Origin of the sequence: Pseudomonas sp. TH43, assembly GCF_016650635.1 — a bacterium.
Lineage (GTDB): Bacteria > Pseudomonadota > Gammaproteobacteria > Pseudomonadales > Pseudomonadaceae > Aquipseudomonas.
Window position 1 is genome coordinate 1,315,114 of the sequence record NZ_JAEKFI010000001.1, and the last position, 57,671, is coordinate 1,372,784.

General features: G+C 61.2%; 42 protein-coding genes (2 of these 42 only partly in view). 18 read left to right on the forward strand and 24 right to left on the reverse strand.

The features are described 5' to 3' along the window. Both JFT81_RS05895 and JFT81_RS05900 read left to right on the forward strand, forming a co-directional pair. Window positions 1-1,205, forward strand: partial view of a TonB-dependent siderophore receptor gene (locus JFT81_RS05895; RefSeq protein ID WP_201204803.1) — the 3' portion only. The gene continues 1,000 nt to the left of window position 1, outside the view; 1,205 of the gene's 2,205 nt are visible here — the last part of the coding sequence; its start codon lies off the left edge, out of view; its stop codon occupies window positions 1,203-1,205. A 150-nt stretch (window positions 1,206-1,355) separates the two neighbouring features. Then, complete coding sequence (locus tag JFT81_RS05900; RefSeq protein ID WP_201226484.1) at window positions 1,356-2,891, forward strand: FAD-dependent oxidoreductase; 1,536 nt, start codon at window positions 1,356-1,358, stop codon at window positions 2,889-2,891. 99 nt (window positions 2,892-2,990) lie between these two features. Here JFT81_RS05900 and hemB read toward each other — a convergent pair whose 3' ends face one another. After that, complete coding sequence (hemB, locus tag JFT81_RS05905) at window positions 2,991-3,965, reverse strand: porphobilinogen synthase (protein ID WP_201226485.1); 975 nt, start codon at window positions 3,963-3,965, stop codon at window positions 2,991-2,993. Window positions 3,966-4,214: 249 nt separating this feature from the next. Next, on the reverse strand, window positions 4,215-4,913 hold the full coding sequence (locus tag JFT81_RS05910) for a glutathione binding-like protein (RefSeq protein WP_201226486.1): 699 nt from the start codon (window positions 4,911-4,913) through the stop codon (window positions 4,215-4,217). Window positions 4,914-5,246: 333 nt separating this feature from the next. On the opposite strand from JFT81_RS05910, the gene JFT81_RS05915 reads away from it, so the two are divergent. Next, window positions 5,247-5,921, forward strand: a complete 675-nt coding sequence (locus JFT81_RS05915; protein ID WP_201226487.1) for a histidine phosphatase family protein — start codon at window positions 5,247-5,249, stop codon at window positions 5,919-5,921. A 109-nt stretch (window positions 5,922-6,030) separates the two neighbouring features. Here the strand turns inward: JFT81_RS05915 and mnmH are convergent, their stop codons facing one another. The 3 genes from mnmH to JFT81_RS05930 all read right to left on the reverse strand — a co-directional run bounded on the left by mnmH (window position 6,031) and on the right by JFT81_RS05930 (window position 18,931). Next, window positions 6,031-7,134, reverse strand: coding sequence for a tRNA 2-selenouridine(34) synthase MnmH (gene mnmH / locus JFT81_RS05920; protein WP_201226488.1), 1,104 nt, complete (start codon window positions 7,132-7,134; stop codon window positions 6,031-6,033). After that, window positions 7,134-8,168: a selenide, water dikinase SelD gene (selD, locus tag JFT81_RS05925; protein WP_201226489.1), complete on the reverse strand. Its 1,035-nt coding sequence runs from the start codon at window positions 8,166-8,168 to the stop codon at window positions 7,134-7,136. Before selD ends, mnmH begins: the two co-directional genes overlap by 1 nt. 239 nt (window positions 8,169-8,407) lie before the next feature. After that, window positions 8,408-18,931 (reverse strand): autotransporter-associated beta strand repeat-containing protein, encoded by a 10,524-nt coding sequence (locus tag JFT81_RS05930; protein ID WP_201226490.1) that lies wholly within the window; start codon window positions 18,929-18,931, stop codon window positions 8,408-8,410. A 524-nt stretch (window positions 18,932-19,455) separates the two neighbouring features. Between JFT81_RS05930 and JFT81_RS05935 the strand changes: the two genes are divergently transcribed. After that, window positions 19,456-20,415, forward strand: a complete 960-nt coding sequence (locus JFT81_RS05935; protein ID WP_201226491.1) for a nucleoside-specific channel-forming protein Tsx — start codon at window positions 19,456-19,458, stop codon at window positions 20,413-20,415. A 15-nt stretch (window positions 20,416-20,430) separates the two neighbouring features. Beyond that, a complete protein-coding gene (locus JFT81_RS05940) occupies window positions 20,431-21,453 on the forward strand; it encodes a purine nucleoside permease (protein ID WP_201226492.1) in 1,023 nt (340 codons plus the stop codon). A 143-nt stretch (window positions 21,454-21,596) separates the two neighbouring features. Here JFT81_RS05940 and JFT81_RS05945 read toward each other — a convergent pair whose 3' ends face one another. The 3 genes from JFT81_RS05945 to JFT81_RS05955 form a co-directional block, all read right to left on the reverse strand. Continuing rightward, window positions 21,597-22,553: a zinc-binding alcohol dehydrogenase family protein gene (locus tag JFT81_RS05945; RefSeq protein WP_201226493.1), complete on the reverse strand. Its 957-nt coding sequence runs from the start codon at window positions 22,551-22,553 to the stop codon at window positions 21,597-21,599. Window positions 22,554-22,584: 31 nt separating this feature from the next. Beyond that, window positions 22,585-22,758: a DUF1427 family protein gene (locus JFT81_RS05950; RefSeq protein ID WP_007969534.1), complete on the reverse strand. Its 174-nt coding sequence runs from the start codon at window positions 22,756-22,758 to the stop codon at window positions 22,585-22,587. Window positions 22,759-22,992: 234 nt separating this feature from the next. After that, on the reverse strand, window positions 22,993-23,757 hold the full coding sequence (locus JFT81_RS05955) for a helix-turn-helix transcriptional regulator (protein WP_201226494.1): 765 nt from the start codon (window positions 23,755-23,757) through the stop codon (window positions 22,993-22,995). A 145-nt stretch (window positions 23,758-23,902) separates the two neighbouring features. On the opposite strand from JFT81_RS05955, the gene JFT81_RS05960 reads away from it, so the two are divergent. Beyond that, complete coding sequence (locus JFT81_RS05960; protein WP_034154602.1) at window positions 23,903-24,130, forward strand: DUF6555 family protein; 228 nt, start codon at window positions 23,903-23,905, stop codon at window positions 24,128-24,130. Between the two features lie 39 nt (window positions 24,131-24,169). Next, complete coding sequence (locus tag JFT81_RS05965; protein WP_201204818.1) at window positions 24,170-24,442, forward strand: hypothetical protein; 273 nt, start codon at window positions 24,170-24,172, stop codon at window positions 24,440-24,442. 23 nt (window positions 24,443-24,465) lie between these two features. Here JFT81_RS05965 and JFT81_RS05970 read toward each other — a convergent pair whose 3' ends face one another. After that, the gene (locus JFT81_RS05970) at window positions 24,466-24,633 is read right to left on the reverse strand and encodes a metallothionein (RefSeq protein ID WP_201204819.1); all 168 of its coding nucleotides are present in this window, start codon (window positions 24,631-24,633) and stop codon (window positions 24,466-24,468) included. A 1,165-nt stretch (window positions 24,634-25,798) separates the two neighbouring features. Here JFT81_RS05970 and JFT81_RS05975 point away from each other — a divergent pair. Beyond that, a complete protein-coding gene (locus JFT81_RS05975; RefSeq protein ID WP_201225351.1) occupies window positions 25,799-27,058 on the forward strand; it encodes an IS256 family transposase in 1,260 nt (419 codons plus the stop codon). 120 nt (window positions 27,059-27,178) lie between these two features. On the opposite strand, the gene JFT81_RS05980 is transcribed toward JFT81_RS05975, so the two are convergent. Next, entirely contained in the window at window positions 27,179-27,634 is a 456-nt protein-coding gene (locus JFT81_RS05980; RefSeq protein WP_201226495.1) for a DMT family transporter, read from the reverse strand. A gap of 2 nt (window positions 27,635-27,636) precedes the next feature. Further along, window positions 27,637-28,122, reverse strand: coding sequence for a DMT family transporter (locus JFT81_RS05985; RefSeq protein WP_201226496.1), 486 nt, complete (start codon window positions 28,120-28,122; stop codon window positions 27,637-27,639). Between the two features lie 113 nt (window positions 28,123-28,235). On the opposite strand from JFT81_RS05985, the gene JFT81_RS05990 reads away from it, so the two are divergent. Further along, on the forward strand, window positions 28,236-29,171 hold the full coding sequence (locus tag JFT81_RS05990) for a LysR family transcriptional regulator (protein WP_201226497.1): 936 nt from the start codon (window positions 28,236-28,238) through the stop codon (window positions 29,169-29,171). A 134-nt stretch (window positions 29,172-29,305) separates the two neighbouring features. Here JFT81_RS05990 and JFT81_RS05995 read toward each other — a convergent pair whose 3' ends face one another. Beyond that, a complete protein-coding gene (locus JFT81_RS05995; RefSeq protein ID WP_201226498.1) occupies window positions 29,306-30,988 on the reverse strand; it encodes a methyl-accepting chemotaxis protein in 1,683 nt (560 codons plus the stop codon). Between the two features lie 122 nt (window positions 30,989-31,110). Here JFT81_RS05995 and JFT81_RS06000 point away from each other — a divergent pair, with 122 nt between their 5' ends. Continuing rightward, window positions 31,111-31,626, forward strand: coding sequence for a hypothetical protein (locus JFT81_RS06000; RefSeq protein ID WP_201226499.1), 516 nt, complete (start codon window positions 31,111-31,113; stop codon window positions 31,624-31,626). Between the two features lie 9 nt (window positions 31,627-31,635). Here the strand turns inward: JFT81_RS06000 and JFT81_RS06005 are convergent, their stop codons facing one another. Beyond that, on the reverse strand, window positions 31,636-32,952 hold the full coding sequence (locus JFT81_RS06005; RefSeq protein ID WP_201226500.1) for a Na+/H+ antiporter NhaC family protein: 1,317 nt from the start codon (window positions 32,950-32,952) through the stop codon (window positions 31,636-31,638). A gap of 283 nt (window positions 32,953-33,235) precedes the next feature. Between JFT81_RS06005 and JFT81_RS06010 the strand changes: the two genes are divergently transcribed. Then, window positions 33,236-35,383, forward strand: coding sequence for a methyl-accepting chemotaxis protein (locus JFT81_RS06010; RefSeq protein ID WP_201226501.1), 2,148 nt, complete (start codon window positions 33,236-33,238; stop codon window positions 35,381-35,383). 132 nt (window positions 35,384-35,515) lie between these two features. On the opposite strand, the gene JFT81_RS06015 is transcribed toward JFT81_RS06010, so the two are convergent. From JFT81_RS06015 to JFT81_RS06030, 4 genes are read right to left on the reverse strand one after another with little or no spacing between them, the layout of a single operon-like run. Beyond that, window positions 35,516-36,829 (reverse strand): ATP-binding protein, encoded by a 1,314-nt coding sequence (locus JFT81_RS06015; protein WP_201226502.1) that lies wholly within the window; start codon window positions 36,827-36,829, stop codon window positions 35,516-35,518. Further along, window positions 36,826-37,494, reverse strand: coding sequence for a response regulator transcription factor (locus JFT81_RS06020; protein WP_201226503.1), 669 nt, complete (start codon window positions 37,492-37,494; stop codon window positions 36,826-36,828). Before JFT81_RS06020 ends, JFT81_RS06015 begins: the two co-directional genes overlap by 4 nt. Before the next feature lie 3 nt (window positions 37,495-37,497). After that, window positions 37,498-37,809: a PepSY domain-containing protein gene (locus JFT81_RS06025; protein WP_201226504.1), complete on the reverse strand. Its 312-nt coding sequence runs from the start codon at window positions 37,807-37,809 to the stop codon at window positions 37,498-37,500. Beyond that, window positions 37,809-38,117 carry a PepSY domain-containing protein gene (locus JFT81_RS06030; protein ID WP_201226505.1) on the reverse strand — a complete coding sequence of 103 codons (309 nt, stop codon included), beginning with the start codon at window positions 38,115-38,117 and terminating at the stop codon, window positions 37,809-37,811. The genes JFT81_RS06025 and JFT81_RS06030 overlap by 1 nt, the downstream gene beginning before the upstream one ends. Before the next feature lie 246 nt (window positions 38,118-38,363). On the opposite strand from JFT81_RS06030, the gene JFT81_RS06035 reads away from it, so the two are divergent. The 6 genes from JFT81_RS06035 to JFT81_RS06060 all read left to right on the forward strand — a co-directional run bounded on the left by JFT81_RS06035 (window position 38,364) and on the right by JFT81_RS06060 (window position 45,402). Beyond that, window positions 38,364-39,443: a patatin-like phospholipase family protein gene (locus JFT81_RS06035; protein WP_201226506.1), complete on the forward strand. Its 1,080-nt coding sequence runs from the start codon at window positions 38,364-38,366 to the stop codon at window positions 39,441-39,443. Between the two features lie 85 nt (window positions 39,444-39,528). Next, complete coding sequence (queD, locus tag JFT81_RS06040; RefSeq protein ID WP_201226507.1) at window positions 39,529-39,885, forward strand: 6-carboxytetrahydropterin synthase QueD; 357 nt, start codon at window positions 39,529-39,531, stop codon at window positions 39,883-39,885. A gap of 201 nt (window positions 39,886-40,086) precedes the next feature. Then, window positions 40,087-40,899 (forward strand): alpha/beta hydrolase, encoded by an 813-nt coding sequence (locus JFT81_RS06045; protein WP_201226508.1) that lies wholly within the window; start codon window positions 40,087-40,089, stop codon window positions 40,897-40,899. Window positions 40,900-41,130: 231 nt separating this feature from the next. Then, window positions 41,131-42,402: a cytosine permease gene (codB, locus tag JFT81_RS06050; protein WP_201226509.1), complete on the forward strand. Its 1,272-nt coding sequence runs from the start codon at window positions 41,131-41,133 to the stop codon at window positions 42,400-42,402. Between the two features lie 15 nt (window positions 42,403-42,417). Further along, window positions 42,418-43,653 (forward strand): cytosine deaminase, encoded by a 1,236-nt coding sequence (codA, locus tag JFT81_RS06055; RefSeq protein WP_201226510.1) that lies wholly within the window; start codon window positions 42,418-42,420, stop codon window positions 43,651-43,653. 123 nt (window positions 43,654-43,776) lie between these two features. After that, the gene (locus JFT81_RS06060) at window positions 43,777-45,402 is read left to right on the forward strand and encodes a glucan 1,4-alpha-maltotetraohydrolase domain-containing protein (protein WP_242485556.1); all 1,626 of its coding nucleotides are present in this window, start codon (window positions 43,777-43,779) and stop codon (window positions 45,400-45,402) included. A 10-nt stretch (window positions 45,403-45,412) separates the two neighbouring features. Here JFT81_RS06060 and JFT81_RS06065 read toward each other — a convergent pair whose 3' ends face one another. Further along, complete coding sequence (locus JFT81_RS06065; RefSeq protein ID WP_201226511.1) at window positions 45,413-46,399, reverse strand: diaminopimelate epimerase; 987 nt, start codon at window positions 46,397-46,399, stop codon at window positions 45,413-45,415. A gap of 252 nt (window positions 46,400-46,651) precedes the next feature. Between JFT81_RS06065 and JFT81_RS06070 the strand changes: the two genes are divergently transcribed. Beyond that, a complete protein-coding gene (locus tag JFT81_RS06070) occupies window positions 46,652-47,803 on the forward strand; it encodes an MFS transporter (protein ID WP_201226512.1) in 1,152 nt (383 codons plus the stop codon). An 85-nt stretch (window positions 47,804-47,888) separates the two neighbouring features. On the opposite strand, the gene JFT81_RS06075 is transcribed toward JFT81_RS06070, so the two are convergent. The 6 genes from JFT81_RS06075 to JFT81_RS06100 all read right to left on the reverse strand — a co-directional run. Further along, the gene (locus tag JFT81_RS06075) at window positions 47,889-50,315 is read right to left on the reverse strand and encodes a TonB-dependent receptor (RefSeq protein ID WP_201226513.1); all 2,427 of its coding nucleotides are present in this window, start codon (window positions 50,313-50,315) and stop codon (window positions 47,889-47,891) included. Window positions 50,316-50,413: 98 nt separating this feature from the next. Next, on the reverse strand, window positions 50,414-51,394 hold the full coding sequence (locus tag JFT81_RS06080) for a FecR family protein (protein ID WP_201226514.1): 981 nt from the start codon (window positions 51,392-51,394) through the stop codon (window positions 50,414-50,416). Window positions 51,395-51,482: 88 nt separating this feature from the next. Further along, window positions 51,483-51,974 carry a sigma-70 family RNA polymerase sigma factor gene (locus tag JFT81_RS06085; RefSeq protein ID WP_201226515.1) on the reverse strand — a complete coding sequence of 164 codons (492 nt, stop codon included), beginning with the start codon at window positions 51,972-51,974 and terminating at the stop codon, window positions 51,483-51,485. A gap of 104 nt (window positions 51,975-52,078) precedes the next feature. After that, on the reverse strand, window positions 52,079-52,456 hold the full coding sequence (locus tag JFT81_RS06090) for a c-type cytochrome (RefSeq protein ID WP_201226516.1): 378 nt from the start codon (window positions 52,454-52,456) through the stop codon (window positions 52,079-52,081). Window positions 52,457-52,663: 207 nt separating this feature from the next. Beyond that, window positions 52,664-57,130, reverse strand: a complete 4,467-nt coding sequence (locus JFT81_RS06095) for a hemagglutinin repeat-containing protein (RefSeq protein WP_201226517.1) — start codon at window positions 57,128-57,130, stop codon at window positions 52,664-52,666. 113 nt (window positions 57,131-57,243) lie between these two features. Then, a protein-coding gene (locus JFT81_RS06100; protein WP_201226518.1) for a ShlB/FhaC/HecB family hemolysin secretion/activation protein crosses the window boundary here: on the reverse strand, window positions 57,244-57,671 show its end. 1,300 nt of this gene lie beyond the right edge of the window; 428 of the gene's 1,728 nt are visible here — the last part of the coding sequence; its start codon lies beyond the right edge, outside the window — the gene reads right to left on this strand; it ends in the stop codon at window positions 57,244-57,246.

The following is a 57,671-nucleotide window of genomic DNA, read 5'->3' on the forward strand; positions in this document are numbered from 1 at the left end:
AAGTCGGGCGCTACAACTCGACCACGCTGGTCGGCAACACGGGTGCGTCGACCACCACTGGCTCGTTTATCCCCCATGACGAAGACAACACCAGCGTCATGGCCGGCCTTAACGGCAAGTTCAACACCGGCGCCGTCAGCCACAAGCTGAATTTCGGCCTGACCGGCATCTGGGCTGAACAGCGCAGCGCCTATGACTTCGACCTGACCAAATACGCCAACAACATCTACCACCCGGTGGAAACCCCGTCGCCGGTCGGCAACTTCGCCGGTGGCGACAACAGCGATCCGGGCATCGTCGGCAAGACCTTCAACCGTAGCCTCGCGATCTCCGACACCCTCGGTTTCTTCGATGATCGCCTGCTGATCACCGCCGGTCTGCGTCGCCAGCAATTGGTCGTGCAAGGTTACAGCTACGCCAGCTATGGCAGCGGCCCGCGTTCTTCCAGCTACGACGAATCGATCACCACGCCGGTGTACGGCATCGTGTTCAAGCCATGGGAGCATGTTTCGTTCTACGCCAACCACATCGAAGGCCTGGCGCAAGGGCCGACGTCGCCGACCACGTCCGGCTCGCGCGTCGTGATCAACGGCAACGAAGCCTACGCACCGGCACGCTCGAAGCAGACCGAAGCCGGGGTGAAAGTCGACATGGGCACCTACGGTGCAAGCTTGGGTGTTTATCGCATCGAACAGCCGAGCGACGGTTACTCGGAAATCATCGACGCCAACACGTCGCGTTATGTGCGTGAAGGCGAGCAAGTCAACAAAGGCGTGGAAATGAACGTGTTCGGCGAGCCGATCAGCGGCCTGCGCCTGATCAGCGGCCTGACCCTGATGGACACCGAACTGAAAAATACCCAGAACGGCGCCAACGACGGCAACCGTGCGATTGGTGTGCCGACCTTCCAGTTCAACGCCGGCGCCGACTGGGACGTGCCCGGCCTGCAAGGCGTAGCGCTGAATGCGCGGATGCTGCGCACCGGCGGCCAATATGCTGACGCGGCGAACAATTTGAGCCTGCCGACCTGGAATCGCTTCGATGCGGGTGCGCGTTATGCGTTCAAGGTTTCCGAGAAGGACGTGACCGTGCGTCTGGGCGTGGAAAACCTGGCGAACAAGAAGTACTGGGAATCGGCTCAGGGCGGTTACCTGACCCAAGGCGAACCGCGCGTGGCGAAGTTGTCGGGGACGATCGACTTCTAAGCGTCACCGTCAGGAAAAAGGCTCCGCGGCTTTGATGGCTGCGGGGCCTTTTTTTGTTTTGCGGGGGATTTTCCGGCCTCATCGCGAGCAGAACTGGCCAGCCCGACCTTCTGATCCATACTTGCTGCACCCCGTGAGGAGAACAAACTCATGAACCGCAGCGACGTTCTGATCATCGGCGCCGGCCCCACCGGCCTGGTGCTAGCCCTGTGGCTGAGCAAACTCGGCGTGCGCGTGCGCATCATCGACAAGACTTCCGCACCTGGTACCACCTCCCGGGCGCTGGCGGTGCAAGCGCGGACGCTGGAGTTGTATCGGCAACTGGACCTGTCCGACACCATCGTGCGCAGCGGCCACCGGGTCGCGGCGGCGAATTTCTGGGTCAACGGCAAACCGGTCGCGCAACTGCCGCTCAATCGTATCGGCGAGGGCCTGACGCCCTACGCGTTTGTCGAAATTTTTCCGCAGGATCAACACGAACAGTTACTGATCGAGCGCCTCGCCGACTATGGCGTCAGCGTCGAACGCGAAACCACGCTGGACAGCTTCGACGAAACCGGCGACGGCCTCAACGCGCATTTACGTCGCCCCGATGGCGCGCAGGAAGTCTGCCAGGCCTGCTATCTGGCGGGCTGCGACGGCGCCCGTTCGGTGGTGCGCAAAGCCCTCGATGCCGGTTTCCCCGGCGGCACTTATCAGCAGATTTTCTACGTCGCGGACGTGCAGGCCAGCGGCCCGGCGATCAATGGCGAATTGCATCTGGACCTCGACGAGGCGGATTTTCTCGCGGTGTTCCCGCTGGCTGGCGCAGGCCGCGCAAGGCTGATCGGCACGGTGCGTGACGAACGCGCAGACCGTGCCGAAACCCTGGAGTTTTCCGATGTCAGCAGCCGCGCCATCGACCACTTGAAAGTGCACATCGAAGACGTCCACTGGTTTTCCACCTACCGCGTGCACCACCGCGTGGCCGAGCACTTTCGCGGCGGTCGGGCATTCTTGCTGGGCGATGCGGCGCATGTGCATAGCCCGGCCGGTGGTCAGGGCATGAACACCGGGATTGGCGATGCGATCAATCTGGCGTGGAAGCTGGCGGCCGTGCTCAGCGGTGCGGCAACGGCCAAGTTGCTCGACAGCTACGAAACCGAACGCATCGCCTTCGCCCGGCGATTGGTCTCGACCACCGACAAGGTGTTCAGCTTCGTCACCGCCGAGGGCCGCCTCGCTGACTTGCTGCGCACACGACTGGCACCGTTCCTGATCCCGAAAATGGCGTCATTCGAAGCGAGCCGTGAATTCCTCTTTCGCACCGTATCGCAAGTCACCCTCAACTATCGCGGCATGCCGCTCAGCCAGGGCGAGGCCGGCCATGTTCACGGCGGCGACCGCTTGCCGTGGGCGCATGATGGCGAGGGGGATAATTATGAACCGCTGCGCCAGCCGTGCTGGCAGGTGCATGTGTACGGTGACACCAGCGACGAGATGATCGCCTGGTGCCACGAACACCATCTGCCGTTGCACGTATTCGACTGGCGGCCGGCGTTTGAAACGGCGGGATTGGGGCGCAACGGCTTTTACCTGCTGCGCCCGGATACGTACGTGGCGATTGCCGACAACAGTGCTGACCCAAAAGTGATCGAACGCTACTTCCGCGATCACGGCATCCGCCCGTTCTTCAACAACCCCTGATCCACACTCGCCCCTTGTAGGAGCAAGGCTTGCCCGCGAAGGCGTCGTTGACTGACGCGACGCCTTCGCGGGCAAGCCTTGCTCCTACAGCGTTCTTCGTTAAATTCCGGCCAGGGCCAGGTCCATCGCAAAGTAGGTGAAGATCAGATCCGCCCCCGCCCGCTTGATCGCGCCAAGGCTTTCGCGTACCACACGATCTTCATCAATCGCCCCGGCCTGCGCGCCGAACTTGATCATCGCGTACTCGCCGCTGACCTGATAGGCCGACAGCGGCAGGTTCGAGGCTTCGCGAATATCACGGATGATGTCCAGGTACGCGCCGGCCGGTTTGACCATCAGTGCATCGGCGCCTTCCTGCTCGTCGAGCAGCGATTCGCGCAGGGCTTCACGACGGTTCATCGGGTTCATCTGATAGCTTTTGCGGTCGCCCTTCAGCGCGCTGCCACCCGCTTCGCGGAACGGGCCGTACAGCGCCGAAGCAAACTTGGTCGAATACGCCATGATCGGAATCTGCGTGAACCCGGCGGCGTCCAGCGCCTGGCGAATTGCTCGCACCTGACCGTCCATCGCTGCCGACGGCGCGATCACGTCAGCACCGGCGCGGGCTGCCGCGACGGCCTGTTTGCCGAGGTTGATCAGCGTCTGGTCGTTGTCGACTTCATGGTTGTGCATCACGCCACAGTGGCCGTGGTCGGTGTATTCGCAGAAGCAGGTGTCGGACATCACGATCATTTCCGGCACAGCATCCTTGGCAATGCGCGACATGCGCGAAACCAGGCCGTCTTCGCGCCAGGTGTCGCTGCCGTTGCCGTCCAGGTGATGCGATACGCCGAAGGTCATCACCGACTTGATGCCGGCACGGGCGTAACGCTCGATCTCGCCGGCCAGTTTGCGCTCGGGAATACGCATCACGCCGGGCATGCTCTTGATCGGCACGAAGTCATCGATTTCTTCCTCGACGAAAATCGGCAGCACCAGATCGTTCAGGCTGAATTCGGTTTCCTGGAACAGGCTGCGCAGGCTCGCATTGCGGCGCAGACGGCGGGGACGTGCTTCGGGGAACTGACTGGACATGGGGCCTTTCCTGAAAAAACGGCAGATGAGACGAAAGTCGTAGGGGGCGAAGCTTATGCCTTGCGGGGGTTGAGGTACAAACCTGGATCAATCAAGAGAGCATTACCGGTCGCGCAATAATCCTCCGGATTGTGCACATCCCTTGTAGGAGTGAGCCTGCTCGCGATGGCGGTGTATCAGTCAACGTTGATGTCGACTGATACATCGCCATCGCGAGCAGGCTCACTCCTACAGGGGTTGTGTGGGGTGTCAGGACGGGATGGTCAGGCCTCGGATGACCGCCGGCCGCGCCAGGAAGCGCTCCAGCACGCGAGTGACATTCGGGAAGTTCTGGATCCCGACCAGGTCGCCCGCCTCATAAAAACCAATCAGGTTGCGCACCCACGGGAACGTGGCGATGTCGGCAATCGTGTAGCGCTCGCCCATCAGCCAGTCGCGGCCTTCCAGGCGGGTATCGAGGACTTTGAGCAGGCGTTTGCTTTCGTCGACATAACGATCACGCGGGCGCTTGTCTTCGTAATCCTTGCCGGCGAATTTGTTGAAAAAACCCAACTGGCCGAACATCGGGCCAATACCCCCCATCTGAAACATCAGCCACTGGATGGTTTCGTAGCGCAGCGCACCTTCCTGCGCCAGTAACTGACCGCTCTTGTCGGCCAGATAAATCAGGATCGCGCCGGATTCGAACAACGGCAGCGGCTGATCTTCCGGGCCATGCGGATCGAGAATCGCCGGGATCTTGTTGTTCGGGTTTAGCGACAGAAACGCCGGGGACAACTGATCGTTGCTGTCGAAAGCGACCTTGTGCGGCTCGTACGGCAGGCCGATCTCTTCGAGCATGATCGAGACTTTGACGCCGTTGGGGGTCGGCAAGGAATAGAGCTGAATCCAGTCAGGGTACTGCGCCGGCCATTTCTGGGTGATCGGGAACGCGGACAGATCGGTCATGGGAAGCATCCAGTCACAAATTGAACCCCGATATTAATGTAGGAGCTGCCGCAGGCTGCGAACTTTTGATCTTGAGCCTTTCCTCACGTTAAAAAATCGCAGCCTGCGGCAGCCTCTACATGAACCGTAACATCCTGTGGCTAACCTTTGCCCCTGACGGTTATTCGGTGCCGCTACATTGCGCGGATCGAACCAAATCGGCCTTAAAGGACTCTGAGCTATGCACTTGTTGCAGAGGAAGCCGTTCACGACAGGGAAAACACCCGGTGCTGGGAGCCAGTGGTGTAAAGGTTTGTCAGCCTTAATCGAACTTGCTGAAGAACCCCTTATTCCATGACGAACCTGATAAGTTTCGCCAAACGTTTCAAACACCGCGCCTACGTGGTCCTGCCCTCCCTGCTGGCGGTCAGCGCGGTCTTTCTGTCACTCGAATCCAGCGAGAGCCGCGCGCAGCCGGTCGATGGCACGCAGACGCTGGTGTTCCTGCGCCACGCCGAAAAGCCCGAGGGCGGTCTGGGTCAGCTCAATTGTCAGGGCCTGAATCGCGCCATCGACCTGTCGACGGTACTGCCGGAGAGATTCGGCAAAGCCGATTACGTATTCGCCGCCAACCCGACGCGCAATGTCGAGGAAGGTGAGTTGGACAACTCCTACAGCTACATTCGCCCGCTGATGACCATCAGCCCGGCAGCGATCAAGCTCGGTTTGCCGGTGAACATCGAGTTTTCAGCCAACGACACCAGCGATCTGGCCCGTGAGTTGCTCGCCGACAAGTACCACAACTCGACGATTTACACCGCGTGGTCCCATGGATACCTGCCAGAACTGATCAACAAAGTCGCGGACAAAGCGGTCGGCGGCAAGCAGCACATTACCGATGACTGGTCGGGTGACGATTTTGATTCGCTCTACGTGCTGACCCTGACCTGGCACAACGGCAAGGCCAGCCTGCAGAGCCATAGCTACAAGCAGGGGCTGGATCATGGCAAGGAAACCTGTCCGACCTGAGTGTTGGGTCGCCTGCCCCGGCCCCTTCGCGAGCAAGCTCTGCTCCTACAGAACAGGCGTAAACCTGTAGGAGCTGAGCTTGCTCGCGAAGAGGCCAGCCACTACAACCTCAATCTTTCTGGCTCACCCGCTCGCGCAAATAATCGATCACCGCCGCACTCTCCCCGGCAAACTCGATCCGCCCGCCCTTCTTCTCTCGCTGAAACGCATACATCGGATCGTAATACTCACGCAGCAACCCCTCGATCCAGCCGCGATGCAGATCCACCGCCCCGCTGCGCCCCTGCTCGATCAAAGCCTCTTCCATCAACAGCAGCATCCGCCGATGGCGCTCGCCACCGAGGCGCTTCTGCACGTTGTTCAAGCTTTCCAGCAAGCGCTCGGAGAACAGCGCAAAGCCTTCCTCCCCGTGCACTGCCGCAAACTCGGCTGACAGATCCACCACGTAATCGCGCAGGATCCGCTCCACACGGTCTTCAAAACTGTCTTCCAGCCAGACCATCGGGTACTGCTGCATGCCTTGATACAAGGGCAGCGGCAAGGCGCAACTGCCGACCACCCGGCTCTCATCTTCCAGCACAAACTGCTCGATACCGGCGTCGCGTTTTTTCAGGACGTCGATGGCCAGGCGGTTTTCGAAATCGATGTTCGACGGCTGACCCGTGGCGCGTTTGCCGAAGCTTGAACCGCGATGATTGGCGTGCCCTTCCAGGTCCAGGCCGTTGCGCAGTTGCACCAGCACTTCAGTCTTGCCGGTGCCGGTCATGCCGCCCAGCAAAACGAAATCACACTGGGCGATGGCCTGTTCGAGAGTATCAATGAGGAAGTTGCGCAACGCTTTGTAGCCGCCACCAACGCGGGGATAGTCGATACCGGCTTCGTCACGCAGCCACTGCTGAGTGATCTGCGAACGCAAGCCGCCACGAAAACAATAGAGATAGCCATCAGAATGGGCCCGGGCGAAATCGGCCCAGGCCTGGATGCGTTCAGCTTTGACGTCGCCAGAGACCAATTGGTGGCCCAGCTCGATGGCAGCCTGCTGGCCGTGCTGCTTGTAGCAGGTGCCGATTTTCTGCCGCTCGATGTCGTTCATCAGCGGCAGATTGACCACGCCAGGGAACGCGCCCTTGTGAAACTCGACCGGCGCGCGGGCATCCATCAGCGGCCGGTCGTTGAGGAAAATATCACGGAAGTCAGTGCAGTCGCGGAGCATCAAATCACCTCGACTGCGTTCGTCTGTCGCTCAACCAGTTCGCCGATTGGCGCAAGAATCAGCCCCAGCTCGGCAGCGACAGTGAGGAACTCGTCATTGCCTTCAGGCGTCACGGCAACCAATAGACCACCACTGGTTTGCGGGTCGCAGAGCACCCGTTTGTGCAGTTCCTGCACGCGGCCGACCTTGCTCGCATAGCTGTCGAAATTGCGCAGTGTGCCGCCGGGTACACAGCCCTGATCGAGGTAATACTCGACGCTGTCCAGACGCGGCACACGGTCATAGGCGATGCGTGCGGTGAGCTTACTGCCATCAGCCATTTCCACCAGATGCCCGAGCAGGCCGAAACCAGTGACGTCGGTCATCGCCGTGACACCGGCGAGTTTGCCAAAACGGCTGCCGGGCTTGTTCAGCGTACACATCCAGTCGCGGGCCACGCCAACGTCGGCGGCGCGCAATTTGCCCTTCTTCTCGGCCGTGGTGAGGATGCCGATGCCCAGCGGTTTGGTCAGGTACAGCAGGCAACCGGCGGTGGCGGTGTCGTTGCGCTTCATGTGGCGTTTTTCCACCAGGCCAGTAACGGCGAGGCCGAAAATCGGCTCTGGCGCATCGATCGAATGCCCGCCCGCCAACGCAATGCCCGCCGCGTCGCACACCGCACGACCGCCACGAATCACTTCGCGCGCGACTTCCGGCGCCAGCACATTCACCGGCCAGCCGAGGATCGCAATCGCCATCAACGGATCACCGCCCATTGCGTAGATATCGCTGATCGCGTTGGTCGCCGCAATGCGGCCGAAGTCGAACGGGTCATCGACGATCGGCATGAAAAAGTCAGTGGTCGAAACCACGCCGCGCTCGGCATCAATCTCGTACACCGCCGCATCATCGCGCGAGGCGTTGCCGACCCACAGTTTCGGATCAAGGTTCTGCGCGCCGCTACCGGCCAGAATCACTTCCAGCACCTGCGGGGAAATCTTGCAGCCGCAACCGGCGCCGTGGCTGTATTGGGTCAGACGAATCGGCTCGCTCATGGGGGAGTCTCAGGCTGTTAATGAGGCGGATTCTAGCAGAGCACGAGGCAGCGGTTTTTTGCGCTGATTGACCGGCCCCTTCGCGAGCAGGCTCGCTGCCACATTTGCCGGCATTCCCCTGTGGGAGCGAGCCTGCTCGCGAAGGCAATCGAACAGTCACCACAGACATCAGGTTGCCAAAGAATTTGCAGGCAAAAAAAACCGCCCTTGCGGGCGGCTGAAAGTGCTTCGACCCTAAATCAGAAGCCCAGGCTGAAGCTGATGATCATCGCATGGTCATTGCTGTCTTTCGACAGTTGCCCCGAGTAACCGACCCCGAGCTTGCCGGTCGGGCTGATCTGGAAGTCCACACCTGCTTCGACCAGCGCGCTGTCTTTGGCAATCGGCACGCCCTGAGTGTGGAACGAGGCGCCGCCGTCGATAAAGGTCAGGTCAGCGTCAGGCTTGGTGTCGCCGAAGGCATGCCGCCAGCCGATGGCCGCGCGCGGGGTGAATTGCCCGCCGTTGGCCAGGGTGATGACTTTGCCGGCGCGCACGCCCAGGGTCGAGAAGGTGATGTCCTGATCGGCCTCGGCCTCCAGGCGCCCTACCCCACCCTTTTCCTTGGCCTTGTCGGAGTCGTAGTTGACGTACGAGAGGCCGGCAAACGGTTCCAGGGCAATGCCGGCGGCATCGATTGTGTAACCGACTTCGCCGAACACCTGGGCGCTGCGAGCATCGTAATTGGCCTTCAACCGGTCGTTGTAACTGCCGACGCTGACGTCGCGTTTGCTCTCGATGTCGTGCCAGCTGTAAGCCGCGCCGAGGCGCACAGCCAGTGCATCGAATTGCGAGTTGAGGTACGCCGCCAGGTGGTAGCTTTCAACGGTCGCATCCGAGCGCCGGTCATGCGCGTCGAGGTCGCTGCGGGTGTAACCGGCGGCCATGCCCACGCGCCACTGATCATCGAGCTGTTTGTCAGTACCGAGCATGAAGCCGCTGAGGTTGCGATCAAGTTTGGCGCTGTTGCTGTCGCCATCCGATTCACCCCATGCACCCAGTGCGCGGGCCCAGCCGACCATTTCACCGTGGCAACCGTTGCTGCTCAGTTGGTTGTCACTCGGTGCCAGGGCACGGCGTGGATCATCCGCTGCGCTGCACGATGGCTGGCGCATGCGGTCGTTGACCGCCTCACGTACATAGCGCGAATCCTCAAGGATCGCGCTGGCGGTGCTAGCATGGATTTCCCCGGACAGACTGTCGAAGGCATTGCGCGCCCCCGCCACGCTGAGATTAACGATCTGATTCTGCAAAGCAGCACCCGCCGCACCATTACGTGACAGTGCCGAAGCGGTGCCACGCTGGTTACCCGTGGCAGCGACATCGGTGAACGAGTTGCCGTTGCGGCTGACCGCCAGGGTCACCGAATCGGCACCGTAAACCAGTGAGCTGTCGAGGAAGGCGTACTGCGGCAGATCGGTGGAGCTGAAGGTGCCGGTCACGCCACCGCCCGCGGTGATCAGCGAGTAAACGGTGTTGCCGGTGAACGGTGCGAGCGAGTTCACTTGCAAGCCGCCGCCGAGGGCTGCCGTACCGCCGACCGCCAATGGCGTGGCGGTCGGCGAGCTGATGGTCAACGCCAATACACCGCTTGAGTTATTGGTCAGGTTACCCGCAACGCTCAGGGTTCCAGCGTCGCTACCGGAAGCCACGACACCATTGTTGACCACCGAACCGATGCTGCCGTTACCGCTCAGACCCGCACCGTTGACCACGGTCACTTGCCCGCCCAACGAAGCGCGCGCCGAACGGCTGCCGACTTGCAGCACGCCTTGATCGACCGCTACGGTGCCGCTGAACGGGTTATCACCGGTCAACAGCAAGGTGCCGGCACCACGTTTGGCCATCGCCCCGAGACCGCTGAGGCGACCGTTGAACTGACCATTGGCGTTCTGCTGGAACACCAGCGAGGCGTTGTTGAGAATGTTGCCTTGCAGGCTGGTGGTGTTACCGACCAGCGTACCGCCACTGACGGTGGTGCCACCGCTGTAGGTGTTGGCCCCGCTCAGCACCAAGGTCCCGGAATCGAGTTTCTCGATACCGCCCGTGCCCACCAGCGGCACGGAGATTTCTGCGCTCGCCCCGGCATTCACGCGAACCGGTGCGAGGCTGCCATCCGCGCCGTTGACCGGAGTCAGCGTGCCACCGGCGCCCGGCGTCAGGCTGTAGCCGCTGGTGAGGAATTGCAGGCCGGTAAAGTTCTGATTGCCCAGCACGGTGACCGTGCCGCTTTGCCCACCGAACACCGCAAACTGACCGTTCGAGGCCAACGCCTGCGTGCCGCTCGGGTCGGTCCAGTTGGTGCCTGGCCCCCACACACCACTGCCGCCGCCGATGCTGCCGTCAGGATTAGTGGTGCCGCCGTTCCAGAACTGCACCTCACCCGGCGTGCCTTGCACCAGCAAGTTGACTTGATTGGCGATGGCGGTTTGCAGGGTCAGATTGGCCGCCGACACCGGCAGGCTGCCATAAACCAGACCGTTGTCGGTCAGGCTGCCGCCGTAGCGGAACAGTTGATAGACGCCTGTACCGAAGCCGCCGGCGTTGCTGATGTTCAGCGTGCCGTCGAGGGTCAGGTTCCCCGCCACATTGACCACCGTGGTCGAACTGGTCGCCGAGCCGAGGCTGAAGTCCAGGTTGGTGCCCGAGGACAACGCCAGCGAACCGACCGACAACGGCGTCGCCGTGCCACCACCGACCAGCGTCGCGCCGTTAGCCAGTTGCACCGCGCCGCCGACTTGACCGCTACCGCCGATTTTCGCACCGCTGGCGACGTTGACGTTGGCACTGTTGAGCACGCCGTTGACGGTCAGGCCGCCGGCCTGAACCGAAGTGTTGCCGGTGAAGGTGTTGTTGCCGGTCAGCAGCAATTGACCGCTGCCGGTTTTGTTCAACGTACCGGCGCCGGTGAGATTGCCGGTGTAGCTGCCATCAGCGTTTTGCGCGAAGGTCAGTGTTGCGTTGTTGACGATCGCACCTTGCAGGCTGCTGGTGTCACCCGTGGTGTTGCCGCCATTCAGCGTGGTTCCGCCGCTGTAGGTGTTGGCACCGCTGAGCAGCAGGTCGCCAGTACCGTTTTTGAGCAGACTGCCGCTGCCGCTGACCGCACCGATCAGTGTGGTGTTCTGGTTGCCGGCGAGGGTCAGTTGCGCGCCGAGGTTGATTGCATTGGCCAGTTGCAGCGCCGAGGTGCTGTCGAGTGTCGAGTTGCCCGTCACACTCAATGCGCCGCTGCTGATCGCGCTGTTATTGCCGAGGATCAGCGTGCCGGCGTTCAGCGTGGTGCCACCGCTGTAAGTATTACTGCCGTTGAGGGTCAGGCTCGAAGCGCCGGTCTTGATCAGGCTGCCCGCGCCGCTGACAACGCCGCCAAGGGTTAGCGCGTTGGAGCCGGCAACGGTCAAACCACCATTGAGCACCACGCCGTTGCCGAGGGTGACGGCGGTGTTGCTGTCCAGCGCGGTGCCGGCGGCCGCGGTCAACACACCGGTGCCAAGGGCGGCGTTATTGCCAACCACGATCTTGCCGCCGTTGAGCGCGGTGCCGCCGGTGTAGCCGTTGGCGGCGTTGAGTACCAGCGTGCCGGTGTCATATTTGCCGAGTGTACCGGCGCCGTTGAGCGCCACACCGATCGTTGCGGTGGCGTTCGGATCGACGCGCACCGAAGCGTTGCCCATCGAACCGTTGACCAGATTCAGCGAGCCCGCCGTGCCGTTTTGCAGGCTGTAGCCATCGGTGACGAACTGCATGCCGGTGATGGTTTGTGCGCCGTTGACCGTGACCGTGCCCGCCGTGCCCTGGAACACCGCGAAGTTGTTGGTCCAGGCCTGATTGGTCGTGCCGTTGACGTCGGTCCAGTTGGTGGTGCCGGTGCCCCAGGTGCCGCTGCCGCCGTCCACCGAACCGTTGGCGATCAGTTGATTGCCGTCCCAGAACTGCACGGTGACGCCCGGTGCGGTGACCAGCAGATTGATCTGGTTGGCCAACGCGGTTTGCAGCGTCAGGTCGCCCGGCGTCACGCTGCCCGGCACCGTGCCGATCAGCATGCCGTTGTCGGTCAGGCCGCCGGTGTAGTTGATCAGGCGATACACGCCGCTGCCGAAGCCGCCGATGTCGCTGACGTTGAGGGTGCCGTCGAGGGTCAGGTTGCCGCCGACGTTGACCAGCGCGTTGCCGCCACCGGACACCGGAGTACCGAGGCCCACATCGAAGTTGGCGTTGGCGTTGAACACCAGCGAATTCACTGACAGGGTGCTGCCGGTAGCGCCGGCCAGATGGCCGCCATCGGCAACGGTCACTGCCCCGCCGAGCGCGCCGCTACCGGCCAGAGTACCGCCGCTGTTGACCAGCACACTGGCACTGTCGAGCGAGCCGTTGACGTTCAAGGTGCCGGCGTTAACGGTGGTGTTACCGGTCAGGCTGTTGATACCGGTCAGCGTCAGGGTGCCAGTGCCGAGCTTGTTCAACTCGCCGGTGCCGGTGAGCACGCCGTCGAAAATGCTGCTGGCGTTGTTGCCGCCGATGCTCAGCGTGTTGCCGCCGCCGATCAGTGCGGTACCGCTGCCGGTCAGGCTGGCGAGGCTGCCGGAGCCGCCGAGGTTGAGGGTCGACGCAGCGCCGAGATTGACCCCGGCGTTACTGCCCAGTGCCGAGTTGCCCAGCGTGGTCAGGCTGCCGGACTGCACATCGAAGGTGCCACTGAAGGTGTTGTTGCCGGACAGCGTCAGATCGGCCAGACCGTTCTTGATCAAGGTGCCTGCACCGGCGATCACGCCACCCAGCGTCAGATTATTGTTGCCGGCCACACTCAGGTTGGCATTGACGTTCATGTTGTTGGCCAGCACCAGCGGCGCAGTGGTGTCGAGGGTCGACGCACCCGCCACGGTCACTGCGCCGGAGCCCAGGCCCGCCGAGGTGCCGAGGGTCACGGTGCCGGCGTTCAGCGTGGTGCCGCCGCTGTAGCTGTTGATACCGTTGAGGGTCAGGTTGGAGGCGCCGTTCTTGATCAGACCGCCGGTGCCGCTGACCACTCCGCTGAGGGCTACGTCGCTGGTGCCGGTGTTGGTCAGGTTGGCGTTGAGCACCACGTTGTTGCCCAGCGACACCGAAGTGTTGCTGTCCAGCGCCGAGGCACCGGCCACGGTCAGGTTGCCCAGACCGAGGGCACCGTTGCTGCCGGCGGTCAGGGTGCCGGCATTCAGGTTCACGCCGCCGAGGAAGTTGTTGGCCCCGCTCAGGATCAGGTTGGCCGCGCCATTCTTGGTCAGGCTGCCGGCACCGTTGATGGCTCCGCTGAGTGTCAGATCGTTGCTGCCGACGATGCCGAGGTTGCCCGCCAGGTTGATCGCGTTGCCCGCCGTGAAGGTGCCGCTGGCATCCAGGGTGGTGCCGTTCGCCGCGTTCAGGGTAGCCGAGCCCAACGCGCTGTTTGACGCCAGAATCAGTCCGCCGGCATTCAGCGCCACCGGCCCGAGGAAGGCGTTATTGCCGCCGAGGGTCAGGCTGGCTGAACCGTTCTTGATCAAACCGCCGGTGCCGGAAATGACACCGTTGAGGGTCAGGGCGTTGCTGCCGAGCACGGTCAGATTGCCGTTCAGCGTGGCGGCGTTGGCCAGTGTCACGGCGGTGTTGCTGTCCAGTTGCGTACCGGCATTGGCGATCAACGCGCCAGTGCCCAGTGCGGTATTGCTGCCGACCACCAGCGTGCCGCCATCCAGTTGCGTGCCGCCGGTATAGGTGTTGGCACCGTTGAGCACCAAGGTGCCCGCATCGAGTTTGTTGAGAATGCCGCTGCCGTTGATGTTCACGCCGACCGTGGCGGTCACGCCCGGATCAACGCGCATCGCCGTGGTGCCACCGCTGCCATTGACGGCGGTGAGCAGCCCCGCCGTGCCGTTCACCACGTTGTAGCCATCGGTGAGGAACTGCATGCCGGTGAAAAGTTGTGTGCCGTTGACCGACACGGTGCCGGCCGTGCCCTGGAACACTGCGAAATCGCCGGCCCAGGTCTGGTTCAGCGTGCCGTTGGAGTTGGTCCAGTTGGTGCCGCCGGCATTCCACGTACCGCTGCCGCCATCCACTGTGCCGTTGGGGATTGTCTGGCTGCCGTCCCAGAAACGCAGGTTGGTGTTCGGCGCCGACACCACCAGGTTGACCTGATTGCCCAGGGTCTGCACGAGGATGTCGCCGAGGCCGTAGCCCACCGGAACACCGGCCACGGTCAGACCGTTGTCGGTCAGCGCACCGATGTAGTTGAACAAGCGGTAGACCCCGACACCGAAACCGCCGGCATCGGTGACATTGAGATTGCCGTCGAGGGTCAGGTTGCCGCCGATGTTCATCAGCGAGCTGGTCGATGGCGTGGCGAGGCTCGTGTCGACATTGCTGTTAGCTGTAAGGATCAGCGACGAGGCTGACAGGGTATTGCCCGAGGACAGCGCCAGATGACCACCGCTGTTGATGGTGATGAAGCCCAGTGCCGAACCGGTACCTGTGAGGGTGGCGCCATTGTTGACGTTGAGCTGGGAACTGGCCAGCGAACCGGTGAGATTCAGCGTACCGCCATTGACGTTGGTGTTGCCGGTGATGCCGCTGCTGCCGGTGAGGTTCAGCGTGCCGGTACCGACTTTGGTCAACGCACCGCTGCCACCGAGGTCGCCGTCGAAGGTGCTGGTATTGCTCACACCGCCCACGGTCAGAGTATTACCGCCGGCGATTTGCACACTGCCGCTACCGCTCAACCCGTCGAGGCTGGCGCTGCTGTTGAGATAGAGACTGGCACCAGCGCTGATATTCGCGCCGGAGGTGTTGCCGAGCGCCCCGCTGCTCACCGTGGTAAGGCTGCCGGAGGCGATGTTCAGCGCGCCGGTGAACGTGTTGTTGCCGCTGAGCGTAAGATCGCCAAAGCCATCCTTGGTCAGGCTGCCGGCGCCATCGATCACGCCGCTGAGGTTCAGGGTGTTGCTGCCGGCCAAAGTCAGGCCGGCGTTGAGGGTGATGTTGTTACCGACGGTCATCCCGGTGCTGGTATCCAGCGTCGAAGCGCCGCCGACGGTCAAGCCGCCACTGCCCAATGCACCGGCCGAGCCCAGTGTCAGCGTACCCGCGTTGAGCGTGGAGCCGCCGCTGAAAGTGTTGTTGCCGTTGACGGTCAGGTTGGCCGCGCCGTTCTTGATCAATTGACCGGTGCCGCTGGTGACACCGCCGAGGGTCAGGTCTTGGGTGCCGCCGACGCTCAGTGCCGCATTGAGCACCACCGCGTTGGCCAGACTGGCCAGCGGCGAACTGCTGTCCAGCGTCGCCGCGCCGCCGACGGTCAGGGCACCGGTGCCCAGCGCCGAACTGTTGCCGACAGTCACCGTACCGGCGTTGAGCGTGGTGCCGCCGACGTAGGTATTGGTGCCATTCAGATTGAGATTGGCCGCACCGTTTTTCACCAGGCTGCCGGCTCCGGCGACGGTTCCGGTGAGGGTCAGATCCGCACTCCCACCGACATTGAGCGCGCCGGCGAGGTTGACCTGATTGCCCAGGGTGACGGCAGTGTTGGTGTCCAGCGTGGTGCCGGCCGCTGCGTTCAATGCGCCGCTGCCGATCGCGGTATTGCTGCCGACAATCAGTTTGCCGACGTTGAGTGCGGTGTTGCCGAAGTAGGTGTTGGCGCCGTTGAGGATCAGGTCGGCGGGACCGCTCTTGGTCAGTCCACCGACACCGGAGACCACGCCGGCGAGGGTCAGCGCGTTGCTGCCGCCGATGGTCACGTTGCCACCGAGGTTGACGTTGTTGGCCAGGCTTGCTGCAGTGGAGGCGTCCAACGTAGTCCCAGCCGAGGCATTGACACTACCCGTGCCGAGGGCGGTGTTGGAGCCGACGATCAGTGTTCCCGCGTTCAGCGACGTGGCGCCGGTGTAGGTGTTGTTGCCGGTCAGCGTCAACGTCGAGGCGCCGTTCTTGATCAGGTTGCTCGCGCCACTGATGACCCCACCGAGGGTCAGCGGATTGGCGCCGCCCGCCGTGAGGTTGGCGTTAAGGGCAATCGCATTGTTAAGCGTGACGTTAGCGCTGCTATTGAGCGTGCCACCCGCGCCGCCGACGGTCAGCGTGCCAGTGCCGAGTGCTGCGCCGTTGCCGACGGTCAGGCTGCCGGCGTTGAGCGCGGTGCCACCGGTGAAAGTATTGGCGCCGTTGAGGGTCAGGTTGGCGGTGCCGTTTTTCACCAGTTGGCTGGTGCCACTGATTACGCCTCCGAGGGTCAGCGCGTTGCTGCCGCCGATTGCCAGGTTGTTGTTGAGCAGGACGTTGTTGTTCAGCGTCACCGCCGCATTGCTGTCGAGGGTCGCCGCGCCGCCGACGGTGATATTGCCACTGCCGAGCGCAGCATTGACGCCCGCCGTGATGGTGCCGGCGTTCAGTGCGATGGCACCGAGGAAAGTGTTGGTGCCGTTGAGAATCAGGTTGGCCGCGCCGTTTTTGGTCAGCCCGCCGCTGCCGCTGACGATACCGCCCAAGGTCAGGTTGGCGCTGCCGCCGATGTTCAGGTTGCCGCCGAGGCTGACCGCGTTGGTCAGCGCCACGCTGGTGCTGGCGTCGAGGGTGGTGCCCGTCGCTGTGGTCAATGCGCCAGTGCCCAGCGCGGTGTTGGAACCGACGATCAGCGTGCCGTTGTTGAGCGCGGTGCCGCCGGAGAAGGTGTTGTTGCCGCTGAGGGTCAGGTTCGCAGAGCCGTTCTTGGCCAAGTTGCCCGCGCCGCTGACGACGCCACTCAGACCTAACGCCTGAGTGCCGCCGATGGTCACCCCTCCCGCCAGTGCGACAGCATTCGCCAGCGTTACCGCCGTGGTCGCATCCAGCGTTGTGCCGGCCGCCGCATTCAGTGCGCCCGTGCCGAGTGCGGTGTTGCTGCCGACAAACAGGCTGCCGGCGTTGAGCACAGTATTGCCGGAGTTAGTGTTGTTGCCGGTCAACGTCAGGCTGGCGGTGCCGGATTTGGTGATACCGCCAGTGCCGCTCAACACGCCGCCCAGCGTCAGGGCGTTGCTGCCGAGGACGTTGAGGGCGCCGGTCATGCCGATGTTATTGGCCAGAGTGACGTTGGCGGTGCTGTCGAGACTGGTGCCAGCGGCGGTGTTCAGCGCGCCGCTGCCCAGCGAGTTGTTATTGGTCACCAGCAGGCTGCCGGCGCTCAGGGTGGTGGTGCCCGTGAAACCGGTGTTAGCGCCGCTGACGGTGAGGCTGCCAGTGCCGGTTTTGGTCAGGCCGCTGCTGCCGCTGATCAAGCCACCGAGGGTCAGTGCGCCGGTGCCGCCAGCCGTCAATGTGCCGCCGAGGCTGATGGCGTTGGCCAGGCTGATGGTGCCCGGTGCGCTCAGCGTCGTCGCGCCCGTGACATTGAGGGTGCCGGTGCTGAACGCCTGATTGTTGCTCACCAGCACCGTGCCGCCATTAAGCGTGGTGTTGCCAAGATAGGTGTTGGCCGCGCTGAGGTTAAGCTGGCCGGTACCGGCCTTGGTAAAACCGCCGCTGCCGGAAATCACTCCGCTCAAAGTGGTGGCATTGGTGCCTTGCACCGTAACGCCACCCGCACCGAGTGAGATCAGATTGCTGAGGTTCAACCCGGCGTTGCTGGCCTGCAAAATCCCGCCGTTGGAGGTGATCACACCGCTGCCGAAGGTGGCGTTGTTGTTGAACTGCGCAACACCGCCATTGAGGGTGGTCGCGCCGCTGACCAATGGCCCCTGCAAGGTCCAGGTGCCGCTGTTGAGGGTCAGGTTGTTGAAGTTGACGTAGGTCGCACTCGAAGCGGTGCCAGTGCCGGTGGTGCCGCCGCCGAGGCCTATCGGATTTTGCAGGATCAGGCTGTTGGTACCGCCCGCGCCGCCATCGACGGTGCCGGTCGGGGCAAACGTCAGGTTGATACCGATCAGGCCGCCAAGCCCCACCGAGACCTGAACACCATCACCGACTTGCACGGAAGAACCGGTAACGGCGGTGAAGGTGTTGGTGCTCGCCGCGCCCATCGACACGCCGCCGGTAATTGCACCGGCGTTGGTGAAAGTGTTGCCCGCCGCCGACGTCTCGAACGCGATCCGGCCATTGATCGTACCGGTGGCGCTGTTGGTCATGTTGACTCGCGAACCGCCATACACCCCGACCACCGGAGTGTCGGCCAGGGTAATCCCGCCGACCGACAAGCCGGTGGAAGTGATGGTGCCGTCGTTGGTGATGGTCGTGGTGCCGGCCGCCGCGTTGTTTACCGCAATCCCCAGGCCATCGACGCTGGTCAGGTTGAGGCCGAGCAACATACCGGTCCCGCGAATGATCCCGCTGGCATTGTTGACCACGCTCACCGCACTGGTGGCGCCGGAGCCAATGAACGCACCGCCGCTGAGCACCGACACCAGCCCCAACAGCGCCGGGTCGAGAGTGCCGGAGTTGTTCAGGTTGATGTTGGCCCCGGTCAGGTTGAGCACCTTGCCGCCGAGGGTGGCGTTCATCTGCGCACCGTTGGCGACATTGACCGTCAGGCCGCTGGTGGCACTGCTGTAGTCATTGAGAAACAGCGGCAGCGTCGGCACGCCCGAACAGGTAATCGTCGAACCTGCCGCCGAGCAGGTCGCAAACGCCTGCTCGCTGACCCCGCCGAACAGAAGCCCGGCGACGCTCAGGTGCACAGCAAGGGAAAGAGGAGAAAAACGCGATACGAGGGCGACACCAAACCTTGCTTCCACGGGCTACTCCTTGTCGTGGCCAATTTCTTCCTTGAAGGCGTGCGAAGCCTTGCTTATTCCACACGCGAATCAAGACTGCGACGGTCATCACAAAACCGTTGATTGGGGACAACGCTAGTAGACGCCCAGCATTGGGGCACTGATTAAATGGTGTTAATACTTTAAGACTAGAGGCGTCTGGAATAAGCATTTCAGCCCGTACCGACGGGCCTTTGACATGGCTTTTGTGGCGAGGGGATTTATCCCCGATGGACTGCGCAGCAGGCCCCGCTTTCAGGGGCCGCTACGCGCCCCACCGGGGATAAATCCCCTCGCCACAGGAGTCATACCCTCCGGCATTTTTGCGCTTTGAAAAATGTGATCGTTCTGTCAGAAAAACCGTTGAAATCGACGAAATATCAGAGATATTGAAAACATTGGTACGGCTTGTGCAAACGTTTGCGAACCGTCAATCCCGGCATTTTCCCGACAAACCCCTACAGGTCCGCAGAATCCGGGCCTCGATCCGCAAAAAAGGACTTTGAATGCACGCCGCAACCCTCTTTCGCGCACCTTTTGCGCGCACGTTTGCTGTTTCCTTGCTACTGACCGGCGTTACCGGACTTCTCAGCCACAGCGCTTTCGCCCAGCCCGCGTTGCCGGAAGAATCCGCCCAGGGTGAAGCCCTCAGCCCGGAAGCCAGCCCACCGAAAAAAGGCGCGTACCTGTCGGACTGGTACAACCAGGACCTGATGTTGATCGGCAGCAAAGACATCAGTTTCGGCCCGCAACCGTCCGACGATATCTACCTGGAGTACGAATACTTCGGCCGCAAGGGCCCGTTCGAACTGTACGGTTACGTCGACATTCCGAAGATCTTCAACATCGGCAACAGCCACGATAAAGGCGTGTGGGATCACGGCTCACCGGTGTTCATGGAACACGAACCGCGCATCTCCATCGACTACCTCGCCGGCCGCAGCCTGGCTATCGGCCCGTTCAAGGAATGGTACGTCGCGTTCGACTGGATCTATGACCACGGCAGCCGCAAGGAAAACCGCGCCAACACGCTCTACAGCGGTTTCGGCACCGACATCGACACCCATTCACGGGTCAACCTGTCGGCCAACCTGTACGGGCGCTACCAATGGGAAAACTACGGCGCGAGCAATGAATATTCGTGGGATGGCTACCGCGCCCAGCTCAAATACATCGTGCCGATCGACAAATTCAGCAACGGCGCGTCGCTGACCTACATTGGCTTCACCAACTTCGATTTCGGCTCGGACATCCACAAGGACAACCCGGCGCGCACCGCCAACGCGACCGTGGCGACCAACGTGTTGCTGTACTCGTTCACCCACTTGCGCTTCACCCTGGTCGGGCGTTATTTCCACAACGGCGGCAACTGGGAGGACGGCAGCGAGCTGAACTTCGGCGACGGTAATTTCCGCGCGCGCTCCAATGGCTGGGGTTACTACGCCGGCGTCGGTTATCAGTTCTGATCTTCAGGAGGTTTCATGCAAGCAATGACGCGTCTCACCCTGGCCGGTGCAGCCCTGCTCTCTTCCAGCGTTTGGGCGAGCGAAGCACCGATTCAACCGAAAGTCGTGCTGATCACCATGTTCGCTCCCGAGGCGCAGCACTGGATTGATCGCCTCGAATTGAAGCAGGAAATCCGCGTGCCGGGTCTTTCCGCCGAATACCCGAGCATCCGTTGCAATGCCCGGCAGGTGTGCCTGCTGACCACCGGCATGGGCCAGACCAATGCTGCCGCCTCGACCCTGGCGCTGGCCCTGTCGCCGAAATTCGACCTGCGTAAAAGCTACTTCCTGATAGCCGGCATCGCCGGGATCAGCCCCAAACACGGCACCATCGGCACCGCCGCATGGGCGCATTACCTGGTGGAATTCGGTACGCAGTGGGAGATCGATTCACGCGATGTGCCGTCGAGCTGGCCGACCGGTTACCTGGGCATCAACACCCAGGGCCCGAACGAGAAACCGCCGCTGGACTACAAGACCGAAGTCTTCGAACTCAACCCGAAACTGCAAGCCAAAGCGTTCGCCCTCAGCCACAAAGTCGAACTCAGCGAGAGCAAGGAATCGGCCGCATGGCGCCTTAAATATCCCTCTGCACCGGCTAATCAGCCGCCCGTGGTCACCCGTTGCGACACGCTGGCGGGCAACACCTGGTTCTCGGGCACGCGCCTGAGCGAACGGGCCGAGGTCTGGACCAAACTGTTGACCGACAACAAAGGCGAATACTGCACGACGCAACAGGAAGACAACTCGACCTATGAAGCGCTGCTGCGCGCCAGCCGCGAAGGTCTGGTGGATGTGCAACGCTTGGCCGTGGTGCGGGCCGGTTCCGATTTCGACCGTCCAGAACCGGGCGGGAGTGAAGTGAACAACCTGCTCAAGTACGCCGATCAGGGCGGATTCGTGCCGGCGCTGGAAAACCTCTATCGCGCGGGCAATCCGCTGGTGCAGGACATCCTCAAGCACTGGTCGGCATGGGAAAACGGCGTCCCCACCCCGTGAAAATCAAAATCGCACGCCCCAAACATTTGCAGGAGCAAGGCTTGCCCGCGAAGACGTCAATCCAGTCAAAACACTTATCGACTGACCTGGCGCTTTCGCGAGCAAGCTCGGCTCCTACAGGGTTTGCGTTGTCAGAGGAAGCGTCAGGGGATGAGGATGACTTTGTCGCCGCTGCCCTGGTTGACGTCGGCGTAGCGCGCCAGGCCCTCAGCCAACGGCGCCTCGACCAACCCTTGCGGCAACGGCAGCAAGTCTTCATCGAAGAATTTGCCGAACTGCTCGAGCATCGCCGCGCAGTCTGCAACGCCGTACAGCAGCGAGTTGATCCCGACCACCGAGCCGCCCTTGCGGTACAACGCCAGCGCGGGCAACTGCACATGACCGTCTACCGGCGCAGCGATGATCGCGATGCGACCGAACGTGGCCAATGCCGCCACCGAGGCCGGCAGCCAGAAACCGGTGGTATCGAAAATCACATCGGTGCCGCCGCGATACACCGCGTTGACCTGCGCGCCGAGGTCTTCGGGTTTATCCAGTTGAATCGTCTGATACCCCAGCGCCTGCAAATCCTTCACCTGCTCCGGTCGACGCGCCGCTGCCAGCAACTGCGCGCCGCGAACCTTCGCTAATGCCAATGCTGCCGTGGCCACCGCCCCGCCACCGATCACCAGCAAACGGGTTTCGCGATTCACAAGGCTGCGCTCCAACGCATCCCACGCGGTGGTGTAAGGAACACCGAGGCTGGCCGCTTGGGCGAAGCTCAAGTGCGTCGGTTTGGGCGCCACGCCATTGGCCGGCAGTTTGACGAATTCGGCATGAGAGCCATCGGCGAAAAAGCCCAGCTCACGGCCAGTGCCCCAGACTTCCTGACCGATCAGTGCCTGTGGGCCATCGACCACCACCCCGGCAAAATCCCGTCCGGGAATACGCGGCAGCGTGGTGTAAGGGAAACGGCCGAGGACGTTTTTGACGTCGCTGGGGTTGAGCCCGGCAGCCTTGATTTGCACCAACACTTCAGTGGCGCCGGGCACCGGGGTTGGCACTTCGACGAAGCGCAAGGAAGACAGGTCGCCGGTTTTATCGAATTGCAGTGCTTTCATGGACACCTCCACCGAATGGAAAAAAGGAAACTCAGGACAGCCAGCCCGCGACCAGTTGCCGGCCCATCGGCCACAATTGCTCACCGGCCAACATCCCCAGCAGACCGACCAGCGCGATGGCCGGAGGCGCGGGCGAACGGAAATCCAGCGCGCCGTAGAGCAGGCCGACGCCAAGGCCGATGGCCAGTGAAATCAGGTAGTTCATGGGGAGGAACTCCGCCCGTTGAAAGGAATGGGCAGAGTCTAGGGAATCGGCGGGAGCGGCATCGGCCAAGGACTTCTGAATTTCGGCCAAACCCACCGATATGACCGAAAGATCCTGTGGGAGCTGGCTTGCCAGCGAAAGCGGTATGTCTGTTACGAAGGTGCTGGATGTGTGGACGCCATCGCTGGCAAGCCAGCTCCCACAGGTTCGGTGCAGGTTGAGGAAATAGCGTCGTTACAGAGTGAATTGCGACGGGGCGACGCCGAGTTCGCGGCGAAACATGTCGCTGAAACTGCTCGGCGAATAACCCAGCTCACGGGCAATCACACTCACCGCTACCCCCTGAATCAACTCCGCCACCGCGGTCGCTAGTTGCACCTGGCGCCGCCACTCGGCGAAGCCCATGCCGAGGCTGTCCTTGAACAGCCGCGCCAGCGTACGCACGCTGGCCCCCGCGTTTTCCGCGTGCTGTTCGAAAGGAATAGCCAGCGAAGGCGCTGCCATCACGGCCTGACACAGATTCATCAGGCGACGATCGGAATCGTCCGGCATCGGGATTTTCAACTGCGAACGCCGTGCGCGTTTCAACTCGAGCAGCGCCAGCCCGACCAACGCTTCGTAATACTCCGGCGCACCATTGTCGCCCTGCTCCACCAGCCCGACGATCAGCTCACGCAGCAGACCGCCGACTTCGATCACCTGCACCGTCTCATCCAGCGTCGCCGCCAACGCCGGGCGCAGGTAGATATTGCGCATCTGCAAATCCGACACCACCCGAATTCCGTGCGGGACACCCGGCGGCAACCACACCGCCCGTTGCGGCGGTACCACCAGCGCCTCATGCGGGGTTTCGACCCACATCACCCCGCTCATCGCATACAGCAACTGGCCCCAGACATGCTCATGCGGCTCGATGAACAGCCCACGCGGATAGGTGCGCGCCAGCGGTTGCACAGGCACATCGGTGTCACTCAGATCGGGCGGGACGGCAAGGGCCATGGCGAGTATTCATTGGGGTTGGCAGAAGCGCCATGGTAACGAGTCAGTCATTTCGCCGCCAACGGTAGAAACCGTCGGACAATCCGAGTGAATTTTCCACGCGCGCCGCGATCCTTCTATTACCACAGGGAGGAATACGGGCTTTATGAACAACGCAAAACTCTATGTCATCGATTACACCCTTCACGGCACGCCCAAGTCGTTCATTATCCGCTCGGACAAAATGGACAACGCCGAGGCGTGGCACTGGGCGAGTTGCGACGCCGGCGTCGGTCGCATCCCTCGCTTTGGTCGGGAAAAGGTGCAAAAGACCAGCAAGCCGATGGCGGAAAAATTCGGCGTGGAAAACGTCGTGTGGCGACCGACCAGCTAAGCTCAGCCTGGCGATTGCGATCATTCGGGGGAATGCACCATGAGCACCATCAACAGTCCGGCGCATCTGGAATATGGCCTCGATACGCTGTTCGGGCGTATTACCAAAAGCGTGGAGTGTCGGGTTGGGCTGGAGGCGGTCGACGCTGATCCCTTTTGCTTCGCCCTGAGGGTCCCGGCGCCGTTACCCGAAAATCTGGACCAGGCGAAAACCGTGGTGGTCCGGGTTGAAGGTCGACGACTGCAGGGCACGGTGCGCCATACCGAGCGAATGGATGATGAAAGTCTGAAACTGGAAGTGGAGCCTGATTAGGCTCCACTTTTTTTGGGCTGTGTTTATTTGGGATGCGCGCAATGGCAGCCCTTGCTTGAGCACTCTTCGCCACTCTTGTGGTGGTGAGCGCAGGCTTCGCAGCAGTAGTGTTTGCCGTGCACAGCGTAGGAATGATCGCCTTCCTTGATGGTGCATTTACAGCCGGGGCAATCGCATTTTTTATCAGACATGGGACAGACTCCTTTTTGGGTGGTTGTCTGGGGCTTGGCGGGCAAGCCGTGATAACCAGTGTAGGAGCTGCCGAAGGCTGCGATCTTTTGATTTGTTTGTATTTGGGGTTGGTGGGTTGGGGGCATATCCGTTTTTTCGGGCGCTGCCGCTGGCGGTTTCGCTCTTACAGCGAGTCACCTTTTCCAAACGCCGAAAAGGTAACCCAAAAGGCTTGGCCCCGGCGTACGGCACTTCGCTGAGGCTCAGTGTTCCCTCGCTACGGTGCCCATCCGCTCGGCCTGCCGAAGGGGCAAAAAATCAGAAGCAACGTCAAGAGCCAGCGCCAGATCAAAAATCGCGGGCTTTGGCAGCTGAGGGACTTGGCGGGTAAGCCGTGAGAACCAATGTAGGAGCTGCCGAAGGCTGCGATCTTTTGATTTTTTTTGTCTTTGGGGTTGGTGGGTTGGGGGCATATCCTTTTTTTCGGGAGCTGCCGCTGGCGGTTTCGCTCTTACAGCGAGTCACCTTTTCCAAACGCCGAAAAGGTAACCCAAAAGGCTTGGCCCCGGCGTACGGCACTTCGCTGAGGCTCAGTGTTCCCTCGCTACGGTGCCCATCCGGGGGCATCGCCTACGGTTTGCTGCGCTGCACCTCCTCTCGATGTGTGCGGCTACGCCGCACGGCGCTGCGCGCCTAATCCCCGGATGAACACCTTCGCTCGGCCTGCCGAAGGGGCTGAAGATCAAGAGCCCCTCACCCTAGCCCTCTCCCGGTGGGAGAGGGCTGGGCGGGCGGCGTTCCGATGAGGGGCAAATCCACCGCAAATCCAAAGCCGAATACCCGTGCTCTTCACCACTCAATAGGCCGAGTGTCAGCTCGCCTGCTTTTGATCCTGATCCACGGGCGACGTCGGCAGGCTGAGTGGAGGGATTGATCCGGGTGTGGGAGCGCAGCGACCGTTTGGCGCAGCCAAACACAACGAGAGGAGGTGCAGCGCAGCAAACCGTAGGCGCTGCGCCCGGATCGATCCCGGAGCGAAGGAACCCCGAGCCCCAGCGAGCGGGCCGCACGTAGGAGCAAGCGTTTTTTGCTTACTTTTTTAGGCGCTTGTAAAAAAGTGAGTCGCCGTAAGGGGGAGTGTCATAAATTTTGTGTTCGGGCATAACATGCTGCAGAGGTGCATGTATGCCAACCAAAAAGAAACCGGCCCGTGAGGCCAAGCGTGACCTTCCGTCCATTCCAAAAGAGCTGATCGACCAGTTCCTCAGCGAGACGATGAGTGCCGAAGCGATTCAGGATGCCGCGATGGCGTTCAAAAAGGCGCTTATCGAAAGAGCCCTTGGTGCCGAGTTGGGACTTCACCTTGGCTATCCTCAGGGCGCGGAGCGCCCTGAGGATTCGAGTAACCAGCGTAACGGCAAGAGCGGCAAAACCGTGCTGACCGATGACGGCCCGTTGCGTCTGGATATTCCCAGAGACCGTGACGGCAGCTTTTCTCCGATTTTGATCCCCAAACACGAGCGGCGTTTTACAGGCTTTGATGACAAGATCATTGCCATGTATGCCCGCGGCATGAGCGTTCGTGAGATTCGTGCATTTCTCTCGGAACAGTACGCAACAGATGTCTCCCATGACTTCATCAGCACCGTTACCGACGCTGTTCTGGAGGAAGTCAGTACGTGGCAACAACGGCCCCTCGAGCCCATGTACCCGGTCATTTTCTTTGATGCGCTGCGGGTTAAAATCCGTGATGAAGGCGTGGTTCGCAACAAAGCGATTTACCTGGCTCTGGGCGTACTTCCGGACGGCACCCGCGACATTCTGGGCATCTGGATTGAGAACACAGAGGGCGCCAAGTTCTGGATGAAAGTCTTCAACGACCTTAAAACCCGAGGTGTCGAAGATGTCCTGATTGCGGTAACGGATGGTCTCAAAGGCATGCCTGAAGCCTTGAGTGCAGTGTTTCCTCAGACAGCGTTGCAGACATGCATCGTTCACCTGATCCGCAACAGCCTTGATTACGCGGCATGGGACAAGCGTCGCGAACTGGCCAAGGCCCTGAAACCGATTTATCAAGCACTCAACGCCGAAGTCGCCGAGCAAGCTCTGGATGCCTTCGAATCGGGGCCTTGGGGCAAGCAATATCCAACGGTGGTTGCAGCCTGGCGACGCGCTTGGGATCGAGTTATCCCGTTCTTTGTGTTCCCGCCAGCCATACGAAAGGTGATCTACACCACCAATGCCATCGAGAGTATCAACTCGCAGCTGCGCAAGATCATCAAGACAAGAGGTCACTTTCCAACCGACGAAGCCGCGACGAAACTGATCTGGCTGGCACTGCAAAACATCACCGCCAACTGGGGAAGCGCCGCCCATGACTGGAAAAACGCTATGAATCAATTTGCGGTTTTGTACGGGGACCGATTCATCAGGTCTAACTGGTGAAATGAAGGCCTGCCTGACGGCAGGCCATTAACGGCCCGCACACAAAAAATCTGACACTCTCCCGTAAGGGCGAAACCGTAATAAGCCATCACCGCAGCAACGGATATTCACCCCAAAAAATCACTCAACCCGACGCACACTACTGCGATACATAAACACCAAAGCCAACCCCAAACACACCATCGCCAAAACCCGACTCGAAGAAAGCTCGATAGCCGGATTCCCCAACCAGCCAAAATTATCAATCAGCATCCCCATCCCCAACTGCCCGACAATCACCGCAACCGTCGCCACCGCCGTGCCGATCCGTGGCACTGCGCCAACCATCACGATCATGTAGACCACACCGAACAACGCGCCACTGAGTTGCCATTTCGGCACGTCGAGCAAACCCACCGCGTGGGCTGGTTCGAAAAAAACAATCAGCAACCCGGTAACCAACGCGCCCACGGCAAACGTCAGCAAACTGCTGCGCAATACCCCTACTGTTTCACCCAGACGTCCATTGATCGCAGCCTGAACACTCAACACCGCGCCTGCCGCGACCACCACTGCCAACAAAATAATCAGATTCATCATCAACCCCGAGCAATCAAGACAAGTGCCGCAACAATCAGCAGCAGCGCCAGCCAGCGCTCCCCGTTGACCTTCTTGCGCGCCGCGCCGAACCAGCCGAAGTGATCGATCAACACACTCTTGCCAACCTGCCCGGAGAGAATCGCGATCATGGTCATGGCGATACCGATGTGCGGGGTCGCCAGCGTCAGCACCACCACGTAGATCGGCCCGAGAACACCACCGATCAACTGCCAGCGCGGCAATGTGTTCAACGCTGGCCCTGGTTGAGGACCGCTGAACAACAGCAGCAAAAACAGAATCGCCGAACCCACACCGAAAATGCTCAACGTCGCCCACAGATGCCCGACCTGCTCACCCAACGGCCCGAGCAACCCCGCCTCTATCGACAAGCCCATGCCCGCCAGAATCACCAACGGCAGCAACAACAAACGCAACCCGGGCTTGGCCACCGGCGGCGTTACATCTACTTCATCCAACGTCTGCATAAACAACCTTTCAGCCCAATAAACGATGGCGCGAATTATCGGCTGGCGCCGCTTTGCGATAAATGGGAGCATCCGGACAACACTTTTGCGCAAAACGCACAGCAGGATTCAGCATGCACGGGCTTAACGAACTCGGATTCAAGGCGCTACGGCTGTTTGTCGCAGTGCTCGACCACGGCAGTTTTTCCGAGGTCGCCCGCCGCGAAGGCGTAGCGCCCTCGTCGATTTCCCGGCAGATCCAGTTGATGGAGCAGGCGCTGAACCAGCAATTGCTCTATCGCCACACCCGCGCCGTGACGCCGACCGAGGCCGGGCGCATGCTCGGTTACCATGCGCGATTGCTGCTGGTGCAATTGGAAGAGGCTGAACAAGCGTTACAGGAACAACAAAGCGAACCCACCGGCCTGGTGCGCATCAACGCCCCGGTGGTGTTCGGTCAGCGGCATCTGACGCCGTGGCTCGGCGAGTTGTGCGCGCGTTACCCGAAGCTGCAACTGGATATCCAGCAGACCGACCACTACGTCGACCCGCTACAGGAAGGCGCCGATCTGCTGTTTCGCATCGGCCCGCTGCACGATTCGAGCATGCAGGCGCGGATTCTGGCGCCGCACCGCTTTCAGGTAGCGGCCAGCCCGGCGTATCTCAAGCGCCACGGCACACCGCAACAGCCTGAGGATCTGGCGCAACACCAATGCCTCGCCTACAAAGGCGCAACCGGCCAGCAGCGCTGGTTTTTCCGCCGCGATGGCGAGGACTGGACGCCCTACTCGGTCAAAGGCCCGATCACCGGCAACCACGCCGACACCCTGACGCAAGCCGCCGTGCAAGGCCTGGGGTTGGTGATGTTTCCGTCGTGGTTGATTGGCGAAGCGGTGCGCGAAGGCACGCTGGTGCCGGTGTTAAGGGAGTATCAGGTGTCGAACAGCCTGGAGCCGCAGCAGATTGCGGTGCTGTGGCCCGGGAGTCGGCGGCTGTCGGTGAAGGTGCGCACGGTGATCGACTTCTTCATCGAATGCTTCGGCGAAATTCCCTACTGGGACAGACCGTAAATCGCCCACAAATCCAAATGTGGGAGCGAGCCTGCTCGCGAATGCGCTATGCCTGATATCACATTGGCGGCACACACACAGCTTTCGCGAGCAGGCTCGCTCCCACAGGGTTGTGTTGCGGGCTGCAAATCGCATCAGATGCGGAACTGGCCTACGAGTTTGCCCAGACGCTGGCCAAGATCGGCCAGACTGCGCGAGGTCTGCGCGCCCAACTGCGTTTCATCGGCGACGTTATCCACCGCCACCGCAATCTGATGCACGCTGCGGTTGATCTCCTCGGCCACGGCGGTCTGCTCCTCCGCCGCACTGGCAATCTGCGCGTTCATCGAATTGATCGTCGCAATCAGTGACGCCATAGCATCCAGCGAAGCCCCGGCCTGATTGGCCTGCTGCGAAGTGCCATCGCCCGCCTCGCTGGACCGACGCATCGCCTCGACCGCCGACTGCGTGCCCGCCTGCAAGCGATCAATCATCCCCTGAATTTCCTGAGTGCTGACCTGCGTACGACTGGCCAGCGCCCGCACCTCATCGGCCACCACCGCAAAACCGCGCCCGGCCTCCCCGGCCCGCGCCGCTTCAATCGCTGCGTTCAGCGCCAACAGGTTGGTCTGTTCGGCAATCGACCGAATAACGCCGAGCACGCCGACAATCGACGAAACGTCCTGCTGCAAGCTGTCGAGGGACACACCGCTGCTGCGGATGTCATCGACCAATGCATGAATCTGTTTGATGCTGCCAGCGACCACGCGCTTGGCACTCTGGCCTTCTTCATCAGTCTGCTGGGCGGCGACGGCGGCGTTCTGTGCGCTCTTGGCAACTTCTTGCGCGGCGGCGGACATTTCGTTGATCGCCGTGGCCACCTGATCGGTTTCGTGGCGCTGACGCTCCATCGCCTGATCGGAACGCTGGGCCTGATCGGACACTTGCGTGACCAGCCCGGTCAACTGCGTGGTCATCTCGGTGATCTGCCGCACCAGGCCATGAATCTTGTCGACGAAGCGGTTGAACGAGCCGGCCAGTTCGCCGAGTTCGTCCTGGCTGGTGATGTTCAAGCGGCGGGTCAGGTCGCCCTCGCCTGCGGCGATATCGTCGAGATTGGCTTTCATCAGGGTCAACGGACGCAAAATGGTATTGGCCAGCAGCATCCCCGCTGCCGCGATCACCAACAGCACCACCACGGCCACGCCGACGATGCTGAGGATCACGCCTTCCATGCGCTCTTGAACCTGGGTCTGGACCAGCGCCACTTGCGCTTCGATGCCGTCGAGATTGACCGAAGTACCGACCGCCATGTCCCACTTCGCCAGGTATTCGGTGTAACCCAGTTTCGGCACCAGCACCTGCGCGTTGCCTGGCAGCGGCGAGCTGTATTGCAGATAGTGAGTGCCGTCCTTCGCCACTTTCACCAGACCCTGGTTGACGTAGACGCCGTTCGGGTCGCGGTTGTCCTTGAAGCTTTTGCCCACGCCTTCGGGGTCGTTGGCCTTGAACAGGCGCACGGTCTCGGAGTCGTAACCGAAGAAGTAGCCGTCCTTGCCGTAACGAATGCCCGAGAGCAATTTGATCGCCTGCGCCCGCGCGGCGTCATCGCCTGGGGCGGCTGCGTCATATAGCGGTTTGATCGTGGTCATGGCCACGGCGACGTAACTTTGCAGGGTGGCTTTGGCGTCGGCCAGCAGCCGCTCGCGGGTCTGCTCGACCTCTTTGTGTGCCTGTTCCTGCAGGATGAACAGCGTGGTCAGGCTAATGACCAGCGCAAAGAGCAATACCGGGAGAACGGCGAGGGACAGGACTTTAGCCTTGAGGCTCAGGCGCATGGGGTGCTCACTCTTTTGGTTTTATTGGCGTGGTTAAAGGCTTTAACGGCACGCAAAACCAAAACTGTAGGAGCACGGCTTGCCGGCGAAGGCGGTCGCACTGACGTCTTCGCTGGCAAGCCATGCGCCTACAAGGGCAGGCTCAACGCCATCGCCCCGACAAACCTGCAAACCTGCAAACCAGCAGCCAACAAACTGTAGGAGCGCGGCTTGCCGGCGAAGGCGGTCGCACTGACGCTTTCGCTGGCAAGCCATGCTCCTACAAGGGCAGGCTCAACGCTATCGCCCCGACAAACCTGCAAACCAGCAGCCAACGAACTGTAGGAGCACGGCTTGCCGGCGAAGGCGATCGCACTGACGCCTTCGCTGGCAAGCCATGCTCCTACAAGGGCAGGCTCAACGCCATCGCCCCGACAAACCTGCAAACCAGCAGCCAACGAACTGTAGGAGCGCGGCTCGCCGGCGAAGGCGGTCGCACTGACGCCTTCGCTGGCAAGCCATGCTCCTACAAGGGCAGGCTCAACGCCATCGCCCCGACAAACCTGCAAACCAGCAGCCAACGAACTGTAGGAGCGCGGCTTGCCGGCGAAGGCGATCTCGTTGACACCTTCGCTGGCAAGCCATGCTCCTACAAGTGATCGGTGGTGTTAGAGGACCATGGCGGCCACCCAGCCGAACGCCAGCAGTGGCAGGTTGTAATGCAGGAACGTTGGCACCACGGTGTCCCAGATGTGGTGATGCTGACCGTCGATGTTCAGGCCGGACGTCGGGCCGAGCGTCGAATCCGACGCTGGCGAACCGGCGTCACCCAACGCACCGGCCGTGCCGACAATGCACACAATCGCCAACGGGCTGAAGCCCAGCTGCACACACAGCGGGACGAAAATCGCCGCCAGAATCGGCACGGTGGAAAACGACGAACCGATGCCCATGGTCACCAACAGCCCGACCAGCAACATCAACAGCGCGCCGATGCCCTTGCTGTGATTGATCCACGACGCCGAGGACTCAACCAGCGTCTGCACTTCCCCGGTGGCCTTCATCACTTCGGCAAAACCGGAGGCGGCGATCATGATGAAACCGATCATCGCCATCATTTTCATGCCTTCGGTGAACAGATCATCGGTCTCGCGCCACTTGACGATGCCGGACACCGAAAAGATCAGAAAGCCCACCAGCGCACCGATAATCATCGAGTCCAGCAACAGTTGCACGATGAACGCCGAGGCAATCGCCACACCGGCAATCATCAGGCTCAGCGGGTTGTATTGCACCGCGACCTGCTCGACCTGCTCGATTTTCGCCAGGTCATAGACACGCTTCTTGCGGTAGCTGATGAACGCCATTGCCAGGCCGAAGACCATGCCCAACGCCGGAATGCCCATGGCGTGAGTGACATTGATACCGCTGATGTCGACGCCGCTGCGCGCAACGTTGGCCAAGAGGATTTCATTGAGGAAAATATTGCCGAAGCCGACCGGCAGAAACATGTACGGGGTGATCAGGCCGAAAGTCATGACGCAGGCAATCAGCCGGCGGTCGAGTTGCAGCTTGGTCAGTACATATAGAAGTGGCGGTACCAGCAGCGGAATGAACGCGATATGGATCGGCAGGATGTTCTGCGAAGCAATCGCCACCACCCACAACAGACCGATCAGCAGCCATTTGACACTGCCGCCGCCCGTCGCATGTTGCCGGTCGACCATCGCCAATGCCTTGTCGGCCAACGCATGAGCCAGGCCGGATTTGGCAATCGCCACGGCGAAAGCGCCGAGCAGCGCGTAGGACAACGCCACCGTCGCGCCGCCACCCAGGCCGCTGTTGAACGCCTTGAGCGTGGCATCGATGCCCAGACCACCGGTCAGGCCGCCGACCAGCGCGCCGACGATCAAGGCGATCACCACATGCACGCGGGACAGGCTGAGAATCAGCATGACGCCGACTGCTGCAATGACTGCATTCATTTCACTACCTCAAAAACACTGCGGTGGAAAAATCACCGCCAGACAGGATGAGTCCGCCAACGGAGTACCGGCGGATTTGCAAAGAGGGTCTTATTAGAAGGGCGCGCACTGTGCCGCAGAGTGGCGCCGCTGTCAAAACAACTGCCCACCATCCAGGGCCAGGCACAATCTCTGTGGCCACAACATGCGGCAATTCGCCATATTGTGTTTCCAGCATAAAGAAAGCCGAAACGCGGCCGTTACAGTGCAAAGTCTCAGATATTTATCGAATAAGGACGTCTCCATGTCGCTCAGACAACTTTCCATCCAATGGAAAATCACCCTGCTCGCCGGCCTCTGCCTGGCCGGTATCGTGACCCTGTTGGTGGGTCTTTCGCTGTATCGCATGGAGCACAGTTCCGAGCTGGTGAAGGCCTCCAGCATGGAGATGCTCACCGAATCGGCCCAGGCGCGCATCGAATCTCAAGGTGAAGTGCAGGCCGCCGGCATTCGCCAGCAGTTCATGGACGCCTATCAATACGGCCATGGCTTCTCGCGTCAGGTACTGTTCCTCCGCGAGCAGGCTGAAAAGCGCTTCCTCGACGCTTTCGACCTGCGCGAAGACATGACCCGTCAGGTCAAATCCGCCCTGCAAGCCAACCCGGATCTGCTCGGTCTGTCGCTGGTGTTCGAAGCCAACGCACTGGACGGCAAGGACGAACTGTTCGCCGGCCAAGCTGAACTGGGCAGCAACGACAAGGGCCGTTTCGCCCTGTACTGGTCGCAACCGACCCCGGGTAAAGTCACCTCGATGGCCCTGCCGGAAAGCGACATGGCCGACACCAGCACCGGCCCCAGCGGCCAAGCCGCCAACGCCTGGTTCACTTGCCCGCGCACCACGCTCAAACCCTGCGTGATCGAACCGTACTTCTATGTGATCGACGGCCAGAACGTGCTGATGACCAGCATCGTTTTCCCGCTGATAGTCAACGGCAAAGTCATCGCCTCGCTGTCGGTCGACATCAACCTCAACAGCCTGCAAGCCATCAGCCAGAGCGCGAGCAAAAAGCTCTATGACGGCCAGACCGCCGTGAGCATCATCAGCCCCGTCGGCCTGCTCGCCGGTTACAGCCCGGATGCGAGCAAACTCAGCCAGCGTCTGGATGCCGTGGACAAGACCAGCGGCAGCGAACTGCTGCGCATGCTGGCGGCAAGCAGCACTGTCAGCAGCCTGCACAGCAATGGCCAGTTGAAAGTGCTGTCGCCGTTCCAGCCGATTCCCGGTGGCCCGGCGTGGGCCGTGCTGCTGGATGTACCGGAGAAAGTCCTGGTGGCGCGCGCCGAAGCGCTCAAGCAGCAACTGGATGCGAGCAACAACTCGGGCACGCTGATCGAGTTGAGCCTCGGCGTCCTGGCCGCGCTGATCGGCCTGCTGCTGGTGTGGCTGATGGCGCGCAGTGTGACCAAACCGATTCTCGGCGTGGCGCACATGCTCGAAGACATTGCCAGCGGCGAAGGTGATCTGACCCGTCGCCTGGCTTACGACAAAAAGGACGAACTCGGCCAGTTGGCCGGCTGGTTCAACCGCTTCCTCGACAAGTTGCAGCCGATCATTGCCGACGTCAAACGCTCGGTGCAGGACGCACGCAATACGGCGGATCAGTCCTCGGCGATCGCCACGCAGACCAGCGCCGGCATGGAGCAGCAATACCGTCAGGTCGATCAAGTCGCCACCGCCTCTCACGAAATGAGCGCCACCGCACAAGACGTTGCACGCAGCGCCGCCCAGGCAGCCGAAGCCGCCAAGGACGCTGATCGCGCCACCCGTCAGGGCCTGACGGTGATCGACCGCACCACCGCAAGCATCGACACTCTGGCTGCCGACATGAGCGCGGCCATGGTGCAAGTCGAAGGCCTGGCCGCCAACAGCGAGAAAATCGGCACGGTGCTGGAAACCATCCGCGCCATCGCCGAGCAGACCAACCTGCTGGCGCTCAACGCGGCGATTGAAGCCGCCCGTGCCGGTGAAGCCGGACGCGGTTTTGCCGTCGTCGCCGATGAGGTGCGCAACCTCGCCCGCCGCACGCAAGAGTCGGTGGAAGAAACCCGCCAAGTGATCGAGCAATTGCAGAGCGGCACGCAGGACGTGGTCGGCTCGATGAACAACAGCCATCGCCAGGCACAAGGCAGTGTCGAACAGGTTGGCCAAGCGGTGACGGCACTGCGGCAGATCGGCGACGCGGTGACGGTGATCAGCGACATGAACCTGCAGATTGCCAGCGCGGCTGAAGAACAAAGCGCGGTGGCAGAAGAGATCAACAACAACGTGGCGACGATTCGTGATGTGACGGAGTCGTTGTCCGGGCAGGCGAATGAATCGGCGCGGGTGAGCCAGTCGCTCAATAGCCTGGCGAATCAGCAGCAGAGCCTGATGGATCAGTTCCGCGTCTGACGGCCCATTGCAAAACCCAATGTGGGAGCGAGCCTGCTCGCGAAAGCGGTGTGTCAGTAAACGATGATGTGTCTGACCCACCGCATTCGCGAGCAGGCTCGCTCCCACAAGGGGTTAGTGGTGTTTGGCTGATCAGCGTTTAGGCAGTTCGATCACCACCTTCAACCCGCCCCACTCACTCTCGCCCAGCACCAGCAACCCGCCCCACGTGTCGACGATGTCGCGCACAATCCCCAGTCCCAGGCCATGCCCGTGGGTCTGTTCATCCAGCCGCGTCCCCCGGCTGAACACCTGAGCGCGCTGTTCCTCGGGGATCCCCGGGCCGTCATCTTCCACGCTCAGGGCAAAACCGTCCGTACGCTCAATCACACTCAAGCGCACCTCGGCATCAGCCCACTTGCAGGCGTTGTCCAGCAGGTTGCCCAAAAGCTCCAGCAAATCCTCACGATCCCACGGCAATTGCAGACCTGCCGGCGCGACGTAACTCAGCGCCAGGTGTTCGCCATGAATCATGTTCAGCGTCGCCAGCAATCCCGGCAGTTCGGCATCGCAGTCGAACAATGCACCCGGCAGCGCATCACCGGACAGCCGCGCTCGATTCAGCTCGCGATTGAGCCGTTGCTGCACCTGGTCCAGTTGTTCCTTGAGGATCTTGCGCAGCTCGGGATGAGCGTCGAGTTTTTCACTGGACGCCAGGCTAAGCAGCACCGCCAACGGCGTTTTCAAAGCATGCCCGAGGTTGCCCAGCGCATTGCGCGAACGCTTGAGGCTGTCTTCGGTGTGCGCGAGCAAATGGTTGATCTGCGCCACCAACGGCTCCAGCTCCACCGGCACCTGCTCGTCCAGTTGCGAGCGCTGGCCTTGCTGCAATTGCGCAATCTGCTCGCGGGCCTTTTCCAGCGGTTTCAACGCGCGACGCACGGTGAGACGTTGCAACAACAGGATCAGCAGCAACCCGCCCAGGCCGAGGCCCAAACCGATCTGGCGCATGCGCTGAAAGCTCTCGCGCACGGGCGTGTAGTCCTGCGCGACGCTGATTGAAATCGACTGCCCGAGGCGCCGATAGTCCGAACGCAGCACCAGCAATTGCTGCCCGTCCGGGCCCAATTGCAGATTGCTGTGCAAACCGGCCTGTTCCAGCAGCGGCAGATCCTGATCCCACAGCGATCGGGAACGCCAGTGACTGTCGGCAAAATCGATGCGGAAATAATGCCCGGAAAACGGCCGCTGGTAGGCTGGCGACAAATGCCGCTCATCCAGCTGCAAACCTTGCGGGCCACGTACCAGCGCCACCAGCAGGCTTTCGCTGTCGTTGCGCAAACCGGCTTCGAGATAGCGCTGCAAACCGACTTCAAACAACCACAGGCTGGTTTGCGCCAGCACCAGGCCGACGATCACCATCACGCTGATCAATCCCAGGCTCAAGCGGCGCTGGATCGACCTCACGAAGCCTGCCCGCCGAACAGGTAGCCCTGGCCGCGACGGGTTTCGATCACGCTTTTGCCGAGCTTGCGCCGCAGGTGATTGACGTGGACTTCGAGAACGTTGGAATCACGCTCGGTCTCACCGTCGTAGAGGTGTTCGGCGAGGTGGCTCTTCGAGAGGATCTGCTCCGGGTGCAGCATGAAATAGCGCAGCAGACGGAATTCAGCGGCGGTCAGCTGAATGTCGGCGCCGTCGCGAACCACGCACTGGCGACCTTCGTCCAGATGCAGGCCAGCGGCCTTCAACGTCGATTGATTGGCCTGCCCCTTGGAGCGGCGCAACAACGACTGGATACGCAAGTACAACTCTTCGGGATGAAACGGCTTGGTCAAGTAATCGTCGGCGCCGGCCTTCAGACCTTCGATGCGCTCGGCCCATGAATCGCGCGCCGTCAGGATCAACACCGGGATCGCCAAACCGTCGGTACGCCACTGTGCCAGCACGTCGAGCCCCGGCACGCCGGGCAGTCCGAGGTCGAGAATGATCAGGTCATAGGGCTCGCTGCTGCCCTGATACAGCGCATCACGGCCGTCTGCCAGCCAATCGACCGCATAGCCTTGGCGTTGCAGGCCGGCGAGCAATTCGTCGGCCAGCGGTACGTGGTCTTCCACCAATAGCAAACGCATCGGTCAATCTTCCTTGTCTTTCACAAGTTCGCCGGTATCGGCCTTCAGATGCAGCTCGCGGGCCACGCCCTCGGCAGTCAGCAACTCGATTTCATATATGTAGACGTCGTGCTTTTCTTCCAGCTCGACCTCAAGCAGTTTCGCGCCGGGATAACGATCCATCGCCTGCTGCAGCACTTGCTCCAGCGGCAGGATCACGCCCTGCTTGCGCAGATTCAGCGCTTCGTCCGGACCGAGGTCGCGGGCCATCGCCGTCGAGCAAAACATCACCAGCGCCAACGCCGTGCGGCGAGTGGCGCGAACATTAACCTTCATTACGTATCCTGATGATCCTTGAGAACCTGCCCAGTCACCGCGTCTAATTCCAGATCCCATTCCTGCCCCTGCGGATCACGCATTTCGATTTGGTAGATGTACTTGCCGTACTGCTCTTCCAGCTCGGTGTCGGTGATCGTCGAACCCGGATGTTTGGCCAACGCGGTGGCGTTGAGCTTCTCGAAGGAGACGATAGTACCAGCGTCGCGCAGGCGCAGCGCTTCATCGGGGCCCAGATCGCGAGCGTGAGCGAGGCTGGCGGTGAGGCCGATGATCGAGGCGAGTGACAGGGCAGTCAGGGTTTTCATGGGTGTCTCCGTATTTTTTATGTGTTGCTTACGGCCGGCACCTTAGCGATTTGAACTTAACTGAAACTGAATTGCCATCATGCTCAGTCCACACCAATCCCCTTGCAGGAGCAGAGCTTGCTCGCGAAGGCGGTGGGTCAGACACATCGTCACTCAATGACACACCGCCTTCGCGAGCAAGCTCTGCTCCTACAAATTTTGCAACATGTGCTTATAATTGTTCGCTTGCTAACGATCGAGACCGGTATGACCGCCATCCACATCAAGTTTCCCGCCCTCACTCTCAAGGCCGGCCCACGGGCCATGGCGCGGATTCGCGCCCAAGGCCTGAACGCCGCTGATGTCGGCACGCTGCCCGGCGCGGCCGGTGGGCCGAAGGCATTGGGGATTCAGGGACTGGACCTGGCGTTGTTCGGCGAATGGCTCCCGGCGGCGCCGCGCGAGCGTTCGCTGATCGGTGCATCGGTGGGCTCCTGGCGCTTCGCCAGCGCCTGCCTGCCTGATGCCGCCGCAGGTATTCGCCGCCTCGGCGAGCTCTACGCCGAACAGAATTTCAACAAAGGCGTGACCATGGCCGAGATCAGTCAGAGCTCGCAGCGCATGCTCAATGATCTGCTCGACGGCCGTGACGAAAGCATCCTCAATAACGCCGATTACCGCTTGAACATCATGGTGGTGAAAAGTCAGGGGCGCTTGGCCGACGATCATCGCGGCCGTCTCGGGCTGGCGCTGGGCTCGGTGATTGCCGACAACCTGCGCGGTCGCGCACGGCTGTCGCGACACTTCGAACGGTTGATCATCCACGATCCGCGCCTCGCGCCGCCGGTCAATGCGCTGAACGATTTCCCGTCGCGTTTCGTCGCCCTCAACGCCGGCAACCTGCGCCAGGCATTACTGGCCTCGGGTTCGATCCCGATGGTCATGGAGGGCGTACGTGACCTGCCCGGCGCCGGTGCCGGCACCTTCCGTGACGGCGGCCTGCTCGACTATCACCTCGACCTGCCCTACAGCGGCGACGGCATTGTGTTGTATCCGCACTTCACCGATCGGGTGATTCCAGGCTGGTTCGACAAGACCCTGCCGTGGCGCCGCGCCTCGACCGAACGCCTGCAAGACGTGTTGCTGCTCGCACCGTCCAAGGAATATCTGGCGCGCCTGCCTTACGGCAAACTGCCCGATCGTAACGACTTCAAACGCTTTATGGGCGATGCGCCAAGCCGGCAGAAATACTGGCATGCGGCGATGGAGGAGAGCCGCCGGCTGGGCGACGAGTTTCTGGAGCTGGCCGCCAATGGTCGCCTCGCCGAGCGCTTGCTGACCCTTTAGTCAGCACGGCCAATTACAAGCTGGTAAACTCGCCGCCTGCCCGAATCGCTGCGGCGAACGCCATCTGAACAGAGCCGAAAATACTGTGGAAATCTTCAAGGAATTTACTTTCGAATCCGCCCACCGCCTGCCGCACGTCCCGGACGGCCACAAGTGCGGGCGTCTGCACGGTCACACGTTCAAAGTGGCGCTTCACCTGAGCGGCGACCTCGACCCGCACACTGGCTGGATCCGTGATTTCTCTGAAATCAAAGCGATTTTCAAGCCGCTGTACGAGCGCCTCGATCACAACTACCTGAACGACATTCCCGGCCTGGAAAACCCGACCAGCGAAGTGCTGGCGAAATTCATCTGGAATGAAATGAAGCCGCTGCTGCCGGAACTGAGCGCGATCCGTATTCACGAGACGTGCACCAGCGGTTGCATCTATCGCGGCGAATAACCCAAGACACCGCCAATTCCCCTGTGGGAGCGAGCCTGCTCGCGAAAGCGGTTTATCAGCCGACATTGATATCGACTGAGACGCCCTCTTCGCGAGCAGGCTCGCTCCCACAAGGAAACAGTGATTTGCCAGAGAACAGCCTTCACGGCTGTTTTTTTACGCCTATGCTTTTTGGCTCAAACCCGCCAAGAGGACAGGTCCATGACGGACTGGCTGCTGGATCAAGTCTTTGACTTCAAGGGCCGTCAGGTGCGTTACGCCGTACGCGGCGACGGCCCGCCGCTGGTCTTCGTGCATGGCACGCCGTTTTCGTCGTACGTGTGGCACCGAATCGCGCCGCACTTTTTTGCCACACACCGCGTGCATTATTTCGACCTGCTGGGCTACGGGCGCTCCGGGCAGCCTGACGCCGATGTCTCTCTCGGCGTGCAAAACCAACTGTTGGCGCAGCTACTCGATCACTGGAACCTGCAACGCCCGGACGTGGTGGCCCACGATTTCGGCGGCGCCACGGCCCTGCGCACGCACCTGCTCAACGGCAAGGATTACCGCAGCCTGACGCTGATCGACCCCGTCGCGCTGACGCCGTGGGGCTCACCGTTCGTGCAGCATATGCGCCAGCACGAAGCGGCGTTCAGTGGCGTGCCCGACTACATCCAGCGCGCCATCGTGCCGACCTACATTCGCGGGGCGATTCACCGGGATATTGCCGATGCGGAACTGGCGCCGTACGTGCAACCGTGGCTGGGCGATCCGGGGCAAGCGGCGTTCTATCGGCAGATCGCGCAGATGGATGAGCGCTATACCCGTGAAGCCGAGGGTCTGTACCCGATGATTCGCTGTCCGGTGCAGATTCTTTGGGGTGAGGAGGATCTGTGGATTCCCATCGAGCGTGGCCGTGCGTTACATCAGATGATCCCGGGATCACAATTCCACCCAATTCCCAATGCCGGCCACCTCGTCCAGGAAGACGCCCCGGAAGCGATCGTCGCTGCATTGCTGCGCTTTCTCTAAACCAACACGCATCCCTTGCAGGAGCGAGCCTGCTCGCGAAAACGGAATATGTCGCCTGAGACGCCGCCTTCGCGAGCAGGCTCGCTCCCACATTGGGCTCGGGTGCATTCAGGTGCACCGCTTTCGCGCCAATCGGCGCGACTGGTCTATACATAACCCGCGTCATCCGGCATTTGGCACGACCACTGCAACCCTCCCCCGCGTCTCCTCTACTCCAGCAAGGACCGCCCCATGACGCAGAACGATCCCGGCAACGATTACCCCCTCAGCGAAGTCCCGATGCACGCGCGCAAAGGCCTGGCCTCGACGGCGATGGTGCTGCTCGGTTTCACGTTTTTCACCGCAACCATGTTTGCCGGCGGCAAGCTTGGCGTGGCGTTCAATTTTGGCGAAATGATGGCGGTGATCATCGTCGGCAATTTGCTGCTGGGTCTGTATGCGGCGGCCCTGGGTTACATCGCTTTCAAGAGCGGACTCAACTCGGTGTTGATGGGCCGCTTCTGCTTTGGCGAAGTCGGCAGCAAACTCAGTGACCTGATCCTCGGTTTCACCCAGATCGGCTGGTACGCCTGGGGTACCGCGACGGCAGCCGTAGTGCTCGGCAAATACTTCGATCTGGATGAAGGCACAGTGCTCGGGCTGATGGTGTTGTTCGGGCTGATGTTTTGCGCCACGGCGTACGTCGGTTATCGCGGTCTGGAGATTCTGTCGTACATCGCCGTGCCGGCGATGATGCTGCTGCTAATGCTGTCGATGTGGGTTGCGACGGTGAAGGTCGGTGGCTTCGAAGGTTTGCTCGGCGTGGTGCCAACGGCGTCGATGGACTGGTCGACCGCTATCACGCTGGTGTTCGGCACTTTCGTCAGCGGCGCGACGCAAGCGACCAACTGGACGCGATTCTCCCGTTCGGCAAAAGTCGCGGTGCTGGCCAGCCTGATCGGCTTCTTCATCGGCAACGGCCTGATGGTGCTGATCGGTGCGTACGGCGCCATCGTCTATCAACAACCGGACGTGGTTGAAGTGCTGCTGTTGCAGGGCTTCGCCATGGCTGCGATGGCGATGCTGTTGCTGAACATCTGGAGCACTCAGGACAACACCATCTACAACTTCGCCGTCGCCGGTTGCAACCTGCTGCGCACCGGTCGTCGCAAGACCGTGACACTGGCCGGTGCAGTGATCGGCACCCTGCTCGCCTTGCTCGGCATGTACGACATGTTGGTGCCGTACCTGATTTTGCTTGGCACGGTGATTCCGCCGATTGGCGGGGTGATCATGGCGGACTTCTTCTACCGCTGGCGCGGCCATTATCCGCGTCTGGCCGACGCACGGCTGCCGGCGTTCAACTGGCCGGGCCTGGGGGCTTATGCGGTCGGCACCGTCGCCGCGTTCAGCTCGCCGTGGGTCGCGCCGCTGGTGGGGATCGCCGCTGCCGCGTTAACGTATGTCATCGTCACCGGTCTGCTCGGCGCCCGCAGCGCCAGCGCGCCACTACAAGACTTATAAAAAAGGATTCGCCTGATGCACATCATCAACGCTCGCTTGCGCAACCAGGAAGGTTTGCACGAATTGCACCTGGAGAACGGGCTGATCCGCAACATCGCCCGCCAGACTGAAGCGCCGTCGCTGGGCCCCGACGACCTCGACGCCGGCGGCAATCTGGTGGTGCCGCCCTTCGTCGAACCGCACATCCACCTCGACGCCACCCTCACCGCCGGCGAGCCGCGCTGGAACATGAGCGGCACGCTGTTCGAAGGCATCGAATGCTGGGGTGAACGCAAGGTCACCATCACCGAAGAAGACACCAAGACCCGCGCCAAGAAGACCATTCAGACCCTGGCCGCTCACGGCATTCAGCACGTGCGTACCCACGTCGACGTCACTGATCCGCAACTCACTGCGCTTAAAGCCATGCTCGAAGTGCGCGAGGAAAGCCGTCACCTGATCGACCTGCAAATCGTCGCGTTCCCGCAGGAAGGCATCGAGTCGTTTCGCAACGGTCGCGAGCTGATGGAAGAGTCGATCCGCATGGGCGCGGACGTGGTCGGCGGCATCCCGCATTTCGAGTACACCCGCGATCAGGGCGTCAGCTCAGTGAAGTTTCTGATGGACCTGGCCGAGCGCACCGGTTGCCTGGTCGATGTACATTGCGACGAGACCGACGACCCGCATTCACGTTTTCTCGAAGTACTCGCCGAAGAGGCACGCAGTCGTGACATGGGCGCCCTCGTCACCGCCAGCCACACCACGGCGATGGGTTCTTACGACAACGCTTACTGCGCGAAACTGTTTCGTTTGCTCGGGCATTCCGAGATCAGCTTCGTCTCCTGCCCGACCGAAAGCATTCACCTGCAAGGACGCTTCGACAACTTCCCGAAACGCCGTGGCGTAACGCGCGTGAACGAGTTGCTCGAAGCCGGCATGAACGTGTGTTTCGGTCAGGATTCCATCGTCGACCCGTGGTATCCGCTGGGCAACGGCAACATCCTCCGTGTGCTTGAGGCCGGGCTGCACATCTGCCACATGCTCGGTTATCGCAACCTGCAAAGTGCGCTGGATCTGGTCACCGACAACAGCGCCAAAGCCATGCACCTGGGCGAGCGTTATGGCCTCGAACAGGGGCGGCCGGCGAATTTGCTGATTCTGTCGGCGGACAGTGATTACGAGGTTATTCGCAGTCAGGGTTTGCCGCTGTATTCGATTCGTGGGGGCAAGGTGCTAATGAAGCGGACGATGCCAGCGGTGGAGTTCGTTTGAAGCAAGCAAGTCGCCGTCGCGTGACGTCGACTGAATCAACTGCATTCAAGCGTATTACGGGTATGGTTGGCGCGAACCTTATCGCCAAATAGTCGAGCAACCCTGTCAGATCTGACAGGCGACATGCTGCGCGTACAGATACACAGTGTCCTCTTGGGATCGATAGATCCGGAGAGGACGACCATGAACGTGATTTCATTGCTCAAGCTGCTTTTCCTTTGCCTGACCTTCACCGTGACGTTTTGCGCAAACGCTGCCGTGCGCAATGGCAGCGGCGAAGAGATCATGTTGCAAGGGTTCCACTGGAACTCCAGTCGCAATCCAATACTGTGGGATTCGGTTCTTCTGCAAAAGGCTGAAACGATCGGCAGCGACGGGTTCACGCTCATCTGGTTGCCACCGGCCTGGACCGACACCTCCAGTTGGAGCAGCGCGCAGAGCAGCGGCGGTGGTGAAGGCTACTTCTGGAGCAGCTTCGACAAAAACAACCGTTATGGCAGCGATCAGCAACTGAAACAGGCGGCAACAGCACTCAACGCCGCCGGGGTCAAAGTCGTGTACGACGTGGTCCCTAACCACATGAATGATGGCAAGGCGAGCGCTTCGCTTTTCCCGCGAGGGAGCGAGGAATGGCGCCATGACTGTCTTCAATGTGATGAGGGCGATGCGTTCATGGACGGTGCGGCAGATCTGAATACCGCGAATCCCACAGTATTCAATGCGTTCAAACAGGAATTTATCAATCTGCGCGATAACTATGGCGCCCATGGGCTGCGCTTTGATTTCGTTCGGGGTTACGCGCCAGAGACGGTAGACCGTTGGATGAACGCCTTTGGCAACCAGCAATTTTGCGTCGGGGAAAACTGGAAAGGCCCCGCCGAATACCCTCAGGGTGATTGGCGACACAGCGCCAGTTGGCAGGACGTTCTCAAGGACTGGTCTGATCGCTCGCATTGCGCAGTGTTCGATTTTGCCCTGAAGGAACGCATGCAAAATGGATCACTCGCCGAATGGCGCGAAGGCTTGAACGGCAACCCGAATCCTGCCTGGCGCGAGATCGCGGTAACGTTCGTCGACAATCATGACACCGGCTATTCGCCCGGCATCAACGGTGGCCAACATCATTGGGCTCTACCCGATGCGCAAGTCAATCTGGCTTACGCGTTTATCCTCAGCAGTCCAGGAACACCGACGGTGTACTGGCCGCACATGTACGATTGGCAGCGCGATCAGCTCATCCGCCAACTGATCAAACTGCGCAAGAGTGCCGGCATCAGGGCGGACTCCCCGATCCTCTTCAATCGTCAATATTCGGGGCTGGTGGCTACGACCTCAGGCACGCGTGGATCATTGGTGATCGCGCTCAAATCCGACCTGCAAAAATTGCCCGAGGGCATGGGCGCTCCGGTGCTGAACTGGGACAACGGAGACATCCGGATCTGGAGCACGCCTGCGCAGTCGGCGGCGGTCAAGGTCAGCATCCGTTGCGACAACGCCAAACCGCAAGCGGGCGAAGGGGTCTATGCCGTCGGCTCGTCGTTGGAGTTTGGCGCGTGGGACCCGCAGCACGGTATTGCGCTGAACTCCGTCGACAACGGCTGGAGCACGAGCATCGAAGTCCCCGCACGGCAGCAGCTCGAATGGAAGTGCATAGTACGCGGGCAGAACGCTTCGCCGATCTACTGGCAATCGGGACCGAACAACACATTCACCAGCGGATTGGCGAGTGACACCGTCGGGCGGTTTTGATCGAGATTCATCAGCGGTTCGTTATCCGTCGCGCCGTACCGAACAGTTGTACGCCATTCAACTCGCCCGCTTGCGCCAATAGAAGGACAGGCGCCGTGCCGCCGGGCATCACCACGTGAACTTCTCCGCCAGTGATCCAGCCAACACGCCAGGCCGCGCACGCCACGGCACTGGCACTGGTGCCGGAAGATGCCGTCGGCCCTTCGCCGCGCTCGAACACTCGAGCGTGAATGCGATCGACAGACTCCAGCGCCGCCCACTGCAGATTGACCCCGGCCGGGCACGGCTGACCGGCCCCGCTCGGAGGGGCATAAGCTATACGGGTCAGGTTTTGCGCCAATGGCGATTCGCACATTTGCTGATTGCTCGGGAGCGCGGCGACGTCCGTCAGCAGGGTCACGCAGTGTGGGTTACCGATGCGTACGAATTGGCTGTGCGTCCAGTGACGATCGAGTTGCGCCAAGGGCTGGACATGGCTCACGTCCCGACCGTTGAACTGAAGGCTTTCAACAGCCCGCGCGCCCACCGAATCCGGTCCGAATAGCGGTTGACCCAGGTCAAGCCAGAAACCTTGAATACCGTCGACTTCAGCCGGTTTCACCGAAGTTTCCACCATTGCGCCCTTATCGTGATGCACGCGCAGCAATGCGCCCGCCTCCGGCATCAACTCCTGCTCGGTCAGCGCCTGAGAAAATATCGTCAGACCGTTGCCACTGCGTTCCGCGAGCGTGCCGTCGGTGTTGACGATCAGCACATCGAACGGCGGCGAGGTCTGGAACGGGCCGATCAGCAGGCCGTCGCTGCGGTGGGATTTGCTGTTGGGTGGCCGCTCGCCTGCGGGCCAGTCACAGCACAGTTTGATTGCCGCGTCGCTCCACGTCTGGCGCGACGATGCGCATGCGCACGCGCTGGCAGGTAAATCAACGCCCGCTTCGCGCAGTGCCTCCGGCGAAACCACACCATAAATATTGCCCCGCGCATCATAAAACTGCGTCATCACTTTTAATCCCTGCTAACGAAGAATTCCACTGTAAACCGCAATCCCCTGTAGGAGCTGCGGCACGCTGCGATCTTTTGATTCGGATCTTGATAAAAAACACAGATCAAAAGATCGCAGCGTGCCGCAGCGCCTACAGGGATACGGGGAAGAAGGTAGGATGTCGGCTGCACGTTCTCGAATAAACGGTAATCGAACCTCGACGCCGTATCACTGTCCTTCGGGGACGCGAGTTTTTTGCCAAGGATTGATATGACCAGCCTCAACGCCCAAGACACCTTTGTCCCCGGACGCCTGCAACAGATGTCCACGCGCATCGCCTTCTTCATTGCCGGACTCGGCATCGCCGCGTGGGCGCCGCTGGTGCCATACGCCAAGGCGCGCGCCGGGCTCGATGAGGGCACGCTCGGTTTGTTGCTGTTGTGCCTGGGGGTCGGTTCGATTCTGGCGATGCCGCTGGCGGGAATTCTCGCCACGCAATTCGGCTGTCGGCGTGTGGCCACCGGCGGCACCTTGCTGATCTGCGCAGCATTGCCGTTGCTGGCGACGGTGTCGTCGATTCCGGCGCTGATCGCCACATTGTTCATGTTCGGCGCTGGCCTCGGCACGGTGGATTCGACGGTGAACCTGCAAGCGGTGATCGTCGAGCGGGCCAGCGGCAAGAACATGATGTCGGGGTTTCACGGTTTGTTCAGCCTGGGCGGTATCGTCGGCGCGGCGGGTGTCAGCGCCCTGCTCGGCCTTGGCTTGACGCCGCTCGCGGCGATGTTGGTAGTGGTCGTGGTGCTGATCGCGGCGCTGTTCAAATGCGTGCCGCACATGCTGCCTTACGGCAGTGAAAGCTCAGGCCCGGCATTCGCCATCCCCCACGGCATCGTGCTGTTTATCGGCGGGATGTGCTTTATCGTCTTTCTCACCGAAGGCGCGGCGCTGGACTGGAGTGCGGTGTTCCTCGCTCAGGAACGCGGGATCGACACGGCGTATGCGGGATTGGGTTACGCGGCGTTCGCGTTGACCATGACGGCGGGACGCTTGATGGGTGACCGGATTGTGCGGATCGTCGGCGCCACGCGGATCATTCTGTTTGGTGGACTGTTGGCGGCGGCGGGTCTGTTTCTGGCAACGTTCGCACCGAGCTGGGAAGCGGCGCTGGTCGGTTATGCACTGGTCGGCGCTGGCTGCTCGAACATCGTGCCGGTGTTGTACACGGCGGTGGGCAAGCAGACGGTGATGCCGGAAAGCATCGCGGTGCCGGCGATTACCACGCTGGGCTATGCAGGGATTCTGGCGGGGCCGGCGGTGATCGGGTTTGTTGCGCACGCCAGCAGTTTGAGTTTTGCCTTCGGCTTGATGGCGGTGCTGCTGGTCGCCGTGGCGATTGGCGGGAAAGTCCTTAAAGTCTAAAAACTTCGCGAGCAGGCTCGCTCCCACAGGAGCTCAGTGATCCATGTGGGAGCGAGCCTGCTCGCGAAGAAGCTGATGCGGTCTATCAGAAACCGACGCTGGCCTGCACAAAGAACGTGCGCGGCGCACCCACGTACATCCCCGAATTGTTATCGCTGGAACGCGTGAAGTACTGCTTGTCGAAGACATTCTTCACCCCCGCGCCCAGCTTCAGGTTCGACACCTGCGGCCCGAAGTCATAACCGCCACGTACGTTCCAGGTCACGTAACCCGGAATGTCGCCGTACTGCCCATCCGCCGTGCCTTCGGTGATGTAGTTGCCGTTGAAACTGCCATCGGCGTTTACCCCGGTGCCCGGCGAGCGCTGTTTCGACTGGGCGAAACCATCGATGTTGTAAGTCCAGCGGTTGATGTCGTAACGCAAACCGACGGTCGCCACCTGACGCGAATAGAACGGCAGATCACGGCCCTTGAAGCCCGGAATCTCGCCTTCATAAGTAGCGCGGGTGTAAGTGAAACCGGCGTTGGCAGTCAGCCCCTCAAGACGCGGATCCAGCGCCGCCATGTCGTAATGCACCGACGCTTCAAGGCCCTGGTGCTTGGTCGCGCCAAGGTTGGTCCAGCCGACATCGTTGCTGATGTATTGCAGTTCGTCATCGAAGTCGATGTAGAACAGCGTCACCTCACCGCCCCACACGTCATCGTTGTAGCGCGTACCGATCTCATAGGTCTTGGCTTTTTCCGGCTCCAGACCGTTGGCGGTCTGGTCACCCGAACCACCCTGGCCGAGCTGGAAATACTGCAGGCTGCCGAACGAAGTTTCGTAGTTGGCGAACAGCTTCCACGCGTCCGACAGGTGATACATCACGCTCAGGGCCGGCAGCGGTTCGTTGCTCTCGATGCTGCGGTTTTTCTCCGGTACGCGCTTGCCGGCGGTGTCTAGCACGGCACGGTCATGCCAGTCGGTGCTGATGTGTTCGAAGCGAATGCCCGGCGTGATAGTCCAGTTGCCGACGTCGATTTTGTTGTCGACGTAGACCGAGTTGGCCTCGGTGCCGCCAGTACGATCCTGGAACACGTGGCCGTCGGACGTCTTGGTGACCACTGGCTCGTTGTTGACCAGCGCCAGACGACTCGACTGTTCGTGCATCGCCTCTTTCAGATAGCGATAACCGACGCTGACTTCCTGACTGGTTGGGCCGACGTCGAACACCCGCGACACCCGTGGCTCGATGCCCAGCGTGTAATAGGAGCGCGGGTACGAGCTGAGGGTTTTCTGATCGCGGGCGGCGATGGTACTGCCACGGAAACTGTCGGTGTAGTAGGTCAGCACTTCAGCCTGAGTGCGTTCGTCGATCTGCCGAATCCACTTGAACGACACGTCTTTGCGGCGACCGCTGAAGTTGTCGTAGTCGCGCACCGAGTCGTAAGGTTTGTCGTCGTACTGTTTCTGCGTCAGGCCGCCGGGCATGTCGGCACTGGCGTCGTAGTAGTGAAAATTGAGGCTGAAATCGTCCTGATCGGTGGGCGCCCAGTGGGTCTTGAGCAGCACATCGTCGATGTCGTTGCCGTTGTTGCGCTCGCGGTAGCCGTTGCCGTTGACGCCGGAATACAACAGCGCCACGCCCATGCCGTTGTCGGCGGTGCCGCCGAGGAATGCCGTGTCGATGTGTTTCCAGCCACCGTACCGGGTGGTTTCCAGCGTAGTGCCGATTTCACCGGTGGCTTTTTCCGGGATCGCGCGGGTGACAAAGTTGATCACGCCACCGACGTTCTGCGGCCCATAACGCACGGAACCGGCGCCGCGCACGACGTCGATGCTGTCGAGGTTGCCCGAGGAAATCGGTGCCATCGACAGTTGCGGCTGGCCGTACGGCGCGAACGCGGCGGGCACGCCGTCTATCAACACCGTGGAGCGTGGCGACAGCCGCGAGGTCAGGCCGCGCACGCCGACGTTCAGGGCAATGTCGCTGCCGCCGGTGCCGTTGGAATCCTGCACCTGCACACCCGGCACACGTTTGAGCACATCACTGACGTTCATCGCGCCCTGCTCGACCATCGCTTCGCGGCGGATCACCGTGCGTGCGCCAGGGTGGTTTTGCACCACGGCGGCGTTGGCATCACCGAGCCAGTCACCGACCACTTTGATGTCAGTCACGCCCAGTTCCAGCGGGCCATTGGTGGCCGCGGAAGTGGCAGCGGGCGACAGGGTCACCGAACCTTCGTTGATCTGATAATCGAGACCGCTGCCTTGCAGCAACTGGCGCAGCGCCTGTTCCGGGGAAATGTCGCCATCCACCGCCGGGGCCTGTTTGCCAGCGACCAGATCGGGACTGAAAAACACTTGCAGTGAGGTTTGCTGGCCCAGTTCGCTCAAGGCCTGGCCCAGCGGTTGGGCGCGGATATGAATCGCTTCGCCGGCAAATGCCAGTGGCATCGCCGCATTGACCGCCAGCGCGAGGGCCAGCGGCAACCAAGGGGATTTTTTGTTGTTGGCAGTGGTTTTTTTCACGTCGAACGTAGTCCTGTGGATCGCAAGAGTGTGCGGCTGTTAATGCAAACCAGTTGCAGTTGAACAGGAAGACGATGAACTCGAAAAAAACCTGAATTTTATTTTGAAATTATTTCCTGACTGCCATCCGCGAGGGTACGAACGGCCACCGGCAGGATGCTCGGCAAGGCTTTGAGCAAGGCCTCGGTGTTGTCGGATTTGAACACACTGGTCAGGCGCAGATTGGCCACGGCCGGGTTGGCGACGGTCAGCGGTTTCTCGCGATAACGCGACACTTCAGCAGCCACTTCGCTGAGGCTGGCGTTGTTGAACACCAGTTTGCCGCCGCGCCACGCGGTCAGTTCCGCAGGATTGACCGCGTAGGCTGCCGCGACTTGGCCTTGAGCATCGATATGGGTGCCGAGGCCGGCAGTCAGACTGATGAATTCATTGTCCGGCGCATCATGCCCCTGCACTTTCACCGTGCCCTGCTCCACCGCCACGCGAGTTTGCGTGACATCGCGACGTACGTCGAAACGCGTGCCGGTGACCGTGACTTTGCCGCTGCCGGCCTCGACCACGAACGGGCGAGACGTGTCGTGCTCGACGCTGAACATTGCCTCGCCTTCGCTCAGTTCGATCAGTCGACGACCACTTTCATACCGCACCTGCAAGCGGCTACGGCTGTTCATATCGATCACCGAACCGTCCGGCAACGCCACGTGTTTGCGCTCGCCCAACGCGGTGGCGAACTCGGCGCTGTAGCCTGCGGGATGATTCAAACCGCTGAACAAGCCGAGCCCCAGCGCTACCGCCAATACACTGGCAGCGACGGCATAACGCACAAAGGGTCGACGCTGACGACTCGGCGGCGTTTCGACAAGGGCTTTCAGACGTGGCGCCGGCAACAGATCCGCCGCCGTCCACAACCCTTGCAGCAGCTGAAACTCGTCACGGTGCTGCGGATGTTCATTCAGCCAGGCGTCGAAGCGCTGCTGTTCATCGGCACTCACGGCCGGCTCCTGCAAACGCACAAACCAGCGCGCCGCGTCATCGCGCACCGTTGTTTGCCCGCACGCGCAATCACGAGTATCCATCATGGAATGTCCTGTCCGGCCGGGAATATAAAGACACACAACCCCCCGTAGGAGCTGCCGAAGGCTGCGATCTTTTCAACATCACACCCCATCACGACTGCAACCCATCCAGTCGATCACGCAGATGCCGCAGGGTGCGGATCATATACTTTTCGACCATGTTCTTGGACAGCCCCAGGCGATCGGCGATTTCCGCCTGGGTCAGGCCTTCGATCTTCTGCCAGACAAAGATCTTCCGGCAGTTGACCGGCAGCTCGCTGAGCGCACGTTCGATGGAGTCGGCCAGCTGGATCGCATGCATGTAATGCTCCGGGTCGCCGGACGACGACTCACTGTGATCGATCGCCTCCGACTCCATGGCGCCACGCCGATCCTCACGCCGATAACCGTCGACCGCGATATTGCGCGCGGTCTGGTGTAAATACGCCCGTGGCTGCTGCACCGCCGCCGAATCGGATTCAAGCACCCGCACAAAGGTGTCGTGCGCCAGATCCTCGGCCTGCGCGCGATTGCGCAGACGGCGAGTCCAGGTGCCGATCAACTCTTCGTAATGCTCGAAAAAGCCGGGTCTGCGGGGACGCATGGGAGTATGGGCGGTGCGCTGAGGTAAGGGGCGTGAATAGTAATGCTTCGTATTAAGGCGAAGCAATGGATTCCTCGTCCGAACATTCCGATAGCCACTCAAGCTCATCGTTTGATTGAAATCACACCACTCATGTATTCATGCAGATCGCGCAGATCCTTAATGCTCCAAGCGTGCGGCGGTATCTTTACTCCGTTCTCCCGCAACGTTTTGGGAATCAGGTTTCCGTTCGGGCGAAGTATGATCGACGACACAATGACGCCTGGATATTCACTCAATCGTTTCTTGAACGCGGACGTTGTCAGATCAGGTGTTGGCGGGGTGCTTTTGTGCGCCAGAGGTCCGGTGCCTTTTATATCTGCGCCGTGGCACACAGCGCAGCGCTGCGAATAGAGGTTTTTGCCGTTGCTGTTATCCGCGAAGGACACGGATGGTTGGGCGATCAACAAAGTCGCGAGTACCGCGACGAATGCCGTTTTCATTGTTTGCCTCCCTGGCGTCTTTAAGGTCGCGCATGATGCGCGAGATTTATCGCCTGGCGCAAAACAAGGTGGGAGCGAGCCTGCTCGCGAAGGCGCTACATCAGTCACTTAATGCATTGACTGACAGGACGCTTTCGCGAGCAGGCTCGCTCCCACAGGTTTTTTTGGTGGATGCGGGTTCAAGTGCATCCATCACTGGCCATTGGATCAGCCTTTCTCGTCGATCCCGGCTTGCAGGGTCTGGGTGTCCAGATGCCCGCTCAGGGTGACCGGGCCGACTTTCAGGTTGCCGTTTTCCAGGGAAACCTTCGGTGCGTTTTCCTCGGTTTTGTGCGGCAGATCAAGGCCCGCTTTCACGCCGTAGTCACGGTTACTCAGATCAGTACTGCTGACCTTCGAACCATCGAGATCCACGTTCCCTTGCGTCGCCGAAATCCGTGCTCCGGTCAGTTGCGTAGCACCGCCAACAGCCAGGTTCACGCCTTGGCTGCCGCTGATCCCGGACGCCTGGGCAACGCTGTCCTTGTGCGCATATTCACCCAGTGCCTTGAGCGTCGGTTTGTAGTCGGTGCCGGCGAGTTTTTCCTTGTCGCTGGGTGGATTCTTTTTCGCCGTCAGGCCCAGATCGACATCGACCTTGGCATGCGTCTGCGAGTTCTGACGGCTTTCGACAGTCAGGTCACCCGCAACCTTGCCACTGACCGATTGCGCATCGATCCGCGCGCCGCCCAACTGCGCATCACCAGCACTGTTCAACACCACAGTGTCAGCCTTGATCTGGCTGTTCTGCTGTGCGGTGCCTTGCAAGTAATCCACACCAACCTTGGCCCCGGCATTGAAGCCGTGATCGCTGCTGGCTTTTTCATCGGTCGCCGTTGGGGTTTTGCTGCTCAGGTTGCCACCCGCATTCAGCGCGACATTCCAGTTATTACGGTTGTCGGTGGACTGCGCCGACTCCTGCACATAACCGCCCTTCTGCGTATCGATTCTGACGTCAGGCGCGCTGACCTGGGTGCCTTGCAGATGCACCGATTCGCCGCTCAACGCAACACCACTCTGAGCGTTGAGTTGGCCACCGCTCAGGGTTTGCGAGTGCTCGTTAACCCGACCGATGTTGAAGTTCCCGCTCAGATTACCGCCCTGATCACGGCTCTTCTCGCTGCTGGTCTTGCTGCCGCCGCCCTTCAAGCCGCCGCCGAGATTACTGCCGGTCGCGGTGTGGGTGTCGGTGGCCGCTTGCAGATCGAGTTTGCCGTCGGCGTGCAGGTCAATGGCGCCCGCGTTAACCCTGGTGCCTTGCTGGACCTGATCGCCGCCACTGCTCAGTTGCACTGGGCCGTTGCCGCTGATGCTCGCCACGCGAGCTTGCGTGTCAGTGGTTTGTTTGCCGGTGTGATCGAGTTGGAACCCTGCGCCGAGATCGACGTTGGTGCCGTCGTTGCCCGGCAAGGTGCCGACCGTCAGCGAGCCATTGCCGCGCAGGCTGCTGTCGTTGCTGTTCTGACGGTCGTTGGCCTGATTCAGCGCCAGATCACCGCCAGTCTTGATGCTCACACCGCCCTGCCCGCCATCGAAACGGCTGCCTTCGAACTGCGCATCACCAGCCGCTTTGATGTTCACGCCCTGGCTGCCGGCATAACCGCCGACTACGGCGGTGGAGCTGTCCTTCGCGGACGTGCTGCTGCCACCCGCGCCGCTGCCGGCGACGTTCACGTCTTCACCGGTTTTGGTGTAGACGCGCACATCGACCTTGGCGTCTACCGCGTTATCGGAGTTGCTGTGGGTGTTGCTCGCGGCATCAGCGATCAGTTTGTCGGCGCTGATGTTGACCTTGCCGGCGCCAGCACTGTACTGGGTGCCTTGGTCGTGCAGCGTGCCAGTGGTTTTCACATCGACAGTTGCGCCGTCATAACGGCTGACCACGGCGTTGCTGGCTTGCTCGGATTTACTGGCGCTGCCATGCCCGATCGCCACGTCGATACCGACGTTCGGCTGACCGAGATTGCTCAGCGCCTCCTTGTCCGGCACCTTGCCGTTCAATACATCTTTAACCGCACCGGCGATTGGCCGGGCGATGTCCTTGTACTCGACGTTGGCGCCGATGTCCGCCGACCAGTTGCTCTCGGTGTGAGTGCTGCTGTCGGTGTTGCTGGCCGCACGGTTGTCGACTTCGTTGGCGAGCACATTCAGACCGTTGCCGGACTTCAGTTGCGCGCCCTCAGTGACGAGTTTGTCGGCATTGAGGTTGAGGCCGCCGCTGCTCTGCACGCGAGTGGTTTGCGCGGTGGTTTTGCTGGTGGTGTCCTGCGAGGTGCTGTGGGCGAAATCGACGCCACTGCCAGCGCGGTCGAGGCCGCCGGTGTAATAGAAACCGCCGCCGGTGCTGCTCTTGTCGGTGGAGGTTTTATGGCTGTCCTCTTCGGCCAGCAGCGCAACGTTCTTGCCGCTCAACGTCGTGTCGCCCGCGGTGGATTCCACTTGCGCGCCTTTGAGGGTCACGTCGCCGCCCGCCTTCACCTGAACGCTGGCGCCGCTGAGGCTGGAGCCTTGCTGGGTGACGTCGTTGCTGGTGACGGTTTGCTGTTTGTCTTCGTAGTGAACACCGGCGCGATATTGCTCTGGCGTTTGCTCTTTGGCGTAGGCATCGAAGCCACGCGTTTCATTGGTGGAGCTGCTGTCGTGAGTGTTCTGCGCCGAATGCACGTTCACATCACCCGCCGCATCGGCCGTCAGCGCACCGCCAGCCTTGACCGTGGCGCCGGCGACGTCAATGTCCCTGGCGCTCTTGAGCTTGAGGTTGCTGTCCGACACCAGCTCGCTGCGCACCGTGGTGCTGTCCTTGCTGTTCTGGCGTGACTCGTCCTTGGTGATGCCGAAGAACTTGCTGTCCTTGTCGTGAGTGTTGCTGTGAGTCGTGTCCTGCACGCCGTCGATCACCAGCGAACCCTTGTCGCTGATCACGCTTGCCTCAGTACCGCCGCGCACCTGGCTGCCACTGATGCGCACCTCGTCAGCCTTGACGATAAGTTTGCCGGCGGCGTTGATTTTGCTGCCCTGATGCTGGGTCTGGCCCTTGTCGGCATCGCCGGTCTTGCCGAAGAAACCACCGCCGACCAGGTCACCGGAGTAGCGGTTGTCGCTGCTGCGGTTGGTCCGCGTCGCCGTGGTGATTTCCACCTGTTTGCCGGCCAGTTGGACGTCGCCCGAGCTGCTCAACTCGGCGCCTTCGGAGCGCAGCAGTCCAGCGGTTTGCAGGGCGATGTTGCCGGCCTTCAACTGGCTGGTGACGCTGCGCTGTTCTTCGCTGCTGCTGTTCCAGTCAGCTTTCCACAGGTGTTTACGGTGGTTGCCCTGATCGGTCTGGGTATGGCTTTCAGTGGCGGCGGTCAGGCGCAGATCACCGCCGCTTTGCACGCTGAGATGCTTCGCGGCTTCGACCTTGGCAGCTTGCAGTTCAGTGTCTTTGCCGGAAGACAATTTCACATCGCGGCTGGCGACGATCTGGCTGCCGTGCTGGCGCGATTCGCTGTCAGTCTGGGTGCGATCGTAGGTTTCCCAAGTGATGCCGATGGTGCTGTTGTTCCAGTTCTCGCGCTTTTCCTGAAGCTTGCGGCTCTCGACCGTGGACAAGGTCAGATTGCGTTTGGCGTCGACCGTAACGTCGCGACCGCTGACATCGGTGGCGGCCAGGGTCAGATCCTTGCCGCTGTGCAGGCCGACATCGCCCTGGCTGCTGCGGATGCCCGCGCGGGTGACGTCGAGACTGTTGGCCACGGCCTCACCGCTGACACTGAGGTCACCGGCAGAACGAATCTGCACGCCGTCACGCCCGGCGACCTGCACTGCACCGACGCGCACACCAGCGCCTTCGGCGGTACTGACAATGTTGATGCGCCCGGCCTGCATTGCGCCGAACAGACTGGCGTCGATGCGTTGATCGGCAGTATTGCCGGCCGGGTCCACGTTTTTCACCTGACCGCTGGCGTAGTCGAGCTGATTGCGGCCGACGGTGAGGTTCAATTGATCACGAGCGCTGATCGCGCCCTGGCTGTCGATACGCGGGGCGATCAGGTTGATCGAGCCCTCCGCATTGCGCAGGCCGCCGCTCTGAATCTGCAACTGGCCGCTGGCGTCGCGGGTGTTCAGACCTTGCAGTTTGCCGTCGATCAATTCCGGACGACCGACCACCAGGTTGGCGTTCGGCGTGTTGATGAAACTGCCGCCGTTGACCGAAATACCGTTGGGGTTGGCCAGCACGTAATCGGCGGCGCGACCGAAGATTTCCTGCGCACCATTGATGGCCGAAGGGTTGCGGCTGATCACTTCGTTGAGGATCACGCTCGCGGCTTGACCCTGCAGCTGCGGGTTGGCCGCCAGTTGCCCGGCAAGCTGCGATTGCCCGGTCTGCAAGGCGTTGTTCAGCACCAGGCCCTGACGGTCGACGTTGTAATCGAGAAACTGGTTGTGCGACAGGCCCGAACCGTTGGGCGCGACGATGTTGACGATGGGCACACCGCCCTGGGTTTGCAATTGCGCGGTGCCACCGGGGCCCGGTGCGACGATGACACCGCCGGCCATCGCGCTCGGCAGGTGCACGGCGAAGAACAGGCTGGCAATCGCCCAGCGCAATTTGCCCCGTGGGGAAAGATGAAATGCAAAGGTGTGTGCTGGCATAAAAACGTCTCCATGTGAGTACGGCATCACGTCGCGCGTTTTAGTCTTGGCCGTGGCTGACGCGCTCAGATCCGACGGCTGTTTGTTCACTGCGTTAAAGGTTCAGGTAGCGCTCATATCTGCACCCCGACACGCATCAGCCAGGTTTCTGGCTCGTGCTGCAAGCCGTTCGGGGTGTTGAGGGCGCGCTGGTAATCGACGTCGACTTGCAGGTTCTTCCAGCCCAGATTGAGGCCGAGACTGGCACCACTCAGGCGTTGGCCCTGAGCGCCGTGATCAGCCTTGATCCAGCCATGGTCGAGGCCCACACGCGGGGTGATCTGTACCGGCCAATCACTGCGCAGCGGCAAGCGCAAGGTGTTGCGCCAGATCGCTCCGCTGGCGCCCGAGGCGCTGCTGACCCGATAGCCGCGTACCGCCGAATCGTCGGTGCCAAGCAATTGTTCGATGGCCGGCAACGGGTCGGGGCTGTATTGCAGATTGAGTTGGCTCTGCCACTGCCAGGTCTGCGCACCGAACTGGCCGTTGCGCCACTGACTGA

What these genes read in the sequence shown, in the direction of transcription:
- JFT81_RS06080 (WP_201226514.1), bottom strand. Translation starts at nt 51,394, where the DNA reads ATGATGGATACTCGTGATTGCGCGTGCGGGCAAACAACGGTGCGCGAT.
- JFT81_RS05955 (WP_201226494.1), bottom strand. Translation starts at nt 23,757, where the DNA reads ATGGCCCTTGCCGTCCCGCCCGATCTGAGTGACACCGATGTGCCTGTG.
- JFT81_RS05990 (WP_201226497.1), top strand. Translation starts at nt 28,236, where the DNA reads ATGCACGGGCTTAACGAACTCGGATTCAAGGCGCTACGGCTGTTTGTC.
- JFT81_RS06030 (WP_201226505.1), bottom strand. Translation starts at nt 38,117, where the DNA reads ATGAAAACCCTGACTGCCCTGTCACTCGCCTCGATCATCGGCCTCACC.
- JFT81_RS05995 (WP_201226498.1), bottom strand. Translation starts at nt 30,988, where the DNA reads ATGCGCCTGAGCCTCAAGGCTAAAGTCCTGTCCCTCGCCGTTCTCCCG.
- JFT81_RS06045 (WP_201226508.1), top strand. Translation starts at nt 40,087, where the DNA reads ATGACGGACTGGCTGCTGGATCAAGTCTTTGACTTCAAGGGCCGTCAG.
- codB (WP_201226509.1), top strand. Translation starts at nt 41,131, where the DNA reads ATGACGCAGAACGATCCCGGCAACGATTACCCCCTCAGCGAAGTCCCG.
- JFT81_RS06005 (WP_201226500.1), bottom strand. Translation starts at nt 32,952, where the DNA reads ATGAATGCAGTCATTGCAGCAGTCGGCGTCATGCTGATTCTCAGCCTG.
- JFT81_RS05985 (WP_201226496.1), bottom strand. Translation starts at nt 28,122, where the DNA reads ATGCAGACGTTGGATGAAGTAGATGTAACGCCGCCGGTGGCCAAGCCC.
- JFT81_RS06070 (WP_201226512.1), top strand. Translation starts at nt 46,652, where the DNA reads ATGACCAGCCTCAACGCCCAAGACACCTTTGTCCCCGGACGCCTGCAA.
- JFT81_RS06065 (WP_201226511.1), bottom strand. Translation starts at nt 46,399, where the DNA reads ATGACGCAGTTTTATGATGCGCGGGGCAATATTTATGGTGTGGTTTCG.
- JFT81_RS05965 (WP_201204818.1), top strand. Translation starts at nt 24,170, where the DNA reads ATGAGCACCATCAACAGTCCGGCGCATCTGGAATATGGCCTCGATACG.
- JFT81_RS06095 (WP_201226517.1), bottom strand. Translation starts at nt 57,130, where the DNA reads ATGCCAGCACACACCTTTGCATTTCATCTTTCCCCACGGGGCAAATTG.
- JFT81_RS05945 (WP_201226493.1), bottom strand. Translation starts at nt 22,553, where the DNA reads ATGAAAGCACTGCAATTCGATAAAACCGGCGACCTGTCTTCCTTGCGC.
- JFT81_RS05940 (WP_201226492.1), top strand. Translation starts at nt 20,431, where the DNA reads ATGCAAGCAATGACGCGTCTCACCCTGGCCGGTGCAGCCCTGCTCTCT.
- JFT81_RS05900 (WP_201226484.1), top strand. Translation starts at nt 1,356, where the DNA reads ATGAACCGCAGCGACGTTCTGATCATCGGCGCCGGCCCCACCGGCCTG.
- JFT81_RS06035 (WP_201226506.1), top strand. Translation starts at nt 38,364, where the DNA reads ATGACCGCCATCCACATCAAGTTTCCCGCCCTCACTCTCAAGGCCGGC.
- JFT81_RS06020 (WP_201226503.1), bottom strand. Translation starts at nt 37,494, where the DNA reads ATGCGTTTGCTATTGGTGGAAGACCACGTACCGCTGGCCGACGAATTG.
- JFT81_RS05980 (WP_201226495.1), bottom strand. Translation starts at nt 27,634, where the DNA reads ATGAATCTGATTATTTTGTTGGCAGTGGTGGTCGCGGCAGGCGCGGTG.
- JFT81_RS06010 (WP_201226501.1), top strand. Translation starts at nt 33,236, where the DNA reads ATGTCGCTCAGACAACTTTCCATCCAATGGAAAATCACCCTGCTCGCC.
- hemB (WP_201226485.1), bottom strand. Translation starts at nt 3,965, where the DNA reads ATGTCCAGTCAGTTCCCCGAAGCACGTCCCCGCCGTCTGCGCCGCAAT.
- mnmH (WP_201226488.1), bottom strand. Translation starts at nt 7,134, where the DNA reads ATGCTCCGCGACTGCACTGACTTCCGTGATATTTTCCTCAACGACCGG.
- JFT81_RS05975 (WP_201225351.1), top strand. Translation starts at nt 25,799, where the DNA reads ATGCCAACCAAAAAGAAACCGGCCCGTGAGGCCAAGCGTGACCTTCCG.
- JFT81_RS06085 (WP_201226515.1), bottom strand. Translation starts at nt 51,974, where the DNA reads ATGCGTCCCCGCAGACCCGGCTTTTTCGAGCATTACGAAGAGTTGATC.
- JFT81_RS05960 (WP_034154602.1), top strand. Translation starts at nt 23,903, where the DNA reads ATGAACAACGCAAAACTCTATGTCATCGATTACACCCTTCACGGCACG.
- JFT81_RS05950 (WP_007969534.1), bottom strand. Translation starts at nt 22,758, where the DNA reads ATGAACTACCTGATTTCACTGGCCATCGGCCTTGGCGTCGGCCTGCTC.
- JFT81_RS05935 (WP_201226491.1), top strand. Translation starts at nt 19,456, where the DNA reads ATGCACGCCGCAACCCTCTTTCGCGCACCTTTTGCGCGCACGTTTGCT.
- JFT81_RS05910 (WP_201226486.1), bottom strand. Translation starts at nt 4,913, where the DNA reads ATGACCGATCTGTCCGCGTTCCCGATCACCCAGAAATGGCCGGCGCAG.
- JFT81_RS06025 (WP_201226504.1), bottom strand. Translation starts at nt 37,809, where the DNA reads ATGAAGGTTAATGTTCGCGCCACTCGCCGCACGGCGTTGGCGCTGGTG.
- JFT81_RS05915 (WP_201226487.1), top strand. Translation starts at nt 5,247, where the DNA reads ATGACGAACCTGATAAGTTTCGCCAAACGTTTCAAACACCGCGCCTAC.
- JFT81_RS06060 (WP_242485556.1), top strand. Translation starts at nt 43,777, where the DNA reads ATGCTGCGCGTACAGATACACAGTGTCCTCTTGGGATCGATAGATCCG.
- JFT81_RS06090 (WP_201226516.1), bottom strand. Translation starts at nt 52,456, where the DNA reads ATGAAAACGGCATTCGTCGCGGTACTCGCGACTTTGTTGATCGCCCAA.
- JFT81_RS06000 (WP_201226499.1), top strand. Translation starts at nt 31,111, where the DNA reads ATGCGCCTACAAGGGCAGGCTCAACGCCATCGCCCCGACAAACCTGCA.
- JFT81_RS05970 (WP_201204819.1), bottom strand. Translation starts at nt 24,633, where the DNA reads ATGTCTGATAAAAAATGCGATTGCCCCGGCTGTAAATGCACCATCAAG.
- codA (WP_201226510.1), top strand. Translation starts at nt 42,418, where the DNA reads ATGCACATCATCAACGCTCGCTTGCGCAACCAGGAAGGTTTGCACGAA.
- selD (WP_201226489.1), bottom strand. Translation starts at nt 8,168, where the DNA reads ATGAGCGAGCCGATTCGTCTGACCCAATACAGCCACGGCGCCGGTTGC.